The organism is Denitrobaculum tricleocarpae (genome assembly GCF_007004665.1).
GTDB classification, from domain to species: Bacteria; Pseudomonadota; Alphaproteobacteria; order Kiloniellales; family Kiloniellaceae; genus Denitrobaculum; species Denitrobaculum tricleocarpae.
In genome coordinates this window covers 399,240-456,910 of sequence record NZ_ML660053.1, presented here as the reverse complement: position 1 = coordinate 456,910, position 57,671 = coordinate 399,240, and the positions used below count along the sequence as shown (strand labels likewise).

The window sequence follows — 57,671 nt, the reverse complement described above, 5'->3', positions numbered from 1 at the left end:
CAAGTCGGAAGTGCCGGTTGATCTCCGCTGACCGGAGCCGGTAACGGCTTAAAGCCTGTTAAGCGAAGGCAATCAAATCCCACTTGTTACCATAGAGGTCCTGGAAGACGGCAACGGTGCCGTAAGCCTCTTCGCGCGGCGTTTCCAGAAACACGACGGAGTTGGCCCGCATCCGTTCGTAATCCCGATAGAAATCATCTGTCTGCAGAAAAAACGAGACGCGCCCGCCGGTCTGATGCCCAACACCCCGCAACTGAACGTCACCATCGGCTTTAGCCAGCAGAATTCGGGTCTCTTTGGATCCCGGAGGCGCGACGAGAACCCAGCGTTTGTCGAGCGAAAGCGCCTTGTCCTCGACCAGTTCAAATCCGACCCGATCGCAATAAAAGGAAATAGCTGCGTCATAGTCTTCGACCAGAAGCGTCACGGCGGAGATACACTGCTTCATAACACAACCTGAGGCGCAGCTGTTACTGCGCCGTAGACGGCTTGGAAGACTGTTTGAGCGATTGTTCGGCTTCCCCCGGCTTCGCCGGATAACAGAGGAAGGTGGCGCGAACCGGTTGGATCAAAGGGCACTTTGTCCAGAGGACATCGTCCTCCTTGAAGTAGAGCTTGCCGGTCGGGCAGTCTTCACGCGCATACTCGAGCACCTGCGAAGGCTCGTTTATCTGACTGCTGTAGCAGTAGGAAAGAACGGCGGGCTTCTGTCCGCCTTCGATGCCGGGGTTCACGAGCTCCTGGGGCTCCCATCGCGGTTCGGTCTTGATGGGCTGGACCGTACAGGCGGCAAGACCGGCAAACGAGAGCGCAACGAGAATGCCGCGGCCGTAAAATCCACCCGCCGTCATGGTTTCGCTCTCCTCAGCTTATGCTCCCTCCTGCCCCGGAGGATCGGGAGTCCGGCCTGCTCTCTTGATCCACGCATCAGAGCTTCGTTGCCAATGGTCCTTGAGGTAAGCGTCAAATCACTCGCTCACAAGAGCCTCTGATGCAAGGTCTATTATTCGCAGAGGTTCGCCAAGACGGAAATCAGTAGAGCGCAATCTCGACGGCACGGTTGCCGGCTTCACGCACTCCGTCTCCGGTGGGAACGAGAGGCGCCGACTCACCCAATGCGTCTTCTTCGCTGATCCGGTCGAGCGAGATATCAGCCTCCAGAAAGGCGGCCGTCACGGCATCGAGCCGGCGCCGGGACAGAGCCAGATTGTAGGCGCTCGATCCGGTGCTGTCCGCATGAGCGGTCAGACGCACGGAAAGGCCTTCGTCTTCCCGCACTGCCTTGACCACCTGCGCCAGGGTATCCCTGCCAACAGCAGTCGGTTGATTGCTGTCAAACTGGAAGTAAACGATGAAAGAGGCAGCCTGGGGTTCCGGCGCTTTCGCTGGCGCCGGGATGGCGGCTTCCTGGGTGTAGTTAACCTGGGTCAGTTCATGAGTCGCAGCAGCTTCGACCTTTGCCATTGCCGTCTCGAACTCACCCTTACAGCTGTCTTCATTTCCACTGTCAGCCCGGCGAACCGTACGGTTGGCTTCCGTTGCTTCGATCCAACAGTCGTAGCTGACCTGTGCATCGGCGGCGGCGCGCGGTGCCAGAGTCATGCCCCCGCGCTCGAATGCAATACGCATGCGGTCCAGCGCGTCCTGGAACATAGGCATCTGCTCGTCCGTCAGGTCACGGTCTGCAACCGCATCCGGCTGAACTGCGGAGCGGCGGGCCGCGGCGCGCGCCTTGTGGTTGAAATGTTCCGCGTCCGTCAGGTCAAAGGCCCCGTCACGTTCATCAGCTAAACTGCTGTAACCGCGATAGAGTGCGTTACCAAAGTCCGTGCCGTTCGCACCAAGCTCTTCTGCGCTGTCAGTATCGAACCAACCGCTGAAGATTCCATCGAGAGGACCAGCCGATACCGGAGAAGCAACCAGCAAAGCGGCGCACGCGCCCAGTATCAAAGATTTCGTTTTCATTCCGATCCCCACTTTTTGAGTGCCTTTGACGCATCGCAGATTTCTGCAGATGGAAAAGCCATTTCCTCGGTTAGAATCCAATACAACAAACACGCGGTATTCCTGCAGCGGTATAGCGATTTTTTACAACTCGGGCAAGCCGCAGTTTCCAGCGACAAGGGTTGTAACGCTAACCCCTGAGCCTTAAGACATCCTTTCGACCTTCGTAGAAGGTATCCGGACAAGCCTTTGATCTAACGAAGCACTTATCCCTCGCAAACTTACGGCCCTTTCACTCTTTTTACGACGTGATGAGAGGGTCGGGTCTACAGCCCGGCGCTTCGCGAGCCCGAGAACACGCGAAGCATAAAAATGAAAGGCAACCGCACACCCCATGTACGCTTGCGCGTCTCACGCGTATTTCGTAAAAATATTAACCTTCTTTAAGCTTCCTGCCCCAAAAATAACATGCGACAAACATCAAATACTTCATAAATGCTGTCTACTGTATTTGGTGACCTGAATTTATGTTTTGCCTATGCATTGGGCACCCCGCAACGCGAGGTGACGGAAACAGAGAGTTCGGGTTGGTTAGGTGAAAAAGGTAGCTTTATTGTGACTCGGCGCCACATAAATCTCATAGCGACAGCAGTTGCCTGCGCAGGTATTGGTTTCGGCACGCTCTCCGTGGCGGCGCAGCCAACGCAAACCAGCATGAAGTTCAATCCGGCGAAGGCGCCGGCTCACGCATCAGCGAGCCAGCAGAAATCCAGCGGCAAAGCCTCGGACGCAATGCCGGCGGACATGGTTGTGGATGCAGCCGAATACCCCTGGAGCGCCGTCGGACGCTTGAACACGGGCGGGCGTGGCTACTGCACGGGTATTCTGGTCGACGAGTCCCACGTTCTCACGGACGCGCATTGCCTCTTTTACCGGACCGAGGGCCGCTGGTGGCAGCCTGGCGAATTGCATTTCGTTGCGGGATACCAGCGCGACACCAATGTCACCCATTCGAAGATCCAGAGTTATGAACTCGCGCCCGGGTACCGTGCGAACGGCGGGGCCAGTCTTTCCAGCATTATCAACAACTGGGCGCTGGTCAAACTCGAGAAACCCCTGGGCCGCCAAGCAGGCTGGCTGGGATTGAAGACTCTCGACAAGAGACTGGTCCGGCGGCTTCAAAACGGCCAGGGCGCCTTTATCCAGGCCGGCTACCGCCGTGATGCCTCTCACGCCATCACTGTCGGTTTTGACTGTGCGGCTGACGGATTCTTTGATGCCGAGAGCCGAATCGGTAACCGCTGTCAGCTCAAACCCGGCCGGGCCGATCTGCCTTTCCTGGTCTACATGGACGGTAAGTTCAACGTGGTTGCCAATCGGGTGCTCGCATCGCTCGCCGAACAGCCTCCGCGCACCGGTTCGCTCGCCAATCCGCGCTTTAGGGCAAAGATGGGTAAGGGCGAGAGTCAGGCCCCGAAATCCGGCGCGGCATCGCCCGTTCCGATGACCACCATCTCGAACCTGCTCGAAAGCCTGGGCTATGCTGAAGATGCCGGCCAGGTGCAACAGGACGAAGCCCGGGAAGCTGCCATCCGCTCTTTTGAGAGCTCCAAGGGCCTGCCGGTCACTGGTGAAGCTTCGGTTCCGCTTTTGGGTGAAATCATCGAAGCCTCTGAATAGCCCAGCGACTACGAGCGGACAGAGCCCGTCGCGATAGCCGGTCCGACGAGTTAACCCTGCTTTCGGACGACCCCTGAACGAAACCCCACAGCTTGCGTCTTTGCACGCCTTTCGTCGTGAGGCTACAGTCGTGAGGCTACAGTCGTGAGGCTACAATCGTGAGGCTACAATCGTGAGGCTACAATCGTTCGCCCGCAGCTTTATCCCGTCGCTATTCAACGACCAACAAAAATTGGCACAACGCACTGTTTTTACATCGTTTTTTTAAAACACGCCGGATCTGTTCCTGATCGCTTTCAGGCGATTTTTGAACCCTCGCCCAGTGACTGGCGACTAAGGATCACTGCACCGCATTTGCCGGTGCTTTTGGGTCTTTGGGAGCTGGAGGGAAGCCATGTCGGGTTGTTTCAAGACTCGCATTGAGCACAAGAAACGAGGATTACACGGATCTCGGGGCACGGGGCGATTCCGTTGTTGCCTTCCCGCCTCAGCCCTCGTCCTTGCGTCGAGCCTTGCCACAGGCGCCCCCCTATTCGCTGGCGCATCTGCCGCGGCGCAAGCGGATCTACCGGGTTCAGTTTCGTCCCGGCCAAGCTCCGGGGATACGCAGCTCACAGCCCTGAACTCAGACGCAAAAGACACAAATCCCGCGCGCCCTGCCGGTAAACCGCAATCAGGCAAAACCCCGTTCTCCAAACCCATGCCCGACTCGGTCATCGTCAATGCACGCGAATACCCCTGGAGCGCAATCGGGCGACTCAACACCGGCGGGCGCGGCTTTTGCACCGGCGTTCTGGTCGACGCCTATTACGTTCTGGCGGATGCTCACTGCCTCTTTTACCGTACCGAAGGCCGTTGGTGGCAGCCGAACGAACTGCATTTTGTCGCCGGCTATCAGCGCGATACCAATGTGGTTCACGCGCGGGTCAGCGGTTACGAACTTGCCCCCGGCTATCGGGCACACGGGGGTGTCAGCCTGGCCAGCATCCTGAACAACTGGGCGCTGCTGAAACTTGAGAAGCCGTTGGGTCACCAGACCGGATGGCTTGGTTTGAAAAACCTCAACAGGAAGCTGATCCAGCGGATTAAGAAAGGCCGGGGCGCGCTCCTGCAGGCCGGCTACCGCCGCAACGCGCCGCATGCCATTACCCTGGGTCTGGACTGTGGTCCAAAGGGATTCTTCGCAGCCGAGAGCAGGATCGGTCATCGGTGCCAGCTCAAACCCGGCCGCGCCGACCTGCCTTTTCTGGTCTACATGGACGGTAAATTCAATCTGGTCGCCAATCACGTCATCTCCTCGATCACGCGGCAACCGCCACGCACCGGCCCTCTCGCAAGTGCGCGTTTCCGAACCAGGTTGACACGCGGAGAGAGCCGCGCACCGGAAAGCGGTGCCACGGCATCACCAGTGCCCACGAGCACGATCTCAAACCTGCTGGAAACGCTCGGTCACTCAAAGAGCAATGAAGATGCACGCGCGGCCCAGGTCCGCGAGACCGCGATTCAGTCCTTTGAGGTCTCAGAAGGGTTGCCTGTCACGGGAAAGGCTTCGTTGACGCTGTTGGGCAAGATCCTCGAGACCGTTTACTGACAAAGCAATCGCCTGAACGGTTTGAGTGAAATCTCCTAAGTTATGGAGGTGCGGCAAATGAGGTCGATTGCGCAAGGTGCAGGACCGAAGGTTGGCAGCATCGAGGCTTGTTCTGAAGAGGCATCTCGGAGGACATCCGAAACCGGCGTTCAATCACACCGAAGTCCTCTGGCGCAAGTGTTCCAGTGAGCCGGTCGCGTGAAACTCTCTTCCACCGGGGCGTTCGTATGCAGATCGGCACCTGCAATGCCGCCATTCGCCGTGTTGCATCAGATGACTGCTATCCGGACAAAGTGAACTTTCGCTGCGGTCGTACCAATGACTGCTTTTGGTGAGCGTTCTTTTGCGTCAACGCTCATCCAGTTGCTCAATCACAAGTATCCGAGGATCTCAGGTTGATGGTCCTGTCGATTGGCGAGCCCATCGACGTACGACCCGGGGATGTTGTCCATTGCATCTGGAGTGACGTCCAGACATTGAACCGAAACACCAATGAGTTCATTCGCCAGATGTCAGCTACGACGACCTTGGATGCGAAACTTCCGTCCAGAGTTGTGGGTAGGACCGAATGATCTCGAACGCGTCTGTCACCAGATTGGCCGCATAATCATGTGAAGGCGAACTGTAGGCGTACTCAGTCTCCGAGAGCCGGTGATACACCTGCTTCAAAGGTTTGAAGCGCCAGTCCTCCGTATCGAGCCAGACGGCGGTCGTTTCGGCTTGCTGACCGATCTCAAGCCTCAGCCTTTTCAGAGCATTGGTGTTTGTAGCGGGTGTGAACCCCAGATCGATATCGAGGAGAGCATCCACACCGGCGATCTTCTCACCGTCGCTGTACCACTGCCCCTTTGCGCATCGCTCAACGGTGAAATCCCGCTTCTCCGATCCAGTCCAGCCGCTGACCCTTGCTGATTGGCTGGACCAGTCAGCGTTGCAGGAAACTTGATACGTGATTAGCGCTGGCCCACTATGATCTTGGAAGAGCGCCGTCCCCGAAATGAGATAGCCACCAGCGGACCGTTCGAATGAACAGGCATCCATGCCCTCGATGTCCAATCTTCGCCACAAGACAGTACGAAGCGGCTGTTCGCGATCGGTGCTCATGCGTTCGCCGTAGAGAGCTGTTTGGTCATGTCAAAGTGCGCTTCTTATCTCGTCGGGCAACAGCTCGGCCGCTGCGGTGAATGTCGTGCGCGGCAACCTCTCCTTGTAATCATTCAGGACGCGGACAAGGGCGTCTTCATCCCGCTTGCCGGCCTCCCGCACCCATGATCCTATCGCCTTTTGCACGTAGTCATCCGGGTCCGCCGCGAGGATCCCGGCAATACGGAACGTGTCGTCCACGTCATTACGTTTGATAAAGGCATATGTGCTGACTAGTGCAGTGCGCCGTTCATGCGGATTATCGGAACGCGCCAGTTGGTCAAGGATCATGCGATCCCGATCGACCAGATATTCGCCAATGACATGCGGCGCGGCCCTGTCCACAAAATCCCAGTTGTTGATCCGGTCGTGGCGACGCAGATAGAGATCGAACAGGGCTTTGCGTTGCGGGAGATCAAGGGACTTCTCTCGGGCCTGAAAATCCATAACCGCAACGGCGGCCATGCGCACTTCATATCTGCTGTCTTCAAGCAAAGTCTCAATCTCGCCCAGAGTCAGCGAAGCAAATTGCTTGGCGAGCGGGAAGACCTTAGGCATACGGACGCCCAGTACCTGCGTATGGGGATCTCCACCTTTGTAGAAGCGAGCGACGTAGGCGATGTCAGATGGGTCAGCCACCTCCTCAAGCGCGGCAACAAGTTGCCTCGCAGCACACATCACACAGTCTCGGCGACAAGTGCATCCAGGTTGCGATAGCTGGCCTCAAGCCCTTCATCCATCGGGCTTTGCAGCACACCGTCGCGTGTCTCTTGGCTGTCATAGTGCAGGTTCATCGCGACAATGGTCCGTCCGCCCTTCTCGGAAAACACCTGTTCCACGAGCGTCTCGTTATCGGGAAAGATATCGAAGACCTCCGTGCAAAGGATCCGTTGCTCTGGCGCGATTTCCTTATACGTGCCGGTTGCAACCATGCGCCCCTCCGACCATTCCCAGACATAGCGGTAAGTGCCGCCGACACGCAGATCGATCTCGCAGACGGGCATGGTGTGGCCGGACGGTCCTGTAAGCCAACGTTTGACCAGTTCCGGTTCGGTGTGCGCCCGCCAGACAAGCGGCCTCGGCGCATCGAAGCTCCGGATGATTTCGATCGTTGTGTTGGTTGGTGTGGTCATCTGAAGTGGTGTCATTGGGCATCATCCTTCTGCTTGAGGTCTTCGAGAACGCCATCAAGCCGGGCATAGTTTGCCTGCCAGACAGCGCGGTACCCTTCCAACCAGTCCTCGATCGCCGCAAAAGCGGCAGGTTCAATGCGACGTGGCCGCGATGTGCCATCAATCCGTGTTGAGATCAGCCCTGCGTGCTCAAGTACCTTGAGATGGCGCGAGACAGACGGCTGTGACATCTCGAAGGGTTTACGAATTTGATCCACAGTGGCTTCACCTTGGACAAGGCGCGCGAGGATGGCCCGTCGTGTCGGGTCGGAAAGGGCGTGAAAGACTGAGTCGAGTGTATCCATAACTTCATTATATAGCGAATGTGTTATATAGTAAAAACAGATTATAGTGAACGGCATTACGAGATATCCCACGTACGTCAAAACCCATGACGGATGAGCAGTTTGGGCTCGAACCGCACCTAGGCTGCTTGATGTATTGAGGCAGAAGCGCGGACTTTGCTGTCATTCTCCGGAGGCAGCCGAGTGTCAGCTCTTGGTGTGCGAGCCCAGCGGCAACGGCTCCAGTGGTTTCTCAGGCCTTTTGGACATTCGCGTGTGACTGTTGAGCAAAAGATACCCAGCGACCACAATCAAAGCAGCGCCGACGATTGAGGGTCCTTGTGGCACTTCGTTGAACGCAAAGTAGCCGATAAAAACTGCCCCAATCAGTTCCAAGTAGACCAGTGGCGACAAGGATAACACATCGGCAAACCGAAAGGCGGCGATCGCGAGGCCGTGACTGGCCGCAGAAAGTCCACCAAGGCCGACAAAAAAAGTCAGATCTTCCCATGTTGGTGTGGACCAGGACAGGAGGGCTTGGGGTGTCAACAGTATTGTCCCTACGACACATTGAAACGTCAGCGTTTCGGACAGATCGCTGGCTGTTGACGCATGCCGTGTGGCAACGAGATAGAGCGCAAAGAACAGACCGGCGCCGAGTGCCAGGAGAATGCCCGGCTCGATCACGGTTCCGGGTCTCAGGATGATCAACGCCCCAACGAAGCCGAGGACAAGGCTGACAAATCTCCGGCGCGTTACGCGTTCCTTCAAAATGACAACGGAAAGGGCGACCGCAATGATGGGTCCAACAAAGTAGGCACTGACCGCCGTCGCCAGCGGAATGCGCGCTATCGAAAGAAAGTAGAGCGTCATCGCCGCGACAAGACAGACCGTTCGCGCTACATGCGACTTTCGGCGTTCCCTCGGGAGGAAATGCCGACCCCGCAAGATCGCGGCAGCCGGAAGAACGATCGCGCTGGCGACCGCGTAGCGTGCCCAGGAAAGGAAGAACGGTGAGTAGTCGGCACTGAGATATTTTGCGATCCCGTCCACGATTGGAATCAAAAGCATCGCAAGAGCCATGAGTGCGATGCCCTTCGCTGGTTGCCTGGAAATCGCCGACCCGACGGGTGCTATCCTTGCCACTCCTACCGATACCCGGTCGTGTCGGCAGGTTTTCCTGCATCCTGCACTTCCGGAACATATCGCCAAGCATCCGGCTGGCTGCCATCCGTGTCGGTGAAGCCGTAAATCTGCGCCAGACCACCGCTCGAAAGCGACTGGCCGTTCCACCGCGCGCGCTCCGGGTCGGCTGCCAAAGCTGCAACGGCACGACCGACGTACGCCGGGCTTTCGGAAATCGCAAAATGCGGCACCTTGTCAGTTGCATCTCGCCAGGTCGCCTCCGTTACATCGAAAGCATCCAGCATGGCTTCGGAGCGAAGCCAGCCCGGCGTCAATGCCACCGCCGTGCCACCATAGGGTTTCAGTTCATGGGCCAGAGAAAAAGCCATGCGGTTCACTGCTGCCTTGGCAAGATCAAAGAAGAAAGACACGCGATAGTTGGCTGCGTTGTACTCGTCGGTTCCGTCAGTCACTTCGACAACCAGAGCACCGGGTCGCTCGATCAGCAACGGCAAGGCAAAATGCCCGGTAATAGCGTGAGTATCGACGGCCAGCCGCAGGGTTCGCAAACCATAGTCGAGATCACTTTCCCAAAGCGTTTTGTTCCATTCCATCCGGGTCGCCCCCCAGATATCATTCACCAGAATGTCCAGTTGGCCCTGCTCTGACCGGAGACTGTCGACCAGTGCCTTTACCTCCGAGGGGATGAGATGATCGACCCTGACGGCAATGCCAACGCCACCAGCCTGATCGACAAGCGCGGCGGTTTCCTCGATGGTTTCGGGCCGGTCCATCTCGGATCGGCTTTCAGTTGTCGAACGTCCCGTTACATAGACCGTGGCCCCGGCACGCCCCAACTCTGTCGCGATTCCTCTGCCTGCGCCGCGTGTTCCGCCTGCCACCAAGGCAATTTTGTTTCTCAGGGGCTTTTCCATGTCTTGTTCTCCTCCACCGTCGTTTCGAGCGCGTTGCGTTGTGGGATGGTAACTGCCATTATTCATTTTGATAGATACAGGATACATAGACACAAGTTACTGATCAAATGAAATTAGACAGTTACATAGACGCCGGGGTTCTGGCTTCCGTTGGCTTCGCAAACAGTCTTACGCCCGGCTATGCCTGCGGAAAGCCGGTCACTGAGATCGAAGTGCTAGAAGCCGTCCGGGAGGTTGTTGCGATAGACCCTCCTTCTGTCGCTGCCGTGTCGGAGGATGACGCTGACGGTTTCGTGGCGTTGGCACAACGACTGCGCGCGATATTCGTCGGTATTGATGGAGGTGACATCGATGACGCGGCAGAATTGCTGAACAATATCCTGTCGGAGCACCCAGCGCCCCCCTATCTGGCAAAGGAAGAGGGGGTCTGGCACCTCCACCACCATCCGGCGAGTGCTGCCGTTCTGCCAATGTGGACCGCGATTTGTGCCGAGGGACTTGCCCGGATGATAGGCACGCAGAATGCGCATCGTCTCGGCATCTGTATGGCGGATAACTGCGACCGGGCTTATGCAGACACATCAAAAAACGCCACCCGGCGGTTTTGCTCGTCAGCCTGTCAGAACCGTACCAAGACGGCTGCTTTCCGCGCCAGAAAACGCGAAGCGGCGGCGACCGAAAACAAACCCTGATCAGCGGCAGCTTTTGACCGCGATCCTGCCACCCAGACAATGACGGCAAGGTGCGCTTCGCCGATTTGAGAGGTTGGCACGGCAAATGACTGCAATACGGGTGTCCGTTAAAGGCGCTCTGGCACTGTATCAGTGGCCTCGGTTGGTTGCTGACTCCTTCCTTCGTTTCATCTCAAGCTGCTGGCATATTCCTCAAGTTGCGTTGCCACGGTTCCCCATCCATCATAGAACCCCATGTCTTCGTGGTTCTGGCGGGCTTCAGGCGAGCGATGCCTGGCAGTAGCGGTGTAGATCGTTCCACCATTCCTATCATCTGCAAATTCGATGATCGCCGTCATGAACGGGTCAGCTGCGGGTTTCCAGCCTTCGCTATAGGTGTCGGTGAAGACCAGGCGTTCGCCTTCGACGACTTCGAGATAGACGCCTTCGTTCTCCATGAGATTGCCCTCGACATTCATCGTGGTGTTGAACTTGCCACCGACCCGCAGGTCGATTTCGCAAGCGTCAATTCCGTGTGGCTTTGGGACAAAGAAGTGCTTGATGTGCTTGGGTGTAGTCCAGCACTCCCATAGCAGCTCCCTGGGTGCATTGATCGTGCGCGTGAAGGTCAGATCGGTCTTCGGATCCAGTTTCATTTGTTTCGCTCCTGCATGAGGTTTTTGATGTAATCGTCAAAGCGGTTGAGCCGTCCTTCCCAGATGTCGCTCTGTTCGGTCAGCCAGTCCTTTGCGGGTGCGAAGGCGTTCGGTGCCAACGCGCATATCCGCGTCCGCCCTTTCTTTTTCGACGTTACCAGATTGGCCGCTTCAAGCTTCTTCAGATGCTCCATGAACGAAGGCAAAGCCATCTCATGTGGCTCTGCTAATTCGCTCACCGATGCCTCGCCCCTCGCAAGGCGCTGAAGGATGACGCGCCGAGTTGGATCACCGAGCGCGGAAAAGCAGAGGTCAAGGTTCGATTCATACTTAGACATATCCCTTAGTAATATGCGGCAACTGCTTCGATCAAGACACTAAGGAAAAATCCTAAGTGATACGCAATTCCGACATTCGTTGCACTGCGTCAATGACGTAGGTATGGGCTCAAAGAGTGAATTCGCTGCGCCGGCCACGAAGGTCGGGAAGACGCTCACGTACGATTCCGCCCCACCAAAACCGGTCCCAATTCAACTCCATTGGTCAAGTCAGGTTAAGTGGTGTCTGCTCGGGAGTTCGTCCCTCGCCCTGAACCACAGCCAACCTTCTGAATTCGAGCAGAGTCACGCCTTTTTTGGAGCCCGATAAGCGGTTCCGTCGAAAGATGATCCGCCCCAGGGTCAGCGATTTGAAGGGCTGAGATTCAAGAGAGCAAAAAGGGAGACGCGCCAAGTGGCCCGCCTTCCGCTACTCTGTTCGATGAGACTTCGGCGCGAAGTGCCGCGGGCCTCAAGCGTGCGTGATATGACACAGCGCGTGGACGTCACCCAAGCGCTCGCCGCTCAGGGGCAAGGCGATTACGCGATAGCTGACGTTACCCACCGACGTCGGGAAGACCTCGATGTCCTGGATCGGCCGGCCGGCTCGGGCCACTTCCCGCCCGACCGTCATAATCCATTCCGTCACCATCGGTGTGTATTCGATCAGGACATCACCCTGTGCCGCCGCCTGTTCACGGGCGCCGCGCATGACCTCTGCGAAAGACCGTTCCACCGTCGCATGGTCGCTAATGTCGTTGCAGTTGATCATGAGCGAGTTCGGCCAGTGCTGGGCAACTTCGCTCGGATCGATGTCGATGACAGAGGGAACCTGGCGGCCGCGTCGCAATTCGTCCCAATAGGAGGCCACGTCACGGGGTTTCGCGTGCGCGGCGCGCTCTTGCGCTTCCGCCAGTTTCTTTTGATGTTCTTGCGCAGCTCTGCGGCGCTCGAGCGGGGTCATACCACCCTGGACCAGGCTCTTTCTCTTGGTGCCTGCCGGGGCGCTGACCGGTGCCTGATGGAGATCGTCGATATTGCGGGCAGCGTGTGCAGCCTGGTCCGGTGACACGGGCTGTTGCGGAGCTTCGAAAGCCTGAGGCGGCTGACCCGCGGGCGTCTCTGCCGTGGGTCCGGTGACCGCTGTACCATTCTCGTGGGAACGCGGCGGCGCACTGGAAGCCGCATCCGATCCTGGCGCTTCGGATGCGCCTGGAACCTGCAAGGGACGCTTTTGCGCCTCGGCACGTTCAGCCGCTAAGCGCCGCAGTTCCTGCTGACGGGCATGGAGAGCCTCATCCTGGTTCGGCGCGGCAGGAGCTTCGGGGGCAGATTGGGGGGAAGATCCGGATTGCGCTTCTTGACCAGCCGCACCCGCTGAATCTTCAGAGAAGGCAGCTTCGACCCGCGCCGTGAGTTCCTGTGCACCCTGCGCAGGCGCCTCGGTCCTCGGTCCGCCCATATCCTCGGGAGTCGCCACACGCACCGGTTTTCGGCGCCTGATCATGCCACTGGTCAGCGACCCGGCGGGACGAGATTCGCCGCCGGCGTCGCTCTGAAGCAGTTCCTCATTCATTGGATTCATGCCGTTGAGAACTCCCGCCCGTCTTGCCGGCCGCTTAGCCCGTACAAGACCTGCTTATCCTTAAACCCTGTCCTTACCGACGCTCGTTTCGCAGCCTGTCCGGCCCGAACCTCGGCGTGGCACCTAGCCCCGGTCAACATCGTCCACCATTGCCGCGAACTCGGAACCACCGCAGCTCTTGGCAACCTTCTTTATATGACTGTCAAAAGCTTCGACCAAAAATTCCTGTGCGCTCTGGTTGAGATGCGCCGCCGCAAGCTTGAGCATTAAATGTCTCTTTTCATCGAGCCTGAGAGACATCTTGACGCGCCCATGATCGTCCAGCTTGGGGTGCGTGTTCAGCGCCCGGGCCTGCCGCGCCGCAACCTTCTGCCGCTGCTGGGCCGCGCGCGCAATGATGCTGGAGACAATCGGCGAGGGCTCCGCCTCCTCTTCCGTCTTCTTTTTCGCTACCTTCTCGGTGGAGAACGAAGATTTGAGGATGGCCACCTGCTCGCGCAGCGTCTTCTGATCACGCTCCAGAAATTCCGGATTCGAGTATTCGAGCTCAGAATCCTCTTCCTCCACGGGCGGGGCTGTTCCAGACGGAATGGCTGCACCCTTGGGAGTCAGGAGCGAGGACGTAAGCGAAGCCGCTTTCGTTGTCATAACCAGTACCTTTGTTACACACCGACGTTGAAGGCTTGTTTCTGCCCCTGCGCGGCAGAGCTCGACGGCATAATCGTTTTACGCTGCCCCGACCCCATGCGTCCGTCGATATATTCCCAAAGTTTGATGATCTCGTTCGCCGAACGGGTCGCCTTTGGAATCTCCATGACCGTGCGCCCATCGATCATCGACGCGGCAAAATCCGTCCGGTGATGAATGATAGACGGCGCAACCGTGCCATGCTGCGACAATGCAAACGCGGCCTCGGTGGTCAGACGCGCCCGTGGGGTTGCGCCATTGATCGCGAAGACCAGGGGTTTGCCGAGATTTTCGACCAATTCGACCGTGGCGCCGGCCGCGCGCAGATCGTGCGGGCTGGGCCGGGTCGGGATGAGGATGAGATCGGAAACATTGACCACATCCGCGATCGTCTCCGTAATCGCCGGCGGCGTGTCGATCACCAGCAGCTTGATCCCCGCGTCACGCATCCGCTCAACATCTTGCGCCAGCCGTGAGACATAGGTGCTCACGAAAACCGGCGTCTCGGACTGGCGCTCGTTCCACCAATCGGCCAAGCTGCCCTGAGGATCCGTGTCGACCAGTGCCACTGGACCGGCGCCACTCCTTTCAGCCTGCACAGCAAGGTGACCCGACAAGGTCGTCTTGCCGGACCCGCCCTTCTGGGAGGAAATTGCCAACACCCGCATTGATATCACGCTCCTTTTCCGCGCGGACCCTCGTAGATCCGCTGGCATGTCCCGGTTCCGTGCGTTCGAGCCGCAGAGCCGACACTCCTGATTCCGCCGAAATTCGCCGATGCAATGCCCCACAACCTACTGGTTTGGTTCGTCACAGTCGGGTTCCCTTACGATATTAGAACTGAGCCCTTAAGAAGGCGTTACTATTCAAACGCGTAGAGCTAATAACCGGCTCCAGGTTTGAATACAATTTTAGTTACCCGACCTCTTTATTTTCTATTTATTGTATTTTTCGTCAATATATTTAAATTGATGTTTTTATGTGAGAAAACATTCGTCAAATTGTAGACAAAATTTTGCATATAATCGAAAATGAGCAGAATATACTTCGCGAAAGTCGCAGAAGACTTCGAATCAGGACGATGACAGCGTCACATCAAGCAGGAAAACAATTAAATGGCGAAAGAAACGGCAATCACAGCGGTCAAAGCAAAGCTATTCGCCGTTCCTCTGGCCGAAGTTCTCTCGGATGCCAAACACGGCGAGCACAGCCACTTTGAGTTGATAACGGTCACCGTGACGCTCTCGAATGGCCTCGAGGGCATTGGATACAGTTATACGGGAGGCCGGGGAGGGCACGCGATCCTGGCAATGATCGAGCATGACCTGGGACCGCAGGTCATCGGCCGGGATGCAAGCGCGATTGAGGAAATCCACGACCATATGGAGACCTACATCCATTACGTCGGTCGCGGGGGCATTGCCTCCTTCGCAATTTCAACCATCGACATCGCACTGTGGGATTTGTGTGGCAAAACGAAAGGTCTGCCGCTATCGGTCATGGCCGGCGGTGCCGCCACGACCGCCAAGGCCTATTGCGGCGGGATTGATCTGGGCTTCAGCAAGGACAAGCTGCTCGCCTCCGTCCAAGGCTATCTCGAGCGCGGCTTCAACGCGGTAAAAATCAAGGTCGGCCGGGCGGAACTCGCCGAAGATCTCGAGCGTGTGGCGGCGGTGCGCGCCCTGATCGGCCCGGATGTCACCTTTATGGTTGATGCCAACTACTCCATGAGCGTCGAACAGGCCATCACGGCCGCAAAAGCCTTCCAGGCTCATGATATCTTCTGGTTTGAAGAGCCTATTGTCCCGGACAACTACCAGGGCTATGCCCGGATCGCGGACGCCACGGGCATGCCCCTTGCCATGGGCGAAAACCTGCACACGCTTTATGAGTTCGAGTTTGCCTTCGCCCAGTCCAAGCTCTCCTTCATCCAGCCCGACGCTTCAAACTGTGGCGGAATCACCGGCTGGCTTCGCGTGGCGGAATTGGCGAAGAAGCATGGAATACCGGTCTGCAGCCACGGCATGCAGGAACTCCACGTCAGCCTGCTGGCGGGGCAAGACCATGCCGGTTGGCTGGAAGTCCATAGTTTCCCGATCGATCAATATACGACCCGCCCCCTCGTCGTTGATAACTGTCTGGCGGTCGCCCCGGACTGCCCCGGGACTGGGGTAACCTTTGATTGGGAGAAGCTGGCACCACACCGACGGCCGAGTGCGTCCGGGTCGTGATGCGAATGGACTACTGTCGCGTTTCGGCAGGTACATGAAGATTTTCAATACTTATGTAGAGAGTCAGTGGTTCGTGACGCTGACTCTCCTCATGCGCTCCATCCGGCTCGACTCTCCAAGATTGTTTTTTTCTCATTTTTTCATTTGAGTGAAACAGCTATTCAGAGCGAAGTTATTTTGGGTTGTTCGATGGAGTTTTTTCGGTCCAAAAAGACAGCACATCTAAAAAATATTTTGTCAGGAGAGACCATAAAATTCGTTATATTTCAGATGATTGCGGTCGAAACACCAGAATCACCCGCAAAGCCGCCAAGGAAATTTTGCCTGGCTTGATTCAAGTCAATTCAATCTGTCCCGCCTTCGCGCATTCTCCGGGGATAGCTACCCGCAAATGTAGTTTTGCGGGACCAGCGGCGTTGGGTTACGACGGTCCGCTATGGATACTATGGGAAAATAGAAAAAGACACGAAATTCAATTTATATTGTATTTTCTGCCCACTTTTTTCTATTTTATAATAATATCACTACTATTTCGTGTATTTACTCAATATTAAACCCTAAATACGACACTCCAATACACTGAAATCGGCCAAGCGCTGGCTTCATGCTGGACTATGAAGATCGACCTCCCGGATACCTGCAGGAGCAGGCGAAGAGAGCAGTGATTTGGGCTTGGGTTCAAACCGAACGCGGCCCCCCTGTCATTGAAAGCGTGCCCCGTCCTGGCCGATCAGAGAATGAAGCGCCCAACGCGCTCTAAACGATCTGGTTTTCCGTGTAACAATCCTGGAGTCTCCTAAGGTGCTCAAAAATATCAAGATAAAGCAGCTCGGCATCGGTCTCGTGATGGTGCTGCTTTTGGTGTCAGCGATCAGTATTGCCGGCAGCATTAAAGCGATCGGCGACGGCAACCACCTCAATGCAACCTGGCACAAATTCGACGAGGGACCCGCGTCGAAAACCGCCGTTCTCGCAAACCTGCGGGACGCTATCGGCTATGGCGGCGTCATTCACCAGTTCAAAAACTATGTCTTGCGCAAGGATGCTCCGCGGATCGAAAAGATCAACGCCCGGCTCGACGACCTGGCAAGTTCCATCACAGCTTATAAGGCACTGGGGGCTAACAGCGCTGAAGAACAGGCGCTTCAGACGATCGCGGATGTCTTCGCGCAATATCGTTCAGCAGTCTCCGTCGCCCAGGGCATGGCTGAGCAAGGCGCAACGGCGCAAGAGATCGATCAGGCAGTCAAGATAAGCGACAGCCCGGCTCTCGAAGCTCTCGCGGTTCTGGACCAGGAACTGATGACCGCACGTGAGCAAAGCGCCAATGCCGTAGACGCATCTGCTGCAGATCTCATCAACATCCTCACGCTGTCAGGCGTAATCCTGGCCGTAGCCATGCTGCTGTCGATCGCTGGATTGCTCTGGTTCATGCAGGCACGCCTCTTAAAACCACTCGACCTTCTCTCTTCATCCATGCAGAGCCTTGCCGAGGGGGACAGCGACGTCATGGTTCACGGCCAGGACTGGAAGGACGAGATCGGTGTCATGGCCCGGACCATTCAGGTCTTTAAGGACAACGCCATAGAGATGAAAAACCTTCAGCAGCGCCAGGAAGAACGGGATCGCCGCGCGCATGAAGAAAAGCGTGAGGCGACGCTGGGCATGGCAAACGATCTTGAGAGCATCGTCAAATCCGTGGTCGATCAGGTGGGACACGCCGTTGATAAAATGCAGGGAACCGCTGCCGCAATGAGCACCAGCGCCGATCATACGGCGGAGCAGGCGAACACCGTTGCCGCGGCGTCCGAGCAAGCCAACACAAATGTGCAGACCATGGCCGCCGCAACAGATCAGCTTGCCGCCTCGATCCAGGAAGTCAGCCGCCAGGTCAGCGGCGTGACGGAAGCCGCAAGCAGCGCGACCAAGCAGGCGCAAAAAACCAGCGAGACCGTCGTCGGACTGGCAGAGACGGCGCAGCGGATCGGCGATGTCGTAAGCCTCATCAACGACATCGCGGAACAGACCAATCTGCTCGCCCTCAACGCAACCATCGAGGCCGCACGAGCCGGTGAAATGGGCAAAGGCTTTGCCGTTGTTGCGTCGGAGGTCAAGTCCCTGGCCAGCCAGACCGGCAAGGCAACCGAGGAAATCGCGCAGCAGATCAAGGACGTACAAGTGGTCTCCGATGAAACCGCGACAGAGATCGGATCCGTTGTCGGCGCGATCGAGCGCATTAACGAGCAAATCACCGCGATCTCAGGCGCCGTGGAAGAGCAGAATGCAGTGACCTCCGATATCGCTCGCAATACCCAGGACATTGCGAGTAGCAGCAGTCACATCTCGACCACCATCGGCTCGGTCAACGAAGCTGCGACAGCGTCAAGCCATTCGGCGGATGAGGTGAAATCGACAGTTGGGGAACTGAGCCAACAGTCGAAGACTCTGGCCAGCGAGCTCGACCGTTTCCTGGAGAACCTCAGAGCGGCGTAAACCGCAAGCAGCTATTGCCTGGAGCAGGTTTTTCTCGATTGGGGCTGTCGTTGAAACAAACGGCGGCCCCAGTCAATTCCAGTACAATCCGCCCATTTGCGATCCACCAAATTCGCAGCCCGCAATCCGCTTCTTTATCCGGCCATACTGAAATTGGGGATTTCGTCAGACCTCGGGCAGGCTCTGGTCCATCTGCCGGGCGGGCTGGTCGCAGCAGGTACCCACGATCTTGCCCGGTACGCCAACGACGGTGCAGCGCGGCGGGACGTTGATCAGGACCACAGAGGCCGCACCCACTTTCGCACACTCGCCGATTTCGATGTTGCCGAGAATCTTGGCACCGGCACAGATGAGGGCGCCGCGGCGCACCTTGGGGTGACGATCGCCGCTGTCTTTGCCGGTGCCGCCCAGGGTCACGTTCTGGAGCAGGGATACGTCATCCTCGATGACGGTGGTCTCGCCGATCACAACGCCGGTCCCGTGATCGATCATGATGCCCCGCCCGATCTTGGCGGCCGGGTGAATATCCAAGCCGAAGACCTCAGAGATGCGGTTTTGCAGGAACAGTGCCATGGCATGCCGGTCGTTGTTCCAGAGCCAGTGGCCGAGGCGGTAGCACTGCAGGGCATGGAAGCCCTTGAAGTACAGCAGAGGCTCCAGGTGGCTGGTGCAGGCAGGATCCCGGTCGAGAACCGCCATGATATCCGCCCGAATCGCCGCGCCTATGTCGGAATCTGCAGCAAAAGCTTCGTCGAAGACCTGCCGCAGCAACATTGACGGCATTTCGGTGCTGCCAAGTTTTTGAGCCAGATGGAAACTCAGGGCCTGTTCCAGACGCTCATGGTTCAGCAGCGTGGAATGAAGGTAGCCGGCAAGAGCGGGCTCCTTGGCAACCATCTCGATTGCTTCCTGACGGATATGCGCCCAGACGGGATCGCAGGTCGCAAACCTCTCAGCCGTACGTGACATCGATGGTTCCTCTCTCGCGTGCTGCTCAACCTTGATCCGGACCCTAGCAGAATCCGAAACATTATTCAAAATCAATATATTAGTTCTTTAGGCCCATGCCTCACGACTTTCGACGGGACCAAACAGTCTCGTCCGCGTCAGACGGTGATCTTGTGGTAACGTAAGAACTTCAGCATGCAAATCCAACAAAAAACGCTGTTGAATAGGGTTACACGTCCTGCAGTCGTCAGGCAGCGTTGATCGGCCAGGCGTTAAAATCAGCCGTTGAGAGAGAATTATGAGCGAAGAGATCATCAGGAGTGTCGCGGAACTGCAATCCCAATACGGCCCGCCCGGCGATTTGGCGGTGGATAAAGAAATGACCTCGCTTGATGCGCATTGCCGACGCTTCATTGAACTCTCGCCCTTCGTGGTCATCGCCACCGCGGCGGCAGACGGTGCGGCAGACGCCTCACCACGAGGCGACGCGCCTGGTTTCGTGCAGATTCTCGATGACAAACACCTGCTGATCCCTGACCGCGCCGGCAATAACCGGCTCGACAGCCTAAAAAACCTGGTCGAAAACCCCAACATCGGGCTGCTTTTCTTCGTCCCGGGCATGAACGAAACGCTTCGGCTAAACGGAACCGCCCTGCTGACGACCGACCCAAAATTGCTGGAACCGATGAGCGTCAACCGGAAGCCGCCCCGCAGCGCTCTCCTGATCACCGTCGATCAGGTCTTCCTGCAATGTGCTAAAGCCCTCATCCGCTCCAAACTCTGGGCGCCGGGCAGCCAGATCAAACGCAAGAGCTTCCCGTCGCTGGGTAAAATTCTGTCCGATCAGGTGGACGGCGTGAGCCAGAATGAAGCCGATCAGTTGATCGAAGAGTCTCAGCGGATCCGGATGTACTAGCCCGATACACCAAAAAGCTAAGTATCGTGCTCCGCCGGGAAACGCGTTGCCTGAACCGAGGCCCGTTGACCCATTGTGCCGAACCACCGGGAGAGTTTCGAACATTCTGACAGCATGACGGATCCGCGAGGCGTCATTTGCAGGTAGGTAATCATGGGCAAAGCCCAGATATCCGCGAGGGTCAGATCGTGACCTGAAAGGTAAGCCCCCGCATCAAAGCTCTCCAGCACACGCAAAACGTTCCGGGCTTCTGCTATCGCCTCAGCCGACAGGGGCCCTCGTTCCTGATCTTCAACCCAGATCCCCCACACAAGCTTTGGATAAGCGTAGTTATCCAGGATGCGCATGAGTTGAAGACAGCGTGCACGGGTGAGAGGATCGGCCGGGAGAAACCTCTCTTGCTTGGCTAGCGCGACCAGATACTGTGCAATGGCATCGGTTTCGAACAGTCGCACATCGCCCTGTTCCAATACCGGTATCTTGCTGAAAGGATGCAGCTCGAGATAGCCCGCCGGCAGGTTTTCCTTGTCAAAAATATCCAGTTCGATGAAATCATAGGAAAGCGCACACTCTGCCAGAATCAGACGGGCGATACGTGTGTAGACGCTGTAGGATGCCCCGTGGAGCCGGATGCGTGTCATAATGCGAACCTCGTTTCAGCACATGACTCTCTGTCAATGTGAGTGGGGATGCAACCCGGCCAGCGCGCCCACGCCAGTATTCTGTAGCAGCCCAAGCGTTACACCGGTTTTGGCCGGACCACATATACCGAAGTACAGGGATTGAAGAGGCAGCGCAATTCGGCGCCCCTCTCCTCGACCGGCTCATGTTTTGATGGAACCACAATGCGGTTCCATCTAAACCTGATCCGATCTAAGGATGCGATCAAGTCAGCGAGGGAGGGTTTCGCGGTTCAGCCGAAGTCTTCAAACTGATCGATGGCCGCTCTATCGTAGCCCTTGCTCGCGACGAGAAGCTGGCGGGTATATCGCTCGGCGGGTTGACCCCGCGCAAGATCGTCAGCCGTAATCTCCTCGACCACCTCGCCGTTGCGCATCACCGCAATACGGTCACAGATGTGCGAAACCACGGCAAGGTCATGACTGACCAGCACAAAGGTCAGCGAGAGCTCTTCGCGCAATCGCATCAGCAGGTTCAGCACCTCCGCCTGCACCGATACATCGAGCGCCGAGGTCGGCTCGTCCAGCAACAAAATTTTCGGCTTCAGGATCAGCGCGCGGGCAATCGCGACGCGCTGACGCTGTCCGCCGGAGAGCTGATGGGGAAAGCGGAAGCGAAAGCCCTGGCCCAGACCGACCTGCTCCAAGGCTTCATCGACCCTGGAGCCGGGCTTGTCGAGGCCCTGGATCGCAATCGGTTCCGACAAGATACGATTGACCGTGTGGCGCGGATGCAACGAACCATAGGGGTCCTGGAAAACCATCTGCACGGTTTTGTAAAAGGCGTTCGAACGCCGCGCGCTGGGCTCCAAGGCCTCGCCATCGATCGTTATTCCGCCCTCCCATCCGGTGGCCAGACCGCAAAGAGCGCGCAGCACCGTGGACTTCCCCGATCCGGACTCCCCCACAAGGCCGAAGGATTCACCCACCGCAATTTGGCAGCTGACGTTTTTCACCGCATGGACACGATCCGCGCTACTGCCGAAGACAACACTGAGATCCTGAATATCGATCATCATCACAAGAGCCAGTCCGGATCACGGGTGAGCACCGGCAGGTCTTCATGACGGGAGTCGATCTGCGGCAGACAATTCAAGAGGCCGCGTGTGTAGGGATGCTGTGCGTTGTGAAGCTCCGATGCCGCAAGCTCCTCCATCACCTGTCCACCGTACATCACCAGAATACGATCACAGAAGGAAGCGACCAGGTTCAGGTCATGACTGATGAAGATCAACCCCATGCCGCGCTGGCTGACCAGATCGTCCAGGATCGCCAACACCTGAAGCTGCACCGTGACATCGAGCGCCGAAGTCGGCTCGTCCGCGATCAGCAGATCGGGATCGGTGATCAACATCATGGCGATCATGATCCGCTGCCCCATTCCACCCGAGACCTCATGGGGATAGGCCCGGTATACGCGCTCCGGGTCGCGGATCCGGACCGCCTCCAGCATCTCCAGCGACTTGGTCTTGGCGAGAGATTTGGAGACCCTGGCATGTGCGCGATACGCCTCGCGGATCTGCCGCCCGACGGTCATGACCGGATTGAGGGAGTACTTCGGATCCTGCATGACCATGGAGATCCGTCCGCCCCGCAGCTCGCGCAGCTGCCGGTCGGGCGCGTTCAACAGGTCAGTGCCGTCAAAGCTCATGGCCTTGGCCGTGACCCGTCCGGGCGGCGGCGTCAGGCGAAGCAAAGCGCGGCCGGTCTGGGACTTCCCGGATCCGGACTCCCCGACGATCCCGAGCTTTTCCCGGCCCAGGTCGAAACTGACCCCACGCACGGCCTCGACCACACCCTTGCGGGTGTCGAAGGAAACACTGAGGTCCCGGACCGAAAGCAGCGGCTCGCTCATCTCAGTCTCCGCTCTTTGGGTCGAGGACATCGCGCAGACCGTCGCCCAGCAGATTGAAGCCGAGACTGACGATAAAAATCGCGATCCCGGGGATCGAGGCCAGCCACCACTGGTCCAGCAGGAACTTCCGGCCAGAGGAAATCATCGCGCCCCATTCCGGCAGCGGTGGCTGTGCCCCGAGACCAAGGAAACCCAGACCCGCCGCGGTCAGAATGATTCCCGCCATATCCAACGTGACCCGCACGATAATGGATGAGGTGCAGAGAGGCACAACATGCCCCCAGATCACCCGCCAGGAGGAAGCCCCCTGCAAACGGATCGCGGCGATATAGTCAGCACGCCGAATGGTGAGTGTCTCGGCCCGCGCGATACGCGCATAGGGCGGCCAGGAGGTGATGGCGATGGCGAAGATCGCATTCTCAATCCCCGGCCCGAGGGCCGCCACGAAGGCCAGGGCCAGGATCAGGCGCGGAAAGGCCAGAAAGATATCGGTAATCCGCATGAGAATTTTGTCGACCCAGCCGCCGAAATACCCGGCCGAGGTCCCGACCAGCAGCCCGACCGGCGCCGCAATCACCGCAACCAGCACAACGACATAAAGCGTGAGCCGTGTGCCGTAGACGATGCGGCTGTAGATATCCCGGCCTAGCTCGTCGGTCCCGAACCAGTATTCCGCGCTGGGCGGCAGGAGGCGCTGGGTCAGGTCCGGTGCAATGGGCGAGGCCGTCGCCAGGAACGGCGCAAAGGCCGCCACGGCAACCAGCAGGCCGACAATGATCAGGCCCAACAGCGCCAGGCGGTTTGCCGCGAAATCAAGCCAGGCGTAGTAGGCGCGGCTGCAACTTGCCTGCAGGTGGGATCCGGGATTTTCGCTGGTCAGCCAGGCCTTGAGGCCGGAGCCGGAGGAGGAAGCAAGATCACTCATTTGGCGCGCGGGTCCAGCAGCCGGTAGAGAATATCGGACAGGAGGTTAAGACTGATAAAGACGGTGCCCACGACGACCGTGCCGCCCAGAACCGCGTTCATGTCGGCCTGCAGAAGAGAATTGGTGATGTACTGCCCCAGGCCCGGCCAGGCGAAAACGATTTCGGTCAGAACCGATCCTTCGAGCAGGCTGGCATAGGAAAGCGCGATCACCGTCACCAGAGGCACCATCACGTTACCGAGCGCATGCCGCCAGATGATACGGCTTTCGCTGAGGCCCTTGACCCGGGCCGTGATGATGTATTCCTGGCCGAGCTGTTCCAGCATGAAGGAACGGGTCATGCGGCTGATGTAAGCGAGGCTGAAATAGCCCAGGATGATGGCAGGCAAGGCGATGTGGCTGAGAGCATTGTAGAAAACGTCGATCTCGCCGGCGATCAGACTGTCGACCAACAGCATACCGGTCACCGGATCGACCAGATATTCGTAGGCGATGTCGAGGCGGCCCGGGCCCGCGACCCAGTCGAGCTTTGCATAAAACAAAAGTAAACCGACCAGCCCCAGCCAGAAAACCGGCACGGAGTAGCCCAGCAACCCAAGCACGCGCACCAGCTGATCCTGCCAGCGCCCTTTATTCACCGCCGCCACAACGCCCATCGGCACGCCCAGGACCACGCCGAAGATCGTCCCCATGGTCGCCAGTTCGAGGGTTGCCGGGAAGACGCGCTTGATATCCTCGATCACGGGATTCGCGGTCAGGACCGACTCGCCAAAGTCACCGACGGCGACGTTTTTCACATAAAGCAGAAACTGCTGCCAGAGCGGCAAATGAAGCCCAAGCTCGATCTTGGCCTTTTCATAGGCACTCGCCGACGCATGGTCGCCGACCGCGGCCAGCACCGGATCGATTGGAACGACCCGGCCAATGAAGAAGGTGACGACGAGAAGGCCCAGAAAGGTGATCGCGAGCGTTGTCACCACTCCCAGGACCACCTTGACCGGACGCGGCAGGCGAAGGCGCGCAAGGAGCGCTTCTCCGCCCGCCGCATTATCGGAACGACTAGTCACGTGACTTCCAGGCTGATCAGTCCTTGGTCACCTTGTAGTAACGGTTGTCGTCAAACGCCGGACCGATGATGAAGCCCTTGGTGTCGGCACGCTCCGCCGCGACCTCGATTTCCTGCATCATGATCACGAAGGGCGACGTTTGCTGATGCTCACGCTGCAGGGCCAGATACATCTCGGCACGCTTCGCGGCATCCCCTTCCAGAACCGCAGCGTCGGCCTGTTTGGTCATCTCGGGAATGTCCCATGCATTCCGCCATGCAAGCGGCTTGGACTTGGCATCGTCGCCATTGTCAGGGTTCCGCGCAAAGGTATCCGCATTGGTGTGAGGGTCCTGATAATCCGGTCCCCACCGGCCAATGTAGATATCGTGATTGCGGGCACGGTACTTGGTCAGCGTCTGTTTGCCGTCGCCGGGAATGATTTCCAGTGTGATCCCGGCCTGAGCAAAGGTCGACTGAATGGACTGCGCCATTTCAGTGATTTCCGCCGTGTTGCGCGTATCCATGGTCACCGTGAAGCCGTCCGCAAGACCGGCCTCCGCCAAAAGGCTCTTCGCCTTTTCAACGTCCAGGCTGAAAGGCGTTTCGGTCAGTGCCCCGAGGAAACCCTTCGGCAGGAAGGCCTGGTGGACCGTTGCCTTGCCCTTCATGATCGTCTGCTCGATGCCTTTGTAGTCAACCAGATACTTCAACGCCTGACGAACCTCGGGCTTCTGCAGATGTTTGTTTTTCTGACTCAGGCCGAGATAGTAAACGGCACCCTTCTCGCCCTGGCGGATACGAACGTCATCGTTGCCCTCAAGGCCTGCCAACTGATCCGCACCCAGTTTGCGTGCAATGTCGATGTCGCCTTTTTCCAGCAGCAGGCGCTGAGTGGCCGGCTCTGAAATATGACGGATCACAACCCGCTTCATGGCGGGTTTCTCGCCCCAATAGTCATCGTTGCGATCGAGCACCAAAACCTCGTTGGCCTTCCACTGCCGCAGTTTAAAGGCGCTGGAGCCGGCGTAATTGGTGCGCAGCCACTTGTGGCCCATATCGCCGTCCTGCTCGTTCGCCATGACCTCTTTTTTGTCGACCACCGAGCTGATCGTCGCGGTCAGGCAATAGAGCAAGAACGTCGGCGCGTAGGCCTGATCGGTTTCGATGGTCAGGGTGTTGCCGTCCGCGCGGATCTTGTCTTTCACGTTCTCCGGCGTAAACCCGAACTGGGTCAGAATGAAGGCCGGCGACTTATCCAAAATGATCGCACGCTGGAGAGAGAACGCCGCGTCCTCCGCGGTCAGCGGATTGCCGGAAACAAACGTGATGCCGTCGCGGATCTTGAAGGTGTAGGTCTTGCCGTCCTCGGAAATCTCCCAGCTTTCGGCCACAACGCCGAAGATCTTGGAGACATCTTCAACCTCGTACCCAATCAGACGGTCGTAGGTATTGCCGGCATATTCGGCTCCGGAAAACTCGAAAATCTCGGCGGGGTCGAGCGTGATGATATCGTCGATGGTATGGGCCATCACGAGTGTATCTCTCGGCGTTTCGGCCATGGCTGGAGTCGTGCACGCCAGTGCGGCGATCAACGCCGCTCCCATCAGTCGTCGCATATTTCTGACCTCCTGTTGTTCTGAATCTTCTCCCGGCTTATTGAGATCTAAGCCGTTCATTCGAGAATGATATTCCACACGAATGCGCGGTTATTTGGGCGAGCATGCCTGATCGGACCAAGCCTGTCCATGGCTTCGCGTTGCCGTCAACCGGCCTTGCGGACCGGCAGATTGAGCCACCCCTGAAGCACGAAGGTCGCGGCAAGCACGATGAACACACCCGGAAGAACCATCAGGCCCGGCGGCGGCTGACCAAGAATCCAGGTGAGCGCAAGAACCAGGGCCGGGTTCATATAGCTGTAGGCCATGACCCGGGTCGGCCCAAGCCGCATCGTTGAAAACTGGGTCAGAAAAAAGGTGATCAGCGTCGTGAAAACCGCCAGATAAAGCGTGCCGAGATAGACGCGCAGCTCAATCGCGGACCAATCCATCGCAATCAGTGTCGGAAGCGAGAGCAAGGAGAGCCAAAGGGCGCCCGTTGCCAGGGTCCAGAAGGTCATGACCGGCATGGCTTCACCCCTGTGAAAGAACTTCACCAGCGGCGTGTAGAAGCCGAAACAGATACAGCCTGCGAAGAAAATCAGATCGCCGCGATTGAGCTCGAGTCCGAGGAGACGCTCAGGGTCCCCACGAAACACGACCCAAAGAGCACCGACGGCCCCGAGGATCAGGGCAATCAGCTTTTTGCGCCCCAGACGGTCTTTCAGAAGGACGGCTGCAACAATCGCAGCGATCCCGGGAATAAAGGCAAAAAGCGCGCCGGTATTGAGTGCGGTCGTGGTGACCAGCGCTTCGAACATGCACCAGAAAAATCCGACCATGCAGGCGCTGATCGCCGCATAACGGCCGAGGTCAGAGAATCTCGGCATGGAAAGACCGTACCTAAAAACGGCGATGGGCAGGAACAGGAGCGATGCAACCAGGAACCTCAGAAAGGTCAGAACCAGGGAATCGAGTCCGTCGGCAATTGCGGCCACCACAGGAAAGGAGGTCGCAATCAGAAGCGTGGCAACCAGCATACGTCCATGGTCGCGCCAGCCCACGGGCAGCGCGGAAAGCGAGTCCGAAGATCGCTCTGTCATCGGACTACAGACGGTCGACGACTGCGTAGATCGTGTCGATGCAGGACCAGGCCAGGCGCCCGCAACGCTCCGGCGACCACCCGTAGAGCTCGTCCGGCGTGTCGATCGTATCCTTGAAGGGTTGCTCCAGTGTCATGGAGAGAGACCCGAAGGTTTCCGCGGTGTAATTGGTGCACATGGCGAGACTCGCCTTACCCGGCGGGGTCTCGGGGTAACCGAACTTGGTCTGGAAATCAGGCGATATCTCGGCCAGCTTCTCGCGGAAGTCCCGATAGAGCGAGATTTGGGCCTCGGTCATGGAGGGAATACCGTTGAAACCGGCGATGAAGTTGTATGGCAGCGCCTCGTCTCCATGCACATCCAGGCAGAATTTCAGGCCGGTTTCGTGCATGCGGCGGCGGACCAGAAAGACCTCCGGGCTGCGCTCCATGGAGGGCGTTTCCCACTCCCGGTTCAGATTCGCACCCTTGGCATTGGTTCTGAGGTGACCGCGCCGGCTGCCATCGGGGTTCATGTTGGGAACGACGTAAAAGACGGTCTTTTCCAGGAGGGCACGAACGACAGGATCATGCGGGTCCGTCATACGCGCAAGAAAACCCTCCATCCACCACTCGGCCATGGTTTCGCCGGGATGCTGGCGCCCGATCACCCAGCAGGGCTTGCGGTCTTCTCCGGGCGTGCCGATGGTCAGAAGGTCCATTGTCTGCCCGTCCAGGGTCTCGCCAAGGACTTCAAGCCGGATGTTCGGGGCCTCTGCCACGGAGGCAATGAGATCCGCGTGGCGCTCCATGGAAAAGGGCGCGAAATAGGCGAAGTAGATCGAATCCTGCTCTAAGGTATGCGAGAGGGTCATGACCTTGCCGTCAAAGCTGGTATCGACCCGGAACCACGTCTCGCGATCATAGGAAGCAACCGCCCGGTAACCCTCAAATCCACCGGCATAGGTGACTTCGCCGGCGTTGACGATGTCGACGGCGACCTGCGCACCGCGCCGGTCCGTCAGGCGGAAGTAAAACCACTGCAGAAAATCGGATTCGTTGTCCTTACGGATCCGGACCTTGGGATTTCTGGCATCGGAGAGGTCGACAACCTCAATGTTACCGCCGTCGAAACTGCTGTTGATCTGCACGGAACCTCGCAAAACCGGAAGGGGCAGATCCATCACTGAAGCGTTCAGAACAGATCCGCGGGAGAATTCGTTAAGCCGGTCAGCATAGAAATTCCCCCCGGCTCGGCAACAGGAATATTGCGCCGCCGGGCTCATGCACCCTGCTTACACGAAGGTTCCGATTTCCGTTATTGCGGTGCCAGCTGCAGCTTAAGACCGGCCAGTTCCGGCGAAAAGAGAATCTGACAGCTCAATCGGGACTCCTCCTCAACCTCGAAGGCTTCGTCAAGCATATCGACTTCTTCATCGGTCGCCTCATAGAGCCTCTCCTGCCATTCCGGCGCAACGTAAACGTGGCAGGTTGCGCAGCTGCAGGCGCCACCGCATTCGGCCTTGATTGGCAGGCCATGATCACGAATGATTTCCATCACACGCCATCCTTCAACCGCATCCAGGCGGTGGTCGGTTCCTTCGCGGTCGGTCACAACAATATAGCTCATCGGAACTCCCGGTCTCTTCTTCAACTCTGTTGGAAAGATGTCCGGCCGGATCAGCAGCCGGGTAGAGGCGCACCGGGCCGTCTCGGGCCTGACGCAGCGGTTGTCACAGGACGGTCATGAATACCGCACTCCGTCTTCACGGACCCCGCCCAGCGGCCCGATCGGACGGCGTCGCCGTCTAGAGGCGCCTGCGTGCAGGGCGCGCAGCCGATCGAGAGGAAGCCATCCTCGGTCAAGGGGTGCCGCGGCAGGTTCAGATCGTCAAAAGTCCGATCGATCTGTTCCGCCGACCAATCTACGATCGGATTGATCTTGAAGTGCGTGCCGTCGTGTTCGATCCGGGGCAGATAGGACCTGAGCGCACCATGGAAGCGCTTGCGGCCCGTGACCCAAGCATCGACCCCCTTCAACGCCCGGCTCAAAGGCGCCACCTTGCGCAGTTCGCAACAGCGTACCGTATTGCGCTCCCAAAGTGTGCCATCCGGATCTTCCCGCGCCAGATCCATCAGCGCCGGTTTGACCGAACGTACATCGCTCAGGCCAAAACGCTCGATCAACTGATCCCGGTAGTCCAGGGTCTCCGGAAAGTGTTTTCCCGTGTCCAGGAAGATCACCGGAACCGAGGGATCGATCTGCGCCACCAGACCCAGAACGACAGCCGATTCAGCGCCGAAAGACGACACCACGGCAATTCGTCCGGGGAAAGCTTCCTTGATAACCGCGCGCAGCAGCTTCCTGTCCGGCAGGTCCTGGTAACGCTTCAGCAGGATCTCCGGTGCAACATCAGAGGGTTGCGCCATGTGCTTTGCTCAGGCCGCCGGGCGGTTACGCCGAAGGGCGAGTGCCGGACGCCGGGCGTCCGCACCCGGCTGGTAGGTCACGGAGATTTCCGAGATGGCCTTTTCCCAGGCTTCAACGGCTGCCTTGTCGGCGACCTCGAAAGCATCGAAACCGCAGCGCTGCATCAGCAGGAACTGATCGCGGAACACGCCGCCGACCGCGCGCACCTCGCCTTTGAAACCGTAGCGGTCCCGCAGGAGACGGGCGTAAGAATAGGCCCGGCCATCATTGAATTTTGGAAACTCAAGAGCAACCAGGCCAAAACGCTCGAGATCCTCGGCGACCAAAGCCGGTGACTGGTCGCTGCGCAAGCGCACGCCCAATGGGGTATTGCGCGCCAGCAGGCTATCCCGTTCGCTCTGCCATCGCTCCAGGGTCACGACGATCGGCCCCTCGCGCAGTTCATCCTCATCGGCCAGCGACTGCCAACTGTCTTCGGCCAGCACGCCTTCTTTAATGAGCGGCATAGAGCGTCTCCTTGAATGGGGTCAGGCCGACCCGGCGGAAGGTATCGCTGAACTCTTCATCCTCCGAGCGGATGTTGAGATAGGTGTCGACGATTTTTTCGACCGCATCGACCACATCGTCATAGGAGAAAGCCGGTCCGACAATCTTGCCGATCGCGGTATTCTCGTCTGCGCTGCCGCCCAGCGTGATCTGATAGAATTCCTCACCCTTCTTGTCGACACCGAGCAGGCCAATGTGGCCGACATGATGGTGTCCGCAAGCATTGATGCAGCCGGAGATCTTGATCTTCAGACTGCCGATATCGTGCTGCCGTTCCAGGTCGCTGAAGCGTTCTGAGATGCGCTGCGCGACGGGGATCGACCGAGCGTTGGCCAGGTTGCAGTAATCCAGCCCCGGGCAGGCGATCATGTCAGACAGCAAGCCTGCGTTCGGGGTCGCCAGCTCGACATCGCGCAAAGACTGCCAGAGCGCATAGAGGTCGGCTTTCCTGACGTTCGGCAGAACCAGATTCTGTTCATGGGTGACCCGGATCTCGCTAAAGGAGTAGCTCTCGGCGAGATCAGCAACCGCATCCATCTGCCAGGCGCTGGCATCGCCCGGTGGCTTGCCGGTCGGTTTCAGCGAAATGGTCGCGACCGCATAGCCGGGCTCTTTATGCGCAGTGACATTGGTGCGCACCCAACTGGCGAAGTCCCGGTCTTCGAAGCGCTTAACCTCGAATTCGCGCACGGTGTCTTCAAGACGTTCGTAGCGCGGCGGCGCGAAATAGGTTTCGATCCGAGTAATCTCATCCTCGGGAAGCTGCAGCGCCGAATCCTTGATGTGCGACCATTCTTCCTCGACCAGACGCGCGAAGTTCTCGATTCCTTCACTGCGCACCAGGATCTTGATCCGCGCCTTATAGAGATTGTCCCGGCGGCCCAGCTGATTGTAGACCCGCAGGATCGCCTCGAGATACGACAACAAGTGCTGCTTGGGCAGGAACTCGCGGATAGTTTGCCCAATTACCGGCGTGCGGCCGAGGCCGCCGCCGACGATCACCTCGAAGCCGACCTCGCCTGCTTCGTTCCGGCGCATCTGCAGGCCGATGTCATGCACGCGCACGGCGGCGCGGTCATGATCGGCGCCGGTCACCGCAATCTTGAATTTTCGCGGCAGGAAGGTGAATTCCGGATGCAGGGTCGACCATTGCCGAATGATCTCGCAATAGACGCGCGGATCTTCGATCTCGTCCGCGGCGGCGCCTGCGAACTGATCCGACGTGGTGTTGCGGATGCAGTTGCCACTGGTCTGGATCGCATGCATCTCGACCTCTGCCAGTTCGGCCAGAATATCAGGCGTTTCTTCCAGCTTCGGCCAGTTGAACTGAATGTTCTGGCGCGTAGTGAAGTGGCCATAGCCTTTGTCGTAACGGCGCGCGATGTATGCAAGTTTGCGCATCTGCGTTGACGAGAGGGTGCCGTAAGGCACCGCAACGCGCAGCATGTAAGCGTGAAGCTGCAGATAAAGACCGTTCATCAAGCGCAGGGGCTTGAACTGGTCTTCGGTCAATTCGCCGCTGAGACGGCGCTCTACCTGATCCCGGAACTGATGAACACGTTCTGTGACCAGCGTGTGGTCGAACTCGTCGTACCTGTACATGATTTGCTTATCCCGCTAACGAGAGTGGAGTGTTTTCGACGTCATGTCCGTTCCCAAACTGGACAGAGGGCCCTTGGGCACGGATGAATTCCCGTGTTTCGACAGGACGGATTTGGCCGCCCCTGGTATCGACCGGCATGAGATAGGGACCGACGATCTCCAGTGAGGCTTGCGGTGTTTCAGCCGCCGCCAGGACCGGTGCGGCGTTCTCTGGCGTCGCGAGCAGGAGACTTTCGCTCAGCCGCTCGGTCCAGCCGCCCGCTTTCGCCCGGTAGACAACGGCACCATCGCCCAGGCGGTTTGCTGTGAGAATTTGTACGCTCATCTTCATCTCTTTCCTTAAACCGCGACGCGGCGCAGAGGTTCGGTCTTTGTGGAGATGCCCGCGACCGCCTGGCTTGCGACGGTAGCCGCACCGCCCGCTGCCGAGACGACATCGCCGACAATGAATAATCCGGGTCCCTTAATTCCGTTCGCAGCAACCAGTGCGGCCAGGTCGGCCAATGAGCCGGTCACGGTCCGCTGTTCGGGAAGGGTGCCGTTTTCGATGACCGCCGCCGGTGTTTGCGGGTTCAGGCCTTGCTCGATCAGGCGTTCGCAGGTCCGGCCGATAGTCGAAACACCCATGTAGATCACCAGGGTCTGCTTGAGTCCCGCAAGGGCCGCCCAATCGAGATCGGGCTCTCCGTCTTTCGCATGCCCGGTTACGAAAGTGACGGCCTGCGCATGTTCACGGTGGGTCAGGGGAATTCCGCTGGCCGCAGCACAGCCGGCAGCAGCGGTAATGCCGGGCACCACTTCAACATCAATGCCGTGCTGCGCGAGCATGTCCTGCTCTTCACCGCCTCGTCCGAAAATGAAGGGATCGCCGCCCTTGAGCCGCACGACATGTTTCCCAAGACGGGCTTCACGAACCAGGATCGCATTGATTTCATCCTGGCTGCGGGTGTGATGGCCACGCGTCTTGCCCACATAGATCCGCTCGGCATCCCGCCGCGCGTAGTCCAGGATTTCCGGTCCGACCAGCTTGTCGTAGACCACCACGTCGGCATGCTGCAAAGCACGCATGGCTTTAAAGGTCAGGAGATCAGGATCCCCGGGACCTGCACCGACGATAGCGACCCGGCCTTTGGGAGTCTGCCGTGCAGACGCGGCATTCACCAGGGTGAGCATCTGCTCCCGGGCCGCCGTCTCATCGCCTGAGAGAACCGAGGCAGCCTCAGGCCCGTCAAAGAACCTCTCCCAGAAGCGCAAGCGGCCCCGGCCATCCTGGATGTTCGCCTTTACAGCCGCGCGGAAGCTATCCGCAAACTCCGCCAACGCGCCAAGCCGGGCCGGCAGCATTGCCTCGATCTGCGACCGCAGGCGACGCGCCAGGACAGGTGCGGTTCCGGCGCTGGAGATCGCAATGGTGATCGGATCCCGGTCAACAATCGCCGGTGTAATGAAATCGGATAGATCGGGGCGGTCAACGACATTGACCGGCCTGCCGGCCTCACGGGCTGTGTCAGCAACAAGAGCGTCCCGTTCGGGAATTTCCGTTGCGGAGACCACCAAAGCCCGGTGCTCGACATCTTCGGTACGGAACTTGCGCCTCTCAATGCGGAGTCCCGTATCACGCTCCAGCGTTAGCAACTCTGAAGCAATCTCCCGCGGATCCAAAGCGTCCGTTACGACCGTGATCTCCGCGCCTGCTTTACGGAGAAGACGAACTTTTCGCAGGGCGGTTTCACCCGCCCCGACCACCAGGCAGGCTTTTTCCGAAAGCTGGAAAAAAGTAGGAAAGTATCTCATCGCAGCTCAATCCGGGTCATCGTTTTGTACTCTGGCTTGCATCCGTCAGGCGCGGTGCCGTTGAAGTTGGGTGTCGTGCGGCTTTGAGTCTGAACTCTCCATCCTGCCCCGCGCGGAACACTTCCGGGACGCATGACAGCTGTGAAAGCTCTATTTAACACAAATATATGTGAAAATTTCATATTCTACATTTGATCATGTAGTAAATTTATTCAATACAAATTTTTTGTGTTTAATTGAATTTGAGTGACGCGTAGAGACCTTTGCCGCGAATTAGCTCAGTGAAATCCGTTTCAAAAAAAACTGTACGATGGGATATAGCGTCGAACTACAATTATTACGCGTAAAAACAGCATCCGGCAGGTCGTGCGGCATAAATCGATTTACCCGGCGCCCAACCTGCCCGGGCCCGTTTGAACTTCGGTGTGTCTTAACCGAAATAATTAACGGAATATTTACTAAAAATTAAGACTCTCTTTACATACTTGTTTGTACTCAGATGAAATAAGGGCAAACTACAGCCTCAAACACAGGAACTTTATCTTATTGCATGCAAATGAGAGTCGGAAGATTGGCTTAAGAATGAATCTTATCCCATTTACCTGAGTCTACGGCTTCGCTTTCACGCTCTTAGCTTGCATAGTGAAATCTGGATTGTAGATATATTTCTGTGGATTGAGTGAATGGTTAACAGGATTCGACGTATTTCCAAGTGGTTACAGGAAGAAAAAACATCGTTATCCTATATGGTTAAGCCTAACACGATAAGATCAACCAGCAAGGCGGCATCAACATTTGGAGGAATATAAGCCCAAATTTAAGCATCGTAATTTGCTAAAATTTGAATCTAGTTTTTCCCTTCCCGTTAAAAAAAGGGCAGCATATGGAGAGATGTATGCTGGCCGGGTGGGAAATGAACCCGTTGCGAGTATACCGGTTGGCGAGACCCGGGGGACCGCTTGATTTTTAGTATGGAGAACAAGAATGCTCGAGCAGCTTGGCAACAGAGCTGAAAATGTTGAGAAACCCGTCTCACCGAACCCGCTCTTCGATCGCAGCTCACAGGTGCCGTCGTCCACAGCGGAAAAAGCCCGGACCGCCGTCAAACGGGCAATGGCAGACCGCAGTCTGGATATTAAGGACGAGCTCACGCGCCTCGATCTTGAGGAGATGGAACTGGTTTTTTCCGGGCGGGATGAAATATGCACTTGCTGGTTCGACTTTGAAGACCGCCCCAGCTTCACCCCTGCCCTGCTGAATGACATCAGCAAGGTTCAGCAGACGCTCCGGACAACCTACGAAAAGTCTGATCCGCGTGCGAACAAGCTGAAGTACCTCGTCTGGGCCTCCCGGATGCCCGGCGTATGGAATCTGGGTGGGGATCTGAGTCTTTTCGCCGATCTGATCAGGACTCAGAACCGCGATAAACTGCGCGAATATGCCTATCGGGTCGTGCGGGAAGGCTACGCCAACTGGACAAACCTCAACCTCCCCATCATTACCGTGGCCCTGATCCAGGGTGATGCGCTCGGCGGCGGCTTTGAGGCGGCACTCTCGAGTAACCTTATCGTTGCGGAGCGAAGTGCGAAGTTCGGCTTGCCGGAGATTCTTTTCAGCCTCTTCCCGGGCATGGGCGCCTACAGCTTTTTGTCGCGCCGGATAGCGCCCGGCCGCGCCGAACGCATGATCATGAGCGGACGTCTCTATAGTGCTGAAGAGCTTTATGAGCTGGGTGTTGTCGACGTTCTGGCGGACGATGGTCGCGGTGAAGAAGCCTTGCACCAGTACATTGCCAAGAATGACCGGCGGCATGCAGCCCACAGAGCGATCTTTCAGGCTCGCCAGCGCATCAATCCGGTGACTCTGAAAGAGATGATGGACATCACAGACATGTGGGTCGACACCGCTATGACGCTCGAAGAAACCGACCTGAAGAAGATGGGACGCCTGGTCTCGGCTCAGGACCGGCGTCGCGAGAGGGTCTTGAAGTCAGCCTGACCCAACAGCTCGACAGAACAGAGCGGCTCTGAAGCGCCTCGTGAAAGCAGGGGGTTCAGAGCCGTTTCTTTGCCTGTCATTCTTACCCGCCAGATCTTTGCTAGTTGGGTGTCGCGCGGCGGTCCTGGGCGAGCTCGCGTCCAACTGCGGCTCGAACCATGTCGAATTCACTGTTCAGTTCCGCCAGGAGTGCACGGGTGCGGTCGTTATCCCGGTCAGGTCCGCACTCACGCATGTCCAGCAGCAGCCTGACCATGCGCTTGGCACCGACATAACCCGCGCTGCTGCGCAGAGCATGAGCCTCATCGTGGAAGGCTGCCAGGTCTCCATTGTCGAAAGCCTGGTTCAGGTTGACCATTGTCGCCGCCGCGTCGACCAGGAAACCATCAAAGATCTCGGCGACGAAGGCTTCATCGGTATCAAGGGCGCGAAGCGCATCCAGCGCATCCGGATCAAGAACTGTTTCGTTTGATGCGCCGCCATATTTCGGATGCGCGGAAATCGGCGTGATGAGCTGAGCGGGCCGTTCCGGAAGCGGGTCATGCGCCGGGGCGGCTCCCGCATCGAACCTGTCACCGCCCGCAGCCGCAACATCAAGCGTCAGTTCCCGCACGAGGGCCAGGAGCTGCTGAGCCTCCACAGGCTTTGTCAGATAACCGTCCATGCCGGCCTCGCGGCAATCCTGCTTCGCCTGCTCTGTGGCATCTGCGGTCAGGGCGACGATGGGCATGTGTGGCTCACCGGTATTGAGAACACGGTACATCTTGGTGAGGTCGAGACCGCTGGTGCCCGGCATATTGATGTCGGTCAGGACGATATCGAAAGCCTCCGCATCCAGGCGATCCAGAGCGTCGTCTCCGTCTTCGGCGGTCTCTACGACATGCCCGGCATTCTCCAGCACTCGTGAAATCACGCTGCGATTTGTGCGGTTGTCGTCAACCAACAGGATTTTGCGGCGTGCGGCGTCGGGCACCGCAGCGTCTCCGGTCTCAGCCTCATCCGCTGCGCCTCTGGAGACACCCGACATGCAAAAGAGACCGGCCTGATGCAGCGCGGTCGAAAAAGCCCCGGTCTCGGCAGGCGCCGAGATGACCACATCGACCGGCCACCTCCGTTCAGACGAGACGGCCCCACCCTCTGCAGAGACTTCGACAATGGCGATGCCATCGTTGGCGCCACGGTCCGCGAGATATCCCATGAGCGGCCCGGAGAGCTCGTCGTGCTCGTCGGACCCGACCACGATCAAAAGATGCCCCATGCCGCGATAGCCCTCGATCGCGGGTATTGCTTCGTCGATTCGATCGACGGTTTTGACCTCCGGCCCCTGAAGCACCGCGGCGATCCGGCCTCTGTGCGGTTCGGCGATACAAACGATAACAGGCAGGATGCCGGACGTCTGTGATTCAGCTGTCACCCCGGATGTCGCATCTGCCGCGGCGTTCTCCGTCGCATCAACCTTTGCTGCAGCGATCTCCGCCGGCTCCCCGAGATCGAAGGGGATGGAGAGGTTGAACTGACTGCCCTGACCTTCCTGACTGAGAACCTCGATTTCACCGCCCATCATCTCGACCAGCTGTTTTGTGATGGTCAGTCCGAGGCCCGTTCCGCCATAACGCCGGTTAATCGCATCGTCAGCCTGGGTGAAGCCGTCAAAGATCGATCCAAGTTTTTCCGGCGCCACGCCGATGCCTGTGTCGCGCACGGAGAGCAGGACGATATCCTGCCGTCCCTTGTGCTCGGTCAGGCGGGCGGAAATCTCGACCTCTCCCTCCGTTGTGAACTTGATCGCATTACCAACCAGATTGACCAGGATCTGCGTCAGCCGCTTGCTGTCGCCAACAAGCCGGACCTGCAGGCGCGCATCCAGCGAAACCCGAAGCTGCAGGCCTTTCTGCTCGGCCTGGGTATGCAGCATGCGCCAAACCGATGCCACGACCTCGCACACGTCGATGTCGCCCAAGTCGAGATTTTGCTTCCCGGCCTCAATCCGCGAGAGGTCCAGAATCTCATTGATCAGTGACAAGAGAGTTTTGGCAGAAGTCTGAACCGTGCCGATCATGGACCTCTGGTCGGCATCCAGAGACGTTGTCTCAAGCAGGTCGCCCGTCGATATCACCGCGGTGAGCGGTGTACGCAGTTCATGGCTCATGGTGGCCAGGAACCTGCTTTTTGCCTGACTGGCTTCTTCTGCCTGCGCCCGTGCCCGGTTGAGCTTTTTGATGAGCGTCGAAACATATGCCGGCAACACAATCAGCGAAATGAGCAAACCGGATGCCACGAAGTTGTTGCTGGACCAATAGCTGCTGGTCAAAACCGCACCGCCAAAGCCCAAAGTGCTGATCATAGCGGAGAAGACCAGGAAACTGACGCCGTACCTGAAACCGTTGCCGAAGGTCACCCAGAGATAGATCGGGAACAACACAGATGCCGGTCCGCCGCCGACGGCCAGCATGTAGCTGAGCGTGAGCAGATCGACCATGGCCATTGCACCGCGCCGCGGCGTCGACTGTGCCGGCGAGAGCACAATATGAAGAAGCGCCAGCCAGCCCACGCACAGTCCCCACGCCATGGCTGTCGCGGCCAGCTCCAGACCCTGGTGTGACTCGATGTAGAGGCTTGCAAGAGACAGATAGAGCATAGCGACGCCGCCAAGCGCCATACGGATCGTCGCCTGCTCATGCTCGCTGTCGGGCCGTTTTGCGAGCGCCTGATCCACGGCATAGCGGCGGGGCCACCAGACAACGGCCAGAGCCACAGGTGTCGCGACAAGAGATGCAATGAGAATGAGGGAGTCGACAGGCCACGCCCGTAGCGGCAAGCCTGTCACCAGAAACTGCGCCGCGACAACGGCAATACTTGCAAAGGCCGAAACGATTAGCGCGCAGACCGCGATACGCGTTCGTTTGTGCAAGGCCTTTGGTCCTGATGCAACAAGCGCTTGGGTCGCAGTCCCCTCAGGGGTCTGCTTGACCGGTTGATCGTTGGTTATGTTGTTGCCATTCTCCATCGAGTGGACTTTTTTCAGCCGCCAACGCTCAGCTCGTCGGGCGGCTCCTGCAGGATTCTGTCATGTGGAAACAGGACGACGATGGTGGTACCGACACCCTTGTCACTCTTGATCTGCAACTTCCCACCATGCAGTTCGGTCAGATCGATCGAGAGCGGAAGCCCAAGACCCGTCCCCGGAACAGCCTGGGTCTCGGAATTTCTCAAACGCCCAAACCGCGTGACCGCAATCTTTATTTCCTCTTCAGTCATACCGACTCCGTTGTCGGTAACAGCGATCTCGACACCGTCATTGCTTCTGCTGACAGAAACGGAAACTTCGCCTGCTTTAAGCGTGAACTTGAGCGCATTCACCAAGAGATTAAGCAGGATCTGCTTTACCTTTACCGGGTCAACCATCAGAAGCGGAACGCCCGACTCGATGTTGGTTCGCACAACGATCTGTGCGGCAGCGGCGCGTTCTTCGGCAAGACGCAGAACGTCATCCACCAGAACCGCCAGGTCGACGGCCTCTTCATGAAGCTCGATCGTTCCTGCCTCAATCATCGAAACATCGAGGATGTCCTTGATGATATGCAGCAGCAGGCTGCCGCTCTCTTCAATGTTGCGGGCATAGTCACCGTACTTTTCATTGCCGATCGGCCCAAGCAGCTCTGTCCCGATCACCTGCGCATAGCCGATAATGGCGTTCAATGGCGTGCGTAGCTCGTGGCTCATATTCGCGAGGAATTCTGTCTTGCTCCGGTTCGCGACCTCGGCCAGTTCCTTGGCCTGAATAAGCTGCTGCTCCGCGGCTTTCCGTTCCGTGATATCAAACGAAACCGTCACGATGTTGGTGACCTGCCCGCTCGAATCCCGGACCAGCGACTTGGAAGTCAGGAAGATGCGTTTGACGTTGTTGACGGTGACGAATTCTTCTTCAAACAAAGGCGGCGCTTCACCGGTTGCGAAAGCGCGCTCATCCAGAGTGAGTGAATTCTGCGCGTAATCGTTGTTCAGAAGCTCCACCGCTGTCCGGCCAACGGCTTCGTCGGGAATCACACCGAACAGTTGCGCCTGATAATTGTTCATAAAAGCGTAGCGCGCGCCGGCGGTGGTGGCCGAGATCATAGCCGGCACCGCGTCAATCACCAGCAGAAGACGTTCGTGACTTTCGGTCAGGGCCCGTTCCAGCTGGCTCTTGTCGGTTTCGTAGCGGTGTTCCAGGCTCACCGCGCGCTCGTTCAGGAGTTTCTGATGTTCACGCAGACTCAACAGATTTCGCGATCGGGCGCGGAACTCGTGATGATCGACGGGGCTGAGCAGAAAATCGGTGGCCCCTGATTCCAGAGCCGCGTAGCGAAATGCCTGATCTTCGTAGGCCGTCACGACCATAACCGGCACGTCGATGCAGGGCGGCAGTTCACGGAACCGGCGGATAAATTCGGCACCGTCCATCTTCGGCATCTTGAAGTCGGTCACCACCAGATCCGGGACATTGCTTTTGGACCACTCAAGCGCGACCTGCGGCTCGGCAAACGCCTTCACCGTGACGTTGTCACCAATCGAGGTCGCCAGTTTCTCCAGAACCCGGCGGTTGGTCACTCGGTCATCTATGACGACGATAATCGACATCAAGCAGTCACCCGCATCAGATACACCCCCGCCTCCACTGGATGCCCCGACGATGAGGACCCGAAAGCATTCGAGAAACGTACACGAAACAGCCTAAAGGTATTGTTAAAGCTCTACTGATCTCACTCGAACCATACAAAACGGATTTCTACCATAAATATACGGCTGCTCTACCTGTGATAACCACAGACAGACGAATTAATAACCCAACAAATCAACAACATCGATGGTTAATTTTTGATTAGCTTTTCACCTGACGGTTGGTTTTGGCGCAAATTGATCCGTAAGTATACATATTTCTTACGGTTGCAAGGTAGCCGTTTCCGGCAGCCACTCTTGAATAACCAGTTCCAGAGTGATGCAAATCGAATTCCGGCCAGGCAGGAACCTGCCGCCCAATACACGCGCATCCGGTGTCGAGATCGTACCCCTGAGGTCCGCTTTCGGGCGTCCGTCCTCGCCCGGTGCCAACTCACCGGTCAGGGTCAGAATTTCGACACCCGGCCCCTTCTCGACAATGGTGTTTTCGTCGCCCTGCGAAGCCTTCGGCCCCACGCCATACGCAAGGACCGCGTCCACCAGACTTCCAACGGCTGAGCGCACGACGGCATGGCTGATCCCACTCTCCAGGCAGGCCTGTTCGACGCCTTCGATCAGATCTTCATTGGGCCGCAGACGAATAACTGCGGATCGGCCAAAGCTCCCACGTTCGATCCTGGTTGTGCTCAACGTCCTCTCCTTGCCCTCAAACCGGCATAACGGTTGGATGAAACAGGCTGTAATTGGTCTCGCTGTCAAAGGCGACTTCGAAGCCGGCATCTTCCAACGGCGTCGCCATGATCACCGCGCCCTGAGAGCCCAGAATGCAGCCCTCCAGCGGCAAATGTCCGCCGTGAACCCGGCCCTGGGCATCTGCCAGGACGGCGTGGCAATGAACCAATGGCACACCCTCTTCGCCGATCCCGAAAATCGCGTTGGCGCCGAGCAGAAGGACAGGCCCCTGCAAAACCCGCGCGGCGCCATAGGTCGCGACGCGCGCGCCGGTCTCGTCGGCCATGCCGGTAAAGTAGCTTACTTTATCGAAATGACCTGAAAGCGCCTGGAGGGCCGCGCTCCTGACACCTTGCGTCGAGAGCACAGTCGCCAGCTCAGGAAGCAGATCCATGCCTGCATCAAGCTCCAAACGCAATTCCGGACCGGTCTCGGTCCGGACACAAATGCGCCGCGGCGAGAGCGGCGCTCCTGGTTGTTCAATCCGGCGGCGTCCGTTTTGGCCCCCACCCTCTGTTGCAAACCTGGTCATTTTCGCGCACCACCGCCGTCCTTCACCAGATCGCCGCGCGCATAGAGTTCGTCGCGTATCAGGTGCTTTGGAACCTTGCCATACCCCGACTTGGGGAGTTCGTCCCAGAACACAAACACCTGAGGGAACTTATAGCGAGAAAGCTTCCCTTCAAGGTGACCGAGCAACTCTTCTTTCGAGAGAGCCCTCGCCTCTTCGCTGGAAGACCTGACGATCACGGCCACTCCGGCTTCGCCCCACTTGGGATCGGGAACTCCCAGAACCGCAACCTCTTCCACGCCCGGATGGGTCAGAAGAACTTCTTCAGCCTCGCGCGGATAGACATTCGAACCGCCGGAAATATACATGTCCGACGCCCGGCCCGTCAGATAGAGAAAACCGCGGTCATCGAGATATCCCAGATCGCCGGTGTGGAACCAGCCGTCCTTGAAGACCTTGGCATTGGCTTCCGGGTTGTTGAGGTAACCCGCGAACACCGCGGGACCACGGACGCAGATCTCGCCGCGCCTGTCAGCCGGCAGAATTGCGCCCTCAGGATCCCGGATCGCAATCTCCATGCCGCTGCGGGCGAAACCGCAACTGCCGACCGGCATCTCTTCATCGACGATGGAATGCGCTTCGGCAGGCAGATAAGTGATGCTGCCCGTCACTTCGCCCAGGCCGTAGTACTGAACGATGACCTTGCCGATTTTTTTGAGCGCCGCGACCTGGTCTTCCCGGTACATCGGCGCGCCGGCATAGATAACGTGCCGCAAGGAGGAGTGGTCATAGCGGTCAACGGATGGATGGCGCACCATGCGTGTCAGGATCGTTGGCACCGTAAACATGTTCGCAACGGAATGCTCCTCGATCAGACGCCAGACGGCCTCTTCGTCAAAACTGCTGCCCGGCAGCATGACCGATTTTGCCCCACGGACGACCTGTGGCATCGCATGGACTCCCGCCCCGTGCGAGAGCGGCGCGACAATCAGCGACGCATCGTCGGGCCCCAATCCCGGCATTTGATCGGCCAGGTAGTTATTGACCACAAAACACATCTGGCCGTGGGTCAAAACCGCCGCCTTGGACCGCCCCGTCGTACCGGATGTGAAGAAGTACCAGCAGGGATCGTCGTGCTCGACGAGAGCTTCAGAAAAGCACGCGCCGTCGTGCTCCGAAACAATGTCCTCATATCCGGTCTCGCCATCACCTGCGGAACCGACACAGATCACCTGTTCGAGATTGGACGCCCCGGCGCGCACGGCATCCACGTGCGCGGCAAAGATGTCCTCATAGAGCATGGCTTTGGCACCGCTGGCCACAGCGAGATAGGCGACCTCCGGCGGTGTTAGCCTGAAGTTGCAAGGCACCCAGACCGCGCCCAGCTTGAAGGTCGCCCACATGGATTCGAACATCTGGTTCGAATTGCGGGAGAGCACCAGGATCGCGTCGCCCTTGCCGACCCCGCGCGCACTTAGACCCGCCGCAAGGGCATCAACCCGGCTATTCAGCTCACTCCACGTCCAGGAATTCGGGCCCCAAACCAGTGCCGTTCGCTCGCCATAACGCTGTGCCGCCTGGGTCATAAGGTGCCCCAGGTTCATGACCGAATTGCTCTGCCTCACGTCTCCCCCTGCATCACCGCTGCGCCGCTTCTTGCGGCGCTTCTGTTAACGGAGAGGTTCTAGGATCGAGACGTAGTTGGCAACCGCTGCGCCACCCATGTTGAAAATTCCGGCCATCTGAGCATCCTTGACCTGGATATCGCCAGCGCTGTTGGTCAGTTGCATGGCCGAGAGCACATGCATCGAAACACCGGTGGCACCGATGGGATGGCCCTTGCTCTTCAGACCGCCCGACGCATTGACCGGCAGCTTGCCGTCCTTGTGCACCCAGCCCTCGGCAATCGCCCTGGCACCCTGCCCTTCAGTTGTCAGGCCCATGGCCTCATATTCGATCAACTCGGCGATGGTGAAACAGTCGTGGGTCTCGACCAGTGAGAGATCGTCCAGAGAGACCTTGGCCTTGTCGAAGGATTTCTGCCAGGCGGTCTTACAGCCCTCGAACAGGGTAATGTCACGCTTGCTCAACGGCAGAAAGTCGTTGACCTGCACCGCAGACCGGAACACCACTGCCTTTTTCATCGTGAGTGCCGTCTCGACGTCGGTCAGAACCAACGCCGCCGCGCCATCGGAGACCAGCGAACAGTCGGTGCGCTTGAGAGGCCCTGCAACGATCGGATTTTTCTCCGAGACGTTGCGGCAGAAATCGTATCCGAGATCCTTGCGCATCTGCGCCCAGGGATTCACGGCGCCATTCTTGTGATTCTTTGCGGCAATGCCCGCCAGCGCATCGGACTGGTCGCCATACTTTTGAAAATACTTCTGGGCAATCAAGCCGAAGACGCCTGCAAAGCCCCCTTCGATCTCGCCGTCTTCCTTCAGATAGGAAGCCTTCAGCAGCGTGTTGCCGATTTCACGCCCGGCAAGCGCAGTCATCTTCTCAACGCCCACAACCAGGACGACCCGGGCATGTTTCGCATCGATCGATTTAATGCCCTGATGGATCGCTGCCGAGCCGGTCGCGCAGGCATTCTCGATCCGGGTGGCCGGCTTGAAGCGGAAACGCTCGTCAGTCTGCAAAACGAGCGACGATGGGAACGCCTGCTGCGAAAAGCCTTCGTTGAAATGACCAACCAGGATCTCGTCGACGTCATCGGGACCAAGCCCGGCGTCCTCAAGCGCCTGAACCGCCACCTGCGCGATCAGGGATTCGACATCGTCCTCCTCGTGTTTTCCAAAGGCGGTGTGGCTCCAACCGACGATACAGGCTGTCATACTTTCCTCCATCTCCAAGCGGCAAGACTTGCGCTGAGTTCAATTTGGCCAAAACCTAACAGACGTTAGGTTCCCTGACCAGAGACCGCAGTGACTTTCTGCAAAAGGCGTCATTAGAGAGTGGGTTCCAACGACACAAACTGCAATGCCCGGGCATCTCGCCACAACAAAGATGGCGGGGCCGCCAGTGGCCTGGCCGATTCATTTCTTTTCTAGCCGGCCCTCGATAAGATCCCGGAAAGGCCGGAACTCTTCTACCAAATGATCCAGAAAAGCGCGTATCCGCGCGCTGTAGCGCAAATCGCTGTGTGTCAGCAGCCAGAAGTCCCGCCGCGGAAGGCAGCGCCATCAAGAGAAACGGGCAAAAAATGCAAGTGCTCTCATCCACTGACCGGCGGCAGGGTATCCTGAAACCGGACCGGCCGCCCGAGAGGATCGCCAATCAATTCGCCGTCCCGCATCACGGTCCGGCCACGGATCACGGTGGCGATGGGCCAGCCGGTGACGGTCATGCCTTCGAACGGCGACCAACCGCACTTGTATGCCAGCCAGTCAGATGTAATTTCGGTCCGCGCCTTCAGATCGACGATCGAGAAGTCCGCATCGTATCCGACCGCAATGCGGCCCTTTCCGGCGATGTTGTAGATCCGCGCAGGTCCGGCGGAGGTCAGATCAACCAGCCGTTCGAGCGACAGGCGGCCTGCATTCACATGATCGAGCATCAGCGGCAACAAGGTCTGAACGCCCGGCATGCCCGAAGGTGACTGCGGATAGTCTCGTGCCTTTTCTTGCTTGGTATGCGGCGCATGGTCGGAACCGATGACATCCACGATACCTTGACGGATACCCTCCCAGAGCCCTTCGCGGTGCCGCTCGTCACGGATCGGCGGGTTCATCTGGGCATAAGACCCGAGGCGATCGTAGCAATCGGGCGCGGCGAGCGTGAGATGCTGGGGCGTCACTTCGACGGTCACGAGATCCTTGTTGGCGGCAAGCAGCGGCATCTCGTCAGCAGTGGTGATATGCAGAACATGAATACGCCGGCCAGCTTGCCGGGCAAGGCGCATGATGCGGGTCGTGGCCTTGATCGCGACTTCCTCATCCCGCCAGACCGGGTGATCCGAGACCGGCGCGCCGCCACGGACCAGCGACAAACGCTCGCGCAAACGCGGCTCGTCCTCGGCATGGATCGCGACCCTGCGGGTACCCTGCTTGAGCACCCGCAGGAGCGTCTCATCGTCTTCGACCAGCAGGCTGCCGGTCGAAGACCCCATGAAGATCTTCACACCACTGCAACCCGGATGACGCTCCAATTCTTCAAGCCGGTCCGCGTTTTCTTCCGCCGCACCAATGAAGAAAGCGTGATCGGTCCAGGTCCGCCCCTCGGCCCGGGCGAACTTGTCGTCGAGATCGGATGCGGTCAGGGTCAAGGGCATGGTGTTGGGCATCTCGAAGATCGCAACAACGCCACCAAGCGCGGCCGCCGCCGTCCCACAGGCCAGGTCCTCCTTGTGCTCCAGGCCGGGCTCACGGAAGTGAACCTGACTGTCAATCACGCCCGGCAGGACATGAAGACCAGTGGCATCGAAGCCCTCCTTTCCGGCAGCGGCATCCAGATCACCCAACGCGGCGATCCGCCCATTCGAAACGGCGACGTCGGTTTCAACAAGACCGGATGGTGTCGCGACACAGCCGCCCTTGATGACCAGGTCATAGAGTTCAGTCATGGTCTACTGATCTTCTTGTTTACTCTTTTGCCGGTTCGCCGGCGCTTCATCCTGCACGCCGGTGCCCGGCCTGCCTTTCCCTAAGCAATTCCTCGAACAATGCGACGTAGCGCTGGACGCAGGCTTGCTCGGTAAAGTCCGCGTCGAATCGTTTTCGGCCCGCCGCAACCAGCCGATCAGCCAGCCCCTCCTCGTCGATCACCCGCCCAATTCCTGCGGCCAGAGCCGGCGCGTCGTCGATCGGCACCAGCAATCCGTCTTCATTGTCCCGGACCAGGTCTGCCGGCCCCGTCGATGCCGCGGCGACCAGAGGCTTCCCATAGCCCCAGGCATCGAGAACGACGTTGCCGAAAGGCTCGACGCGCGAGGGAAAGGCGCAGATATCCGCGGCACCAAACAACGCGGCCTTGTCATTGCGCCAGCCCAGGAAGCGAACCCGGTCAGCAACACCCAGCTCGCGGGCGAGACCTTCCAGTTCGGTCTTCAGGACCCCCTCGCCGCCGATCCAGAGATAAGGACGCGTTTCGATTGCTAGAGCACGGATCAGAACATCCAGAGCCTTCGCGGGATGCAATCGCCCGAGCGCAAGTAAAAGCGGTGCGTCGTCGGGGGTATCGAAAGTTGCGCGGGCCATCGTGGGTGCAGTCTCAATCCGGGCGAAGTTGGGCAGATAAGAAGCCCTGGCGCGAGGCCATCCGCTTTTCACTACGTGATCGACCAACTCCGTGGTGTTGCAGATCAAGTGCTCGCAGTTTTGAAAGTTTTTGATCGGATAGTAGCCGCCCAGACGGGCCAAACGAAGAAAGTCGCCCGTCGGACAGATCGCACTGGCGCGGCTCATCCAGGTCATGACCACATCCGGCTTGAACGCGGCAATCTCCCGCTCCAAAGCGGCCTTGGTTGTGAAATCAAGCCACTTCCTGAAGGGCAGCTCAAGCGGTTCGACCCCACCGGCTCTGATCAGCGCCGCACGCTCCGGGTGACTGCGAATCACGGCACGGCTCTCGTGCCCGGCGCTTTTCAACGCCAGGACCAGCGACACAAAGAAGGTCTCCGCACCGCCGGCCTTACCACCGGACATGATATTTAAAATGCGCATCAGAGCCCATTGCCTCCCTCGGCAGGCACAATGCTTTCAATGCAACCCTGTGGTGAAACAGAAAGAAAGCACATAGCCTTGATCAGCCTCCGGGGCGGTTATACGAGCGAGCCAGCCTCTTGCCAAGCAGACCTTGCGCAAATCTTGCCGCAATGCCAAATCTGGAGACTGATACAGGAACGAGAGTCCTCTAACGCGGGCGAAATGAGAGACAAAAATGCCAGATCAAACCAAACCGAGAGGTGTCATTCTGTCCCACCGCGGAGTCCTGCGGGTTTCCGGCCCCGATCGGGTCGCCTTTTTGCAGGGTCTCGTCTCGAACGATGTCGAAGCTGTCTCGTCGAGCCGGTCCGTCTGGGCAGCCTTCCTGACGCCGCAGGGAAAATTTCTGCATGAGTTTTTCGTAACCGAAGAACACCCCGGCAATAGCGAAGGCGCCGAGGCGGGCGGTGAACGTGCGCTGCTGATCGATTGCGAGGCCGGTCGCCGAGCGGATCTTCAACGCCGGCTGAAGCTCTATAAGCTGCGGTCTCAGGTCCAGGTCGAGGATGCGCAGAGTGACTACTGCATTGCGGCTCTCTTCGGCGAGGAAGCCTTGTCCAGCCTGGATCTCGAGCCGACACCCGGCAGCAGTGCAAATCTTGGCGCGGGCCGGGTCTTTGTCGATCCGCGCATGACGGAACTGGGTGCCCGGGCCATTCTGCCATCCGGGAACGCCGAGGCGATTCTGAGGGATGCCGGATTCGAGACCGCTTCACGTGACGAATACGACTGCCTGCGCAGCGAACTTGGCGTGCCGGACGGCAGCCGGGATCTGGAGGTCGAGAAGTCGACTCTCCTTGAAAACGGGTTTGACGAGCTGCACGGCGTTGATTGGGACAAGGGCTGCTACATGGGCCAGGAGCTTACAGCACGGACCAAATACCGTGGCTTGGTCAAAAAACGGCTCCTGCCCGCAGAGATTTCCGGCCCCACACCTGAACCGGGAACACCCTTACTTTCGGGAAACAAGGAAGTCGGGATCATGAGATCCGCGGTCGCGCAGAAAGGACTCGCGACGGTGCGCCTGGACGCGCTGCAGGACTCCGGCTTTGCCGAGTTACGGGCCGGCGAGGCACAGATCACTGTGCGCAAACCGGTTTGGATGCATAACTGAACCGCGTTTCGGAACAGGAATCGGACCTACGCGGTCATTTTTCCTGGCTGTTGACCACCGCTATCAGCAGCGAGTTCATCAAGTGCCTGCTTAATGAAACGCGCCAACTGCTCGGCCGGCGCATTTGGTGGATCGATGCGCGCAAAGAGGTCGACATTGACCACGCCCAGATCCGGCAGCTGGGTATTCTGCGGCAGCGGATGCAATCCCTCAGGCACTGTACTGCGCGACAGCGCCATAACACCCAGACCGCTTTTGACCGCCATCTGCAAGCCCGAGAGGCTGGAGCTGGAAAAAGCGATGCGCGAGGAGATCTGCGCCGCGTCCAGCGCGCGCAACATCGCGGCCCGATAGCGGCACCCCTCCGGATAGACCACAAGCGGCAGGGGTGAGCGGTTTTCGCTGTTCTGATTCATGCCGGCAACCCAGACCACCGGCTCCGACCAGGTTTTGACCGGTTGCGCCGTCGTGCGTTCGGTCCGGATACCGATCATGACATCGAGGTCTGAGGATTCGAAGTGATTGCCGAGCGTCGCGCTGAGATCACAAGTGACTTCGAGCGTCACCTTTGGGTGGGCCTGCGCAAACCTGCCCAGGACCTGCGGCAGAATTGAGGTGGCAAAGTCGTTGGGTATCCCCACGCGAACGGATCCGCTGAGAAAGGGGTCGCGGATAACCTCAAAACAAGTGTCGTTAAGTGCAAGAATTTCGCGGGCCGTTTCGAGCAGGATTTCACCCTGGCGCGTGAGCACAGGCGCCCGGCTGTCCCGCATCAAGAGCGATGCGCCGCAAAGGGATTCCAAACGTTGAATTTGAAGAGACACAGCCGACTGCGACCGCCCAACGACCCTGCCCGCGCGTGTAAAACTGCCGGTTTCAATGACCGACACAAAGGTTCGCAGACTTTCGATGGGCAGATGTTTACGCAAAACGCTCCAACCACTTACGTTAGAACTAATCTTATCTAATAGTAGATTTATATGATTGCGTTCATAAATCCAATAATAAAAAACATTAATTTTTCAAATCAAAGCCGTCATGATATCGACCTGATGTAACCGTGACATCCGGGAATTCAGAGCTGGTCAAAAGCCCTCAACGCCAGCGCTACAGCGCGTTCCAGGCTCGAATACCACTAAGAGACTGTGAATTATAGCGAATAGACCGGCAGATGTGGACCCCTAAAAGCCGCGGCGAGCAGTCATCTATTACTGGTTGACCAAAGCTCCGTCATGCAAGAGGCAGGAATGGAACAGTTTCTCACGATACCAAACGGCAAAAAGGTAACTCCGACCTTCACCTCAAGCGAGGCGGCCCGGCGGTTAAAACTGCTGCGCGATCACATGGCGAGCGAAAACCTGGAAGCTGTTCTTTTTTCATCGATCCACAACATCAACTATTTCAGCGATTTCCTCTATTGCGCGTTTGGTCGGAACTACGGCCTCGTTGTGACACAGGAAAAAGCTGTCACGATTTCAGCGAACATCGATGGCGGACAGCCGTATCGGCGCAGCAATGGGGAAAACCTTGTCTACACGGATTGGCAAAAAGACAATTTCTTCAGAGCCGTTAGAAGTGAAATAGCAAATCGCAAGCGTATCGGCGTCGAGTTCGATCACCTGACACTGCAGAATCATCAAAAGCTCATCGATGCCCTGCCTGAAGCCGAATTCTCCGACATCGGCGCGTCTACCATGCGGATGCGCATGATCAAATCCGACGAGGAAATCGACTTGATCCGTCATGGCGCCCAGATCGGCGACATCGGCGGCGCCCACTGCGTCGAAGCCATTGGCGAGAATGTTCCGGAGTACGAGGTGGCGCTCCATGCGACCCGGGCCATGGTCCGCGAAATCGCAAAGCGATTTCCCCATGGCGAATTGATGGACAGCTGGACTTGGTTCCAATCGGGTCTGAATACCGACGGAGCCCACAACCCGGTCACCTCCCGCCACATTCAGAAAGGCGATATTCTCAGCCTAAACTGTTTCCCGATGATCGCGGGCTATTACACAGCGCTTGAGCGCACGCTCTTTCTCGATCATGCCAGCGACCGGCACCTGGAACTCTGGGAGGTTAACTGCAAGGTTCACCGGCGCGGCCTGGAACTGATCCGGCCGGGCGCCCGTTGCTGCGACATCGCCCTGGAACTGAACGAAATTTACAAGGAACACGATCTCCTGGATCGCAGGACGTTCGGCTATGGCCACTCCTTCGGCACCCTCAGCCATTACTACGGCAGAGAAGCAGGGCTTGAACTCCGCGAAGACATCGAGACAGTTCTGGAACCCAATATGGTGGTATCCATGGAACCGATGATTATGTTGCCCGAAGGCATGGCAGGCGCCGGTGGATACCGCGAGCACGACATCCTGGTGATCCACGAGACCGGTGCTGAGAACATCACCGAGTTTCCCTTCGGCCCGGAACACAACATCGTTCCTGCATGAGATGAAAACGCGTCGTTGCCGATGCGGGTCACCGCATGCAAGCGCTTGTGTTGCGCACAGCACAACGAGACGCCGGGTCGAGCCTGCACAAAGCGCGAAAATACCGCACCAGTTGTTCGAAAACAGACCTAAAACCCAATAAAACCCGGCAAACAATCCGAGACTTCGATGAACGCCGGAATAGCGCTAAGTCCTTAAAAAATATATCCAACTTACGCTAGACAACCCCGCCGGCACATACCACCCTATCGCATCGCACAAAGTGTGCACAGGCTTTCTCGCGTGTCAATGCAGGGGGAAATCGAAAAGATGTTGGATGACGGCTGGACCTCTTCTCGTTCCACAGGTCGCACGGGTCAAAACACCAAGAAAAAATTTTCCTTCCGTCTTTCTGCTCGCGCTGCGCTGATTACAGTAGCCTGTGCGTTCGCTGCGACACTTACAACGAACGCACAGGCACAGCAGGGCACGAGCGCTCCACCCGTCACCGTTGCCAAACCGGTGGTAAAAGAGGTCGTCGAATGGGACGAGTATACCGGCAGGTTCGAGGCTGTCGAGCGTGTTGAAATCCGCGCCCGAGTCTCCGGTTATCTCGACTCGGTCCACTTCAGAGATGGCGAAGTCGTCGAAAAAGGCGCCCTGCTTTACGTCATCGACCCCCGCCCTTTCGAAGCCGCCGTGGTTCAGGCGGAGGCTGAAATTGAGCGAGCAAACGCGGAACTGCAATTTGCCGCCAAAGAACTCGAACGCGGTGAGCAGCTGTTAGGGAACCGGACGATCAGCCGTGCCCAGGTCGACACCCGGCGATCGGCGCGTAATGTCGCCGCTGCGGAACTCAAGGCCGCGCGCGGTGCCATGCAGCTCGCCCAGCTCGAACTGGAATTTACTCAGATCAAGGCACCCATCACGGGCCGCGTCTCCAGCACACGGGTTGACGTCGGCAATCTCGTCTCCGGAGGGACCACGCAGTCGACTCTCTTGACCACTGTCGTTTCGCTGGATCCCATTTACTTCGTGTTCGACGCCTCGGAAGCCGATTTTCTCAAGTATGCACGTCTCAATCAGGCGGGCAGCAGAGCCTCCTCCCGCGACGCCAACAACCCTGCCTACGTAAGGCTCATGGACGAGACTGAGTGGACCCGCAGGGGTGCGATGAATTTCGTTGATAACGAACTCGGGGCAGGTTCGGGCACGATCCGCGGCAGGGCCGTGTTTGACAACCCTTCGGGCATCATTACGCCCGGCCTCTTCGGGCGTATGCGTTTGCTTGGATCGGGAGAATATACAGCCACCCTGATCCCGGACGAAGTGATCCTCTCGGATCAGTCCCGCAAGATCGTCATGACCGTCGACGATGAGGGAACCGTCGTGCCCAAGTTCGTCACCCTGGGCCCAATCATTGATGGGCTTCGGGTGGTCAGAAACGGTCTGACAGGTGAGGACCGGGTCATCGTCAACGGCATCCAGCGCGCCCGGCCCGGCGGCAAGGTAACGCCTGAACTCAAACCCATGCCGGAACAAGACACGGCGGCCGCGGACTCTATGACAGCGCCCCAGTAAGGAAGCCGACATGCGCCTGGTTCACCTCTTCATCGACCGGCCTATTCTCGCGTCGGTCCTCTCGATCCTGATTACTCTTGTGGGTGCTATTGCCTATTTTGGCCTGCCGGTGGCGCAGTATCCCGAGATCGCTCCACCAACCATTCAGGTGACCGCCAGCTACCCCGGCGCCTCGGCCGAGGTGGTCGCGGATACGGTCGCGACGCCGTTGGAGCAAGAGATCAACGGCATCGAGAACATGCTTTATATGCAGTCCGAATCCACGGGCGACGGCGCACTGGTGATCACCGTCACCTTCAAACTGGGCACCGATTTGGATACGGCGCAGGTGCTGGTGCAAAACCGGGTCGCGATCGCCGAACCGCGTCTGCCGGAAGATGTGCGCCGCCTCGGTGTCAACGTCCGGAAAAACTCACCCGATCTGATGATGGTGATCCATATCCTCTCGCCGGACGGATCTCGGGATCAGCTCTACCTTTCCAACTACGCGCGCACACAGATCGTTGACCGGCTGGCTCGAATTGGCGGTGTGGGCGAAGCGCGTCTCTTTGCGGAACGCGCCTACTCCATGCGCGTCTGGCTCGATCCGGAGCGGGCAGCGGCACTCGATCTTACGGCGGAGGAAGTGGTCACGGCCCTGCGCCAGAACAACGTTCAGGTCGCATCGGGCACACTCAATCAGCTTCCGGTGCCGGAACCTGGCGCCTTCGAGGTCAGCGTCGAAACCCAGGGCCGCTTGCTGGCGCCCGAGGAGTTCGAAAACATTGTCGTCAAACGCGTCAATGGAGGTCAGACCGTCCGGATCCGAGACATCGCGCGCGTCGAGCTGGGAGCGCAGGATTACACGACCTTCGGCTATCTGGACGGAACCCCTGCCCTGCCGATTGTCATTTTTCAACGCCCCGGATCGAACGCCTTGGAGACGGCGGCAAGCCTGATCTCCGAAATGGAGGATATGTCGGCAGACTTCCCCTCGGGCCTGACCCACGAAATTGTCTATAACCCAACCGAATTCATCGAAGAGTCCGTCGATGCCGTCTACATGACGATCATTGAGGCTGTCGCACTGGTCGTCCTGGTGGTCGTTGTCTTTCTGCAGAACTTCAGAGCTTCACTCATTCCCATTGTCGCGATTCCGGTGTCCCTGATCGGGACCTTTGTGGTCATGAGCGCTTTTGGCTTCTCGCTTAACAATCTCTCGCTCTTCGGACTGGTTCTGGCGATCGGTATCGTCGTCGACGACGCCATCGTCGTGGTGGAGAACGTCGAGCGTTACCTGAGCGAGGGGATGTCGCCACGCGAAGCCGCCCATAAGACCATGGATGAGGTGGGCGGCGCCCTTGTCGCCATCTCATTGGTCCTCGTCGCCGTCTTCGTCCCGACAGCCTTTATCGAGGGAATCTCAGGCCAGTTCTATCGCCAGTTCGCATTGACGATCGCCACCGCAACGGTCATCTCGATGATCGTCTCGTTGACTCTCTCGCCTTCGCTTTCCGCACTGCTGCTCAAATCGCACGACGAGGAACAGGAACCGACAGGCATCTGGGCTATTCTGTCCTGGCCATTTCGTAAGTTCGCCGCTGGCTTCAACTGGGTTTTCGACCGGCTTGCGGGCGGGTATGCGGCCATGACAAAACGCCTCGTTCGCATGACGGTGGTGGTGCTGGTGGTCTACGCGGGTCTCGTCGGCTTCACCGCACAGCAGTTCCAAAGCACGCCCACCGGCTTCATACCAGAACAGGATCAGGGTTATCTGATCGCGGTGATCCAGCTGCCGCCGGGATCTTCACTGGACCGCACCAACAGGGTGGTTCAAGACGCCTCCGAGCGTCTTCTGAATCTGGATGAAGTCTCGCACACGGTCTCCTTTGCCGGCTTCGACGGCGCGACCTTTACCAACGCGCCAAATGCGGGAGCCATCTTCTTCACGATGAGACCTTTCGCCGAGCGCAAAGGAACCGATGCATCGGTCGGAAAAATCCTGGGTGAAGCCCAGGCCGCACTCGGCGGCATCCAGGAGGCCTTCGCCTTCGTCGTCGCGCCGCCGCCCGTGCGCGGCATCGGTAATTCCGGAGGCTGGAAGCTCTATGTTCAGGATCGCCGCAACAGAGGGATTGGAGCTCTGGAAGAGGCGACCCAGGGTCTGATCTCCGCCGCGAACCAGACCGAGGAACTGACACAGGTTTTCACGCTGTTCAACACCGGCACGCCGAAGATCTTCGCGGACATCGACCGCGTGAAAGCCGAGATGCTGGGGGTTCCGACCGACCGGGTCCTGAGCGCCCTCGAGATCTATTTGGGGTCGGCTTACATCAACGACTTCAACTTCCTCGGCCGCACCTTCCGGGTGACCGCGCAAGCGGACGGCATTTACCGTGATGAACAGCGTGATATTGCCGCGCTCCGCGCCCGCTCGGAGAGCGGGGAAATGGTACCGATCGGGTCTCTCGCGACCTTCAGCTACATCACGGGTCCCCACCGGGTGCCCCGCTACAACCTCTACCCCGCGGCTGAAGTTCAGGGCGCGGCCCTGCCCGGAGTCTCAACCGGCGAAGCCATCGAAAAGCTCGAGGCCGTGGCGGATGAAGTCCTCCCGGACGGCTTCGCTTTCGAATGGACCGAACTGGCTCTGCAGGAAAAACTTGCGGGCGATACCGCCATGCTGGTTTTCGCGCTCGCCGTGGTTTTCGTCTTCCTCTTGCTTTCGGGGTTGTACGAGAGCTGGCTGCTTCCGCTCGCGGTGGTCCTGATCGTCCCCATGTGTCTGCTCGCGGCGGTCATAGGCGTAAACCTGCGCGGCCTGGATAACAATATCCTGGTTCAGATCGGCTTCGTGGTGCTGATTGGTCTCTCGGCCAAGAACGCGATCCTGATCGTAGAGTTCGCCCGGCAGGCCGAGAATGAGGGCTGCTCACGTTTCGAAGCGGCGGTTCAGGCTGCCAAGACCCGGTTACGCCCGATCCTCATGACGTCGTTCGCCTTTATCCTTGGCGTGGTTCCCCTGGTGATCGCCAGCGGTGCCGGCGCAGAAATGCGTCAGTCCCTGGGAACCGCCGTCTTCTCCGGCATGATCGGCGTCACCCTCTTCGGCTTGATCTTCACACCGGCATTTTACGTCGCCTGCCGCTGGCTTGGAACCTTGCGAAAAAGCAAGACCAGCGGTCAGACACCGGAGTCGCCGCAACCCGCCGAGTAACCGCCGATGAGATATCTTTGAGCGTCAATTCAAAGATAATGTTCTTGTTTTGTTCTTGCACTTCCAATAATCTGGAACCATGGATGAAGCGATCACAGCAAAGCCGAAAAAGGGGCGTGGTGCCGTCGGCAATCCCAAACCGCGTTTCGATGCCGAGGAACGCCTGGCAGTGGATGACGGCTGGGGCAGCGCGGACCCAGACGAACTCCCGCCACTCAGGACGACCGTTTCGCCGGATAGCAGCCGCAAAGTCATTGCCCGCAACGAGTCCCCGGACATTCCTTTCGATCGTTCGATAAACCCTTACCGGGGCTGCGAACACGGCTGCGTCTACTGCTTCGCCCGCCCGACCCACGCCTATCTCGGCATGTCCCCTGGGCTGGATTTTGAAACCAAGCTGGTCGCAAAGCACAACGCGGCGGAGCTTCTGCGCGTCGAACTCGCGCGGCCGTCTTACCGCCCGGCGGCCATGGCTCTGGGCACGAATACCGATCCTTACCAGCCGATCGAAAAGCGCCTCGGGATTACCCGACAGGTCCTTCAGGTCCTGGCGGAAACCCATCATCCGCTAGGCATCGTCACCAAGTCCCATCTGGTCACCCGCGATATCGACATCCTTGCCCCCATGGCGCGCGAGGGCCTGGTGCGCGTCTTTCTCTCCGTCACGACCCTGGACAAGGATCTCGCCCGGCGCATGGAACCGCGCGCCAGCACCCCGGCCCGGCGCATGGAGGCGGTTCGGGAACTTCAGGATGCCGGTATTCCCTGTGGCGTCATGGCGTCGCCCATGATCCCCAGCCTGAACGATCACGAGCTGGAAGCCATCCTGGAAGAAGCGGCATCGCACGGCGCCCGCTGGGCCAGTTACATCCTTTTGCGCCTGCCCCTCGAGATTAAGGAGCTCTTCAATGACTGGCTCGATGTCCATGCCCCGGACCGAAAGAAACGGATCCTGAACATTCTGCGGGAAGCCCGTGGCGGCAAGCTCTACGACAGCCAGTGGGGTCAGCGCATGACGGGGAAAGGTGTGTTCGCGGATCTGCTGGCACGCCGTTTTGAGCGGGCGACAACGCGTCTGGGACTCAATCGGGAAGAACCCAAGGTCGACTGCTCAAAGTTCCAGCCACCCGCCAAAGATCCGCGGCAATTCAACCTCTTCTGACGAGACTATTGAGCTTGCTCGCAGGGTTTGATCGTAAGCCCGTCCGGAAGCCGTGTCGCTGAGTCGCCGCAAGCTTCCTCAAGCTGACGCTGGAGGAGGCGCTTCGTGCCGGTGAGGTCACTTCCGCTGAGATCAGCGCCATTGAACCTTGTAAATTGAAGGTTGGCACCTCGGAAGTCAGATCCGCGCAGATCGCTTCCCCGGAGATCAGCCGACCAGAGGTCCGCCCGGCGAAAATCAGCGCCTTCGATACCGGCGGACGAGAGATTGGCGGCCCGCAAATCCGTGTTGCGCAGATCCGCACCGTGAAAAGACGTCGCGCTCAGATCGGCACGCTCGAGCTTCGCACCGCGCAGATTTGCCGCGGTGAGACTGATTCCGGACAAGACGGTCTCCTTCAGGTCCACACCCTGAAGGTCTGCATAGAGCCGGAAACCAAAGGCCTCGATCGGGCGTTGCGCGGTGATGGCAAGCGAGGAGGCAGCGAAGGTCATGACTACGACGACGGCCGCAACGGCAAATTCGGGCAAGCGAGTGAGGGGCCGCGCCTGAACCTGATCGCCCAGAAGTGTCGTTTTGGTGATCCGGTACATCGAGCAGCCGGTCCAAAAGGCGAGAATAACCAGAAGAGAGAGCCCGACATTGCCAA

The 57,671-nt window shown here is 58.3% G+C and carries 51 protein-coding genes and 1 pseudogene (2 of these 52 cut by a window edge); 13 read left to right on the top strand and 39 right to left on the bottom strand.

Annotated features, from left to right (window positions below; genetic code table 11):
* Nucleotides 1-31: the 3' portion of a M23 family metallopeptidase gene (locus FKG95_RS06960; protein WP_142895598.1), read on the top strand. It extends 986 nt beyond the left edge of the window; only the last 31 of its 1,017 coding nucleotides appear in the window; the start codon falls outside the window, past its left edge; the stop codon is at nucleotides 29-31.
* Between the two features lie 27 nt (nucleotides 32-58).
* On the opposite strand, the gene FKG95_RS06955 is transcribed toward FKG95_RS06960, so the two are convergent.
* From FKG95_RS06955 to FKG95_RS06945, 3 genes are all read right to left on the bottom strand, one after another.
* Nucleotides 59-448: a VOC family protein gene (locus tag FKG95_RS06955; protein WP_142895597.1), complete on the bottom strand. Its 390-nt coding sequence runs from the start codon at nucleotides 446-448 to the stop codon at nucleotides 59-61.
* Between the two features lie 22 nt (nucleotides 449-470).
* Entirely contained in the window at nucleotides 471-851 is a 381-nt protein-coding gene (locus tag FKG95_RS06950) for a hypothetical protein (protein ID WP_142895596.1), read from the bottom strand.
* A 181-nt stretch (nucleotides 852-1,032) separates the two neighbouring features.
* The gene (locus tag FKG95_RS06945; RefSeq protein ID WP_142895595.1) at nucleotides 1,033-1,965 is read right to left on the bottom strand and encodes an OmpA family protein; all 933 of its coding nucleotides are present in this window, start codon (nucleotides 1,963-1,965) and stop codon (nucleotides 1,033-1,035) included.
* 693 nt (nucleotides 1,966-2,658) lie between these two features.
* Here FKG95_RS06945 and FKG95_RS06940 point away from each other — a divergent pair.
* Together FKG95_RS06940 and FKG95_RS06935 are read left to right on the top strand one after the other, a co-directional pair.
* Nucleotides 2,659-3,624 carry a trypsin-like serine peptidase gene (locus FKG95_RS06940; protein ID WP_179953960.1) on the top strand — a complete coding sequence of 322 codons (966 nt, stop codon included), beginning with the start codon at nucleotides 2,659-2,661 and terminating at the stop codon, nucleotides 3,622-3,624.
* 700 nt (nucleotides 3,625-4,324) lie between these two features.
* The gene (locus tag FKG95_RS06935) at nucleotides 4,325-5,215 is read left to right on the top strand and encodes a trypsin-like serine peptidase (RefSeq protein WP_179953959.1); all 891 of its coding nucleotides are present in this window, start codon (nucleotides 4,325-4,327) and stop codon (nucleotides 5,213-5,215) included.
* Between the two features lie 516 nt (nucleotides 5,216-5,731).
* Here FKG95_RS06935 and FKG95_RS06930 read toward each other — a convergent pair.
* The 6 genes from FKG95_RS06930 to FKG95_RS06905 all read right to left on the bottom strand — a co-directional run bounded on the left by FKG95_RS06930 (nucleotide 5,732) and on the right by FKG95_RS06905 (nucleotide 9,874).
* Entirely contained in the window at nucleotides 5,732-6,319 is a 588-nt protein-coding gene (locus FKG95_RS06930) for a putative glycolipid-binding domain-containing protein (RefSeq protein WP_142895592.1), read from the bottom strand.
* A 30-nt stretch (nucleotides 6,320-6,349) separates the two neighbouring features.
* Nucleotides 6,350-7,036, bottom strand: coding sequence for a DNA alkylation repair protein (locus tag FKG95_RS06925; RefSeq protein ID WP_142895591.1), 687 nt, complete (start codon nucleotides 7,034-7,036; stop codon nucleotides 6,350-6,352).
* The gene (locus tag FKG95_RS06920; protein ID WP_142895590.1) at nucleotides 7,036-7,506 is read right to left on the bottom strand and encodes an SRPBCC family protein; all 471 of its coding nucleotides are present in this window, start codon (nucleotides 7,504-7,506) and stop codon (nucleotides 7,036-7,038) included. The genes FKG95_RS06925 and FKG95_RS06920 overlap by 1 nt, the downstream gene beginning before the upstream one ends.
* Nucleotides 7,503-7,835, bottom strand: coding sequence for an ArsR/SmtB family transcription factor (locus FKG95_RS06915; RefSeq protein WP_142895589.1), 333 nt, complete (start codon nucleotides 7,833-7,835; stop codon nucleotides 7,503-7,505). The genes FKG95_RS06920 and FKG95_RS06915 overlap by 4 nt, the downstream gene beginning before the upstream one ends.
* 186 nt (nucleotides 7,836-8,021) lie before the next feature.
* A complete protein-coding gene (locus FKG95_RS06910) occupies nucleotides 8,022-8,960 on the bottom strand; it encodes a DMT family transporter (protein ID WP_281281430.1) in 939 nt (312 codons plus the stop codon).
* Nucleotides 8,961-8,962: 2 nt separating this feature from the next.
* Entirely contained in the window at nucleotides 8,963-9,874 is a 912-nt protein-coding gene (locus tag FKG95_RS06905) for an SDR family oxidoreductase (RefSeq protein ID WP_142895587.1), read from the bottom strand.
* A gap of 107 nt (nucleotides 9,875-9,981) precedes the next feature.
* Between FKG95_RS06905 and FKG95_RS06900 the strand changes: the two genes are divergently transcribed.
* A complete protein-coding gene (locus FKG95_RS06900; protein ID WP_142895586.1) occupies nucleotides 9,982-10,566 on the top strand; it encodes a CGNR zinc finger domain-containing protein in 585 nt (194 codons plus the stop codon).
* Nucleotides 10,567-10,733: 167 nt separating this feature from the next.
* On the opposite strand, the gene FKG95_RS06895 is transcribed toward FKG95_RS06900, so the two are convergent.
* The 5 genes from FKG95_RS06895 to FKG95_RS06875 form a co-directional block, all read right to left on the bottom strand.
* Nucleotides 10,734-11,201, bottom strand: a complete 468-nt coding sequence (locus FKG95_RS06895; protein ID WP_142895585.1) for an SRPBCC family protein — start codon at nucleotides 11,199-11,201, stop codon at nucleotides 10,734-10,736.
* On the bottom strand, nucleotides 11,198-11,539 hold the full coding sequence (locus tag FKG95_RS06890; RefSeq protein ID WP_142895584.1) for an ArsR/SmtB family transcription factor: 342 nt from the start codon (nucleotides 11,537-11,539) through the stop codon (nucleotides 11,198-11,200). The genes FKG95_RS06895 and FKG95_RS06890 overlap by 4 nt, the downstream gene beginning before the upstream one ends.
* Nucleotides 11,540-11,990: 451 nt before the next feature.
* The gene (locus tag FKG95_RS06885) at nucleotides 11,991-13,103 is read right to left on the bottom strand and encodes a PAS domain-containing protein (RefSeq protein WP_142895583.1); all 1,113 of its coding nucleotides are present in this window, start codon (nucleotides 13,101-13,103) and stop codon (nucleotides 11,991-11,993) included.
* Between the two features lie 123 nt (nucleotides 13,104-13,226).
* On the bottom strand, nucleotides 13,227-13,670 hold the full coding sequence (locus tag FKG95_RS06880; protein WP_142895582.1) for a hypothetical protein: 444 nt from the start codon (nucleotides 13,668-13,670) through the stop codon (nucleotides 13,227-13,229).
* Between the two features lie 95 nt (nucleotides 13,671-13,765).
* Nucleotides 13,766-14,458, bottom strand: a complete 693-nt coding sequence (locus FKG95_RS06875; protein ID WP_142895581.1) for an AAA family ATPase — start codon at nucleotides 14,456-14,458, stop codon at nucleotides 13,766-13,768.
* A 447-nt stretch (nucleotides 14,459-14,905) separates the two neighbouring features.
* Here FKG95_RS06875 and FKG95_RS06870 point away from each other — a divergent pair, with 447 nt between their 5' ends.
* Together FKG95_RS06870 and FKG95_RS06865 are read left to right on the top strand one after the other, a co-directional pair.
* Entirely contained in the window at nucleotides 14,906-16,021 is a 1,116-nt protein-coding gene (locus FKG95_RS06870) for a mandelate racemase/muconate lactonizing enzyme family protein (RefSeq protein ID WP_142895580.1), read from the top strand.
* An 801-nt stretch (nucleotides 16,022-16,822) separates the two neighbouring features.
* The gene (locus FKG95_RS06865; RefSeq protein WP_142895579.1) at nucleotides 16,823-18,514 is read left to right on the top strand and encodes a methyl-accepting chemotaxis protein; all 1,692 of its coding nucleotides are present in this window, start codon (nucleotides 16,823-16,825) and stop codon (nucleotides 18,512-18,514) included.
* A 165-nt stretch (nucleotides 18,515-18,679) separates the two neighbouring features.
* On the opposite strand, the gene cysE is transcribed toward FKG95_RS06865, so the two are convergent.
* Complete coding sequence (gene cysE / locus FKG95_RS06860; RefSeq protein ID WP_142895578.1) at nucleotides 18,680-19,483, bottom strand: serine O-acetyltransferase; 804 nt, start codon at nucleotides 19,481-19,483, stop codon at nucleotides 18,680-18,682.
* 277 nt (nucleotides 19,484-19,760) lie between these two features.
* Here cysE and FKG95_RS06855 point away from each other — a divergent pair, with 277 nt between their 5' ends.
* On the top strand, nucleotides 19,761-20,378 hold the full coding sequence (locus tag FKG95_RS06855) for a pyridoxamine 5'-phosphate oxidase family protein (protein WP_142895577.1): 618 nt from the start codon (nucleotides 19,761-19,763) through the stop codon (nucleotides 20,376-20,378).
* A gap of 17 nt (nucleotides 20,379-20,395) precedes the next feature.
* On the opposite strand, the gene FKG95_RS06850 is transcribed toward FKG95_RS06855, so the two are convergent.
* The 14 genes from FKG95_RS06850 to cysG all read right to left on the bottom strand — a co-directional run bounded on the left by FKG95_RS06850 (nucleotide 20,396) and on the right by cysG (nucleotide 33,935).
* Nucleotides 20,396-21,019, bottom strand: a complete 624-nt coding sequence (locus tag FKG95_RS06850; RefSeq protein ID WP_142895576.1) for a glutathione S-transferase family protein — start codon at nucleotides 21,017-21,019, stop codon at nucleotides 20,396-20,398.
* 272 nt (nucleotides 21,020-21,291) lie between these two features.
* Complete coding sequence (locus FKG95_RS06845) at nucleotides 21,292-22,077, bottom strand: ABC transporter ATP-binding protein (protein ID WP_246116709.1); 786 nt, start codon at nucleotides 22,075-22,077, stop codon at nucleotides 21,292-21,294.
* The gene (locus FKG95_RS06840; protein WP_142895575.1) at nucleotides 22,077-22,913 is read right to left on the bottom strand and encodes an ABC transporter ATP-binding protein; all 837 of its coding nucleotides are present in this window, start codon (nucleotides 22,911-22,913) and stop codon (nucleotides 22,077-22,079) included. Before FKG95_RS06840 ends, FKG95_RS06845 begins: the two co-directional genes overlap by 1 nt.
* Nucleotide 22,914: 1 nt before the next feature.
* A complete protein-coding gene (gene nikC, locus FKG95_RS06835) occupies nucleotides 22,915-23,838 on the bottom strand; it encodes a nickel transporter permease (protein WP_142895574.1) in 924 nt (307 codons plus the stop codon).
* Nucleotides 23,835-24,848: an ABC transporter permease gene (locus FKG95_RS06830; RefSeq protein ID WP_142895991.1), complete on the bottom strand. Its 1,014-nt coding sequence runs from the start codon at nucleotides 24,846-24,848 to the stop codon at nucleotides 23,835-23,837. Before FKG95_RS06830 ends, nikC begins: the two co-directional genes overlap by 4 nt.
* Before the next feature lie 73 nt (nucleotides 24,849-24,921).
* On the bottom strand, nucleotides 24,922-26,502 hold the full coding sequence (locus FKG95_RS06825) for an ABC transporter substrate-binding protein (RefSeq protein WP_142895573.1): 1,581 nt from the start codon (nucleotides 26,500-26,502) through the stop codon (nucleotides 24,922-24,924).
* Nucleotides 26,503-26,648: 146 nt separating this feature from the next.
* Nucleotides 26,649-27,584 carry a DMT family transporter gene (locus tag FKG95_RS06820; protein WP_142895572.1) on the bottom strand — a complete coding sequence of 312 codons (936 nt, stop codon included), beginning with the start codon at nucleotides 27,582-27,584 and terminating at the stop codon, nucleotides 26,649-26,651.
* Nucleotides 27,585-27,588: 4 nt separating this feature from the next.
* The gene (locus FKG95_RS06815) at nucleotides 27,589-28,746 is read right to left on the bottom strand and encodes a M14 family metallopeptidase (protein WP_218940097.1); all 1,158 of its coding nucleotides are present in this window, start codon (nucleotides 28,744-28,746) and stop codon (nucleotides 27,589-27,591) included.
* Between the two features lie 134 nt (nucleotides 28,747-28,880).
* Complete coding sequence (locus FKG95_RS06810; protein WP_142895571.1) at nucleotides 28,881-29,192, bottom strand: 2Fe-2S iron-sulfur cluster-binding protein; 312 nt, start codon at nucleotides 29,190-29,192, stop codon at nucleotides 28,881-28,883.
* A gap of 50 nt (nucleotides 29,193-29,242) precedes the next feature.
* The gene (locus FKG95_RS06805; RefSeq protein ID WP_142895570.1) at nucleotides 29,243-29,992 is read right to left on the bottom strand and encodes a phosphoadenylyl-sulfate reductase; all 750 of its coding nucleotides are present in this window, start codon (nucleotides 29,990-29,992) and stop codon (nucleotides 29,243-29,245) included.
* A 9-nt stretch (nucleotides 29,993-30,001) separates the two neighbouring features.
* Entirely contained in the window at nucleotides 30,002-30,499 is a 498-nt protein-coding gene (locus FKG95_RS06800) for a DUF934 domain-containing protein (protein WP_142895569.1), read from the bottom strand.
* Nucleotides 30,486-32,141: a nitrite/sulfite reductase gene (locus tag FKG95_RS06795; RefSeq protein WP_142895568.1), complete on the bottom strand. Its 1,656-nt coding sequence runs from the start codon at nucleotides 32,139-32,141 to the stop codon at nucleotides 30,486-30,488. Before FKG95_RS06795 ends, FKG95_RS06800 begins: the two co-directional genes overlap by 14 nt.
* Before the next feature lie 7 nt (nucleotides 32,142-32,148).
* The gene (locus FKG95_RS06790; protein ID WP_179953958.1) at nucleotides 32,149-32,466 is read right to left on the bottom strand and encodes a DUF2849 domain-containing protein; all 318 of its coding nucleotides are present in this window, start codon (nucleotides 32,464-32,466) and stop codon (nucleotides 32,149-32,151) included.
* A 14-nt stretch (nucleotides 32,467-32,480) separates the two neighbouring features.
* A complete protein-coding gene (cysG, locus tag FKG95_RS06785; protein WP_142895566.1) occupies nucleotides 32,481-33,935 on the bottom strand; it encodes a siroheme synthase CysG in 1,455 nt (484 codons plus the stop codon).
* A gap of 984 nt (nucleotides 33,936-34,919) precedes the next feature.
* Between cysG and FKG95_RS06780 the strand changes: the two genes are divergently transcribed.
* A complete protein-coding gene (locus FKG95_RS06780; RefSeq protein WP_142895565.1) occupies nucleotides 34,920-35,933 on the top strand; it encodes a crotonase/enoyl-CoA hydratase family protein in 1,014 nt (337 codons plus the stop codon).
* A gap of 100 nt (nucleotides 35,934-36,033) precedes the next feature.
* On the opposite strand, the gene FKG95_RS06775 is transcribed toward FKG95_RS06780, so the two are convergent.
* The 8 genes and pseudogenes from FKG95_RS06775 to FKG95_RS06740 all read right to left on the bottom strand — a co-directional run bounded on the left by FKG95_RS06775 (nucleotide 36,034) and on the right by FKG95_RS06740 (nucleotide 47,498).
* Complete coding sequence (locus FKG95_RS06775; RefSeq protein ID WP_179953957.1) at nucleotides 36,034-38,844, bottom strand: response regulator; 2,811 nt, start codon at nucleotides 38,842-38,844, stop codon at nucleotides 36,034-36,036.
* A 110-nt stretch (nucleotides 38,845-38,954) separates the two neighbouring features.
* Nucleotides 38,955-40,553: an ATP-binding response regulator gene (locus FKG95_RS06770; protein WP_142895563.1), complete on the bottom strand. Its 1,599-nt coding sequence runs from the start codon at nucleotides 40,551-40,553 to the stop codon at nucleotides 38,955-38,957.
* Nucleotides 40,554-40,853: 300 nt separating this feature from the next.
* Nucleotides 40,854-41,282: a PPC domain-containing DNA-binding protein gene (locus FKG95_RS06765; protein WP_246116708.1), complete on the bottom strand. Its 429-nt coding sequence runs from the start codon at nucleotides 41,280-41,282 to the stop codon at nucleotides 40,854-40,856.
* Between the two features lie 16 nt (nucleotides 41,283-41,298).
* Nucleotides 41,299-41,856, bottom strand: a complete 558-nt coding sequence (locus tag FKG95_RS06760; protein ID WP_142895561.1) for a PCC domain-containing protein — start codon at nucleotides 41,854-41,856, stop codon at nucleotides 41,299-41,301.
* Nucleotides 41,853-43,463 (bottom strand): annotated as a pseudogene (locus FKG95_RS06755) (acyl-CoA synthetase); the annotation flags it as partial. The pseudogene FKG95_RS06755 and the gene FKG95_RS06760, both read right to left, overlap by 4 nt.
* A gap of 42 nt (nucleotides 43,464-43,505) precedes the next feature.
* Complete coding sequence (locus tag FKG95_RS06750) at nucleotides 43,506-44,672, bottom strand: acetyl-CoA acetyltransferase (RefSeq protein ID WP_142895560.1); 1,167 nt, start codon at nucleotides 44,670-44,672, stop codon at nucleotides 43,506-43,508.
* A 380-nt stretch (nucleotides 44,673-45,052) separates the two neighbouring features.
* Complete coding sequence (locus FKG95_RS06745) at nucleotides 45,053-46,399, bottom strand: dihydroorotase (RefSeq protein ID WP_142895559.1); 1,347 nt, start codon at nucleotides 46,397-46,399, stop codon at nucleotides 45,053-45,055.
* A 46-nt stretch (nucleotides 46,400-46,445) separates the two neighbouring features.
* Nucleotides 46,446-47,498 carry a glycosyltransferase gene (locus FKG95_RS06740; RefSeq protein ID WP_142895558.1) on the bottom strand — a complete coding sequence of 351 codons (1,053 nt, stop codon included), beginning with the start codon at nucleotides 47,496-47,498 and terminating at the stop codon, nucleotides 46,446-46,448.
* 217 nt (nucleotides 47,499-47,715) lie between these two features.
* On the opposite strand from FKG95_RS06740, the gene ygfZ reads away from it, so the two are divergent.
* A complete protein-coding gene (gene ygfZ, locus FKG95_RS06735; RefSeq protein WP_142895557.1) occupies nucleotides 47,716-48,654 on the top strand; it encodes a CAF17-like 4Fe-4S cluster assembly/insertion protein YgfZ in 939 nt (312 codons plus the stop codon).
* 26 nt (nucleotides 48,655-48,680) lie between these two features.
* Here the strand turns inward: ygfZ and FKG95_RS06730 are convergent, their stop codons facing one another.
* Nucleotides 48,681-49,583 (bottom strand): LysR substrate-binding domain-containing protein, encoded by a 903-nt coding sequence (locus tag FKG95_RS06730; RefSeq protein WP_179953956.1) that lies wholly within the window; start codon nucleotides 49,581-49,583, stop codon nucleotides 48,681-48,683.
* 318 nt (nucleotides 49,584-49,901) lie between these two features.
* Between FKG95_RS06730 and FKG95_RS06725 the strand changes: the two genes are divergently transcribed.
* From FKG95_RS06725 to FKG95_RS06710, 4 genes are all read left to right on the top strand, one after another.
* Entirely contained in the window at nucleotides 49,902-51,104 is a 1,203-nt protein-coding gene (locus FKG95_RS06725; RefSeq protein ID WP_142895555.1) for a M24 family metallopeptidase, read from the top strand.
* Between the two features lie 288 nt (nucleotides 51,105-51,392).
* A complete protein-coding gene (locus FKG95_RS06720; protein ID WP_342779213.1) occupies nucleotides 51,393-52,664 on the top strand; it encodes an efflux RND transporter periplasmic adaptor subunit in 1,272 nt (423 codons plus the stop codon).
* Between the two features lie 10 nt (nucleotides 52,665-52,674).
* The gene (locus FKG95_RS06715; RefSeq protein ID WP_142895553.1) at nucleotides 52,675-55,860 is read left to right on the top strand and encodes an efflux RND transporter permease subunit; all 3,186 of its coding nucleotides are present in this window, start codon (nucleotides 52,675-52,677) and stop codon (nucleotides 55,858-55,860) included.
* Nucleotides 55,861-55,939: 79 nt separating this feature from the next.
* Nucleotides 55,940-57,022: a PA0069 family radical SAM protein gene (locus FKG95_RS06710; protein ID WP_142895552.1), complete on the top strand. Its 1,083-nt coding sequence runs from the start codon at nucleotides 55,940-55,942 to the stop codon at nucleotides 57,020-57,022.
* Nucleotides 57,023-57,027: 5 nt separating this feature from the next.
* Here FKG95_RS06710 and FKG95_RS06705 read toward each other — a convergent pair whose 3' ends face one another.
* A protein-coding gene (locus tag FKG95_RS06705; RefSeq protein ID WP_218940096.1) for a pentapeptide repeat-containing protein crosses the window boundary here: on the bottom strand, nucleotides 57,028-57,671 show its 3' end. It continues 868 nt past the right edge of the window; 644 of the gene's 1,512 nt are visible here — the last part of the coding sequence; its start codon lies beyond the right edge, outside the window; its stop codon occupies nucleotides 57,028-57,030.

Coding starts and splice junctions, on each gene's coding strand:
- FKG95_RS06955 (WP_142895597.1), bottom strand. CDS start 448: ATGAAGCAGTGTATCTCCGCCGTGACGCTTCTGGTCGAAGACTATGAC.
- FKG95_RS06950 (WP_142895596.1), bottom strand. CDS start 851: ATGACGGCGGGTGGATTTTACGGCCGCGGCATTCTCGTTGCGCTCTCG.
- FKG95_RS06945 (WP_142895595.1), bottom strand. CDS start 1,965: ATGAAAACGAAATCTTTGATACTGGGCGCGTGCGCCGCTTTGCTGGTT.
- FKG95_RS06940 (WP_179953960.1), top strand. CDS start 2,659: ATGAAGTTCAATCCGGCGAAGGCGCCGGCTCACGCATCAGCGAGCCAG.
- FKG95_RS06935 (WP_179953959.1), top strand. CDS start 4,325: ATGCCCGACTCGGTCATCGTCAATGCACGCGAATACCCCTGGAGCGCA.
- FKG95_RS06930 (WP_142895592.1), bottom strand. CDS start 6,319: ATGAGCACCGATCGCGAACAGCCGCTTCGTACTGTCTTGTGGCGAAGA.
- FKG95_RS06925 (WP_142895591.1), bottom strand. CDS start 7,036: ATGTGTGCTGCGAGGCAACTTGTTGCCGCGCTTGAGGAGGTGGCTGAC.
- FKG95_RS06920 (WP_142895590.1), bottom strand. CDS start 7,506: ATGACACCACTTCAGATGACCACACCAACCAACACAACGATCGAAATC.
- FKG95_RS06915 (WP_142895589.1), bottom strand. CDS start 7,835: ATGGATACACTCGACTCAGTCTTTCACGCCCTTTCCGACCCGACACGA.
- FKG95_RS06905 (WP_142895587.1), bottom strand. CDS start 9,874: ATGGAAAAGCCCCTGAGAAACAAAATTGCCTTGGTGGCAGGCGGAACA.
- FKG95_RS06900 (WP_142895586.1), top strand. CDS start 9,982: ATGAAATTAGACAGTTACATAGACGCCGGGGTTCTGGCTTCCGTTGGC.
- FKG95_RS06895 (WP_142895585.1), bottom strand. CDS start 11,201: ATGAAACTGGATCCGAAGACCGATCTGACCTTCACGCGCACGATCAAT.
- FKG95_RS06890 (WP_142895584.1), bottom strand. CDS start 11,539: ATGTCTAAGTATGAATCGAACCTTGACCTCTGCTTTTCCGCGCTCGGT.
- FKG95_RS06885 (WP_142895583.1), bottom strand. CDS start 13,103: ATGAATCCAATGAATGAGGAACTGCTTCAGAGCGACGCCGGCGGCGAA.
- FKG95_RS06875 (WP_142895581.1), bottom strand. CDS start 14,458: ATGCGGGTGTTGGCAATTTCCTCCCAGAAGGGCGGGTCCGGCAAGACG.
- FKG95_RS06870 (WP_142895580.1), top strand. CDS start 14,906: ATGGCGAAAGAAACGGCAATCACAGCGGTCAAAGCAAAGCTATTCGCC.
- cysE (WP_142895578.1), bottom strand. CDS start 19,483: ATGTCACGTACGGCTGAGAGGTTTGCGACCTGCGATCCCGTCTGGGCG.
- FKG95_RS06855 (WP_142895577.1), top strand. CDS start 19,761: ATGAGCGAAGAGATCATCAGGAGTGTCGCGGAACTGCAATCCCAATAC.
- FKG95_RS06850 (WP_142895576.1), bottom strand. CDS start 21,019: ATGACACGCATCCGGCTCCACGGGGCATCCTACAGCGTCTACACACGT.
- FKG95_RS06845 (WP_246116709.1), bottom strand. CDS start 22,077: ATGATGATCGATATTCAGGATCTCAGTGTTGTCTTCGGCAGTAGCGCG.
- FKG95_RS06840 (WP_142895575.1), bottom strand. CDS start 22,913: ATGAGCGAGCCGCTGCTTTCGGTCCGGGACCTCAGTGTTTCCTTCGAC.
- nikC (WP_142895574.1), bottom strand. CDS start 23,838: ATGAGTGATCTTGCTTCCTCCTCCGGCTCCGGCCTCAAGGCCTGGCTG.
- FKG95_RS06825 (WP_142895573.1), bottom strand. CDS start 26,502: ATGCGACGACTGATGGGAGCGGCGTTGATCGCCGCACTGGCGTGCACG.
- FKG95_RS06820 (WP_142895572.1), bottom strand. CDS start 27,584: ATGACAGAGCGATCTTCGGACTCGCTTTCCGCGCTGCCCGTGGGCTGG.
- FKG95_RS06815 (WP_218940097.1), bottom strand. CDS start 28,746: ATGGATCTGCCCCTTCCGGTTTTGCGAGGTTCCGTGCAGATCAACAGC.
- FKG95_RS06810 (WP_142895571.1), bottom strand. CDS start 29,192: ATGAGCTATATTGTTGTGACCGACCGCGAAGGAACCGACCACCGCCTG.
- FKG95_RS06805 (WP_142895570.1), bottom strand. CDS start 29,992: ATGGCGCAACCCTCTGATGTTGCACCGGAGATCCTGCTGAAGCGTTAC.
- FKG95_RS06800 (WP_142895569.1), bottom strand. CDS start 30,499: ATGCCGCTCATTAAAGAAGGCGTGCTGGCCGAAGACAGTTGGCAGTCG.
- FKG95_RS06795 (WP_142895568.1), bottom strand. CDS start 32,141: ATGTACAGGTACGACGAGTTCGACCACACGCTGGTCACAGAACGTGTT.
- FKG95_RS06790 (WP_179953958.1), bottom strand. CDS start 32,466: ATGAGCGTACAAATTCTCACAGCAAACCGCCTGGGCGATGGTGCCGTT.
- cysG (WP_142895566.1), bottom strand. CDS start 33,935: ATGAGATACTTTCCTACTTTTTTCCAGCTTTCGGAAAAAGCCTGCCTG.
- FKG95_RS06780 (WP_142895565.1), top strand. CDS start 34,920: ATGCTCGAGCAGCTTGGCAACAGAGCTGAAAATGTTGAGAAACCCGTC.
- FKG95_RS06770 (WP_142895563.1), bottom strand. CDS start 40,553: ATGTCGATTATCGTCGTCATAGATGACCGAGTGACCAACCGCCGGGTT.
- FKG95_RS06760 (WP_142895561.1), bottom strand. CDS start 41,856: ATGACCAGGTTTGCAACAGAGGGTGGGGGCCAAAACGGACGCCGCCGG.
- FKG95_RS06750 (WP_142895560.1), bottom strand. CDS start 44,672: ATGACAGCCTGTATCGTCGGTTGGAGCCACACCGCCTTTGGAAAACAC.
- FKG95_RS06745 (WP_142895559.1), bottom strand. CDS start 46,399: ATGACTGAACTCTATGACCTGGTCATCAAGGGCGGCTGTGTCGCGACA.
- FKG95_RS06740 (WP_142895558.1), bottom strand. CDS start 47,498: ATGCGCATTTTAAATATCATGTCCGGTGGTAAGGCCGGCGGTGCGGAG.
- ygfZ (WP_142895557.1), top strand. CDS start 47,716: ATGCCAGATCAAACCAAACCGAGAGGTGTCATTCTGTCCCACCGCGGA.
- FKG95_RS06725 (WP_142895555.1), top strand. CDS start 49,902: ATGGAACAGTTTCTCACGATACCAAACGGCAAAAAGGTAACTCCGACC.
- FKG95_RS06720 (WP_342779213.1), top strand. CDS start 51,393: ATGCAGGGGGAAATCGAAAAGATGTTGGATGACGGCTGGACCTCTTCT.
- FKG95_RS06715 (WP_142895553.1), top strand. CDS start 52,675: ATGCGCCTGGTTCACCTCTTCATCGACCGGCCTATTCTCGCGTCGGTC.
- FKG95_RS06710 (WP_142895552.1), top strand. CDS start 55,940: ATGGATGAAGCGATCACAGCAAAGCCGAAAAAGGGGCGTGGTGCCGTC.